Here is a 44,514-nt window from a genome sequence, read left to right on the forward strand (position 1 = left end):
CCCATTGTTCAGCGCAGGTTGAAAACATAAAGATTACCTCAAGTCGGGTTTGTTATTGAGATCAATCTATGAGGAAAAAGTTCAATAACGAGGGGGCAGGTTAAAATATTTGTGTAGGAAAGACAGGATATAAGGGGGAGCTAACCCGGTGTTTTCTGTGATTCTACATACGCCTTTAGTGTCTCGATGGTCGCACCGTCTGCACCACAGGAGAAACGAAATAAGAGTGTGATTATAGCCCCCACTATCAGACTGCTTTCGCAGAACGGTTTTTTGAATTTTAAGTGAGAATTTGAATTTTTTTACATTTGTTATGCGCTCGTTGCAAATACTGTTTTACTGAACTGGCAGAAACCTGAAGTTGATCCGCTATTTCGCTATAACGTAGACCTTGTAGCTGTGCCAGCAAAAAAGCGCTTTTTACTTGAACTGGCAATTTATCAAGAGTGATATCGAGTTTTTCAAGCTGTTCAAATGTGGCGATGCTGCTTTCAGCAGAAGGCATAGTCATTTCTGGTGTCGAGTTTATATACTTTAAATAGTTCTCTTCGGTCTTTCTTCGACGGTAATAGTTGGCAACCAGACAGCGGGCCACGGTCGCCAGAAAAGGCCGTGGTTGGCGGATGTCTGACAAATTTGAACTTGATAGAACGTTCAGGAAAGTGTCCTGAGTGAGATCCTCAGCATGGCACGGGCAAGGGATTTTATGACGTAGCCAGTTATATAACCAGTCATGATGTTCAAAATAAAACTGTTGAGCATAATGATTAAATTCAGAATTAAGTTTAGGCATATCTTTGGTGTTGGTATTATGATTTCCAACAATTTGGCTATATGAAAATGATTATTATTTTCATATGACCATCATCTGTCAAGCTGTTGGCCTTAAGTGAGTTCCCTTACGGCATTTTGCCGCAACCGGATGGGTTTTTAAAATCGAGAAAAAGCGCAAGTGTGTCATGAAAAAACAGATAAAACTTTAATCATTAAAGGTAAAAGGCAGTGATTAGGTTTTTTCAAAGCGGGTAGAAAATTCGATATTACACTGAAATTGAGCGAGAAAATTAATAATGTTTTCAACCGGGTAATAAACTTTCCTATAAACCGATTAAATCATCAATCATGAAAAATCGGAGTAATAAAATCCGTAAATAAATGATTTAAACGAATATTAATCGGGTTACTTTCAGCGTTGTTATGTCGTGTTTATTATGCAAAACCAACATCTTAAATACGCCGGTTTAAATTTTTCACACTGATTTAATCATTCCAATAGCATTGTTTTTCTACGGTTCGATTTAAACCATTTCTCTTTTATGTCTTTAATATGATTTCATGATAAAATTAACTCATATTGTTGTTTTATAAGAAATTTAATCGTTGTTTTAACATTTAAATATCCGTTTAATCGTTATAACCTTGCTGTCTGATTAATCTGCCAGATTTTTACCATCGTTGATGCAATAAAGCATTTTCATCTATTCCTGTCTAACAACAGCTATCAGCAATTTTTCTTTAGAAGGAAATCGACTGATCATCCAGTCGGCAATATTGCTTTATAATTTAATTTAGTGGTCGCCTAAGCAACCACCTTTAAAATGGAATGGCAATTACATAAAATCGTAAATAGTATCTTTTTATCCGTTTTCATGCTGATTACAGTAATCATTTCGTCTATTACCGAACAAGTTGTATATTAGTATTGAGATGTTCGTTGCCAATCCCTATTTTGGAGAAATTCAAACAGACATAAATAATAACCGAACAGCAAATCCGATCAGCACCAGTCCCATCACCCGCTCGAACCAATACCCTTTCCGTATGAATTTATTACGAATCACTATATTAGAAAAAATAACACTGACCAATACAAACCATACCGCATTGACCACACACATCCACACCCCATAAAACATTTGTATTGGGATAGGTGTATTGCTACTCACCACAGTCGTGAAAACTGCCAAAAAGAACAACGTCGCCTTAGGATTAAGGGCGTTTGTCATAAACCCCATCAGAAATGCTTTCCATCTACTCTGTGAAGCTTGAACAATTCCCTCACTCTCTAAGACAGCCACATCGGTAGGCTTACTCCTGATAAATTTGATACCGAGCCATATGATGTAAGTTCCCCCAACAAGTTTTGCTAATTCCATTAACCACGGAGTGGTATGCAGCAATGCACTAACCCCCACTAGTGTATAGATGACGTGTACTGATATTCCCGCTCCGATACCCACTGCCGTACATATCCCAGCCCAGCGACCAAACCTCACACTTTGTCGTATGGTAACCGCGAAATCTGGCCCCGGAGCTACCACTGCCAGAAAATGAATCACCGCCAGTCCTAGAAATTCCCCCCAATAGTTATGCAACATATTAACTCCAGAATGACAGCGGGTTTGCTGCTCCGCGGTAGCCAATAAAACATGACAAACTCAAACGTAGATCGTCTACACCAGCAGTCACGGCGTGCATACATTGAGAGTTAAAGATCAAAAGATCACCCACATCCGGTTGGATTTCTAGTGCTGGTTTACCAAGTTATCACCAGTCAGTACCGGACTGGACAGATAAATGCGTTCCGTCATATTCTATTTTCGGGGTATAGTAAAATATATCTAATGGTATTTGATAAAGATATTAAGTTCAAGCACTAGAGAAATAGGTATTGATTTCTGCGGAATTTATAAAATCTGCTTTTTTGTCGGCGGAAAAAAATAATAACTCTGACAGTGTACACATGGAAATATCAATTAACATTTCTTACTACAAGATATAGAGTAAGAAAAAAATATATATAAATAAGTGTGTTAAAAGGATAGTTAAATCATGTGACGTAAAAAAACCTAAATAAGATGAACCATACGATAAAATAATAAGAGTCTTAATTTAACAGGTATCCATTCTGACGACAACATACCTTTTTCAATTAAAGAAATGACTATTTTATCAATCAAGGTAATTATTGTTAAATAAAACTAATAACTTATTCAACTAAATAAGTGTGATTTTTCAGAAGAGCAGTTAGTCGCGATATTTCAGCGTCAGGGCGAGAAATAAACCTGGAGAGCTGAATGGTCAGCAGTCTGAGTTCCCTCAAACAGAGGGAACTATCAGGTGAGAAATCAGAACTTTTGTGAGACGCTGAATTTAATGTTACGTCCAATCCCGGAAACCGATTCACTGAGATATGGGTGATAATCCCGATTAAACAGGTTATTTACTGTTACACGAGCTTCAAAACCTTGCCAGAAATTGGGTTGCCAACTGGCGAATAAACCATGCAGTGCATAACCTTTGCTTTTGGGTATTGACCAAAGTCTTGCCATTGGATCGCCATCTTTAGGCGATCTGTCTTGTTTACGGACAAAATCTCCGGTCCAGCCTATTGCCATCTGCCATTGAGGGATTTTTATACCTAACATGGCGCGGGCGGAGGTGGGTGGAATTTCCGCAATCCAGGTTTTATTACCCCAAGGATTGCGAGGTGAAGCATCTCTCTGACCACGGATAGTCGAATAAGAAAGTTTTCCGAACAAGGAATTGCTGTCGTAGAAAGTCTCGATTTCCAGTCCTTGAATGGTATATCCCGGTAAATTACGGTAGTTGGATAAAGGCTTTCCGCAATCCGGTGATTTACACACTATTCCGCGACGGGTAAATATTTCATCCTTGCCTCTATTACGGAATAAAGTCGTACGGATTTGCAAACTATCTTGGTCCGCCAGCAGGCTATTGAAATTCAGAATCGCACCGAAGCGTAAACCAGTTATTCTTTCTACATCCAAGTTACGGCTGGTGGCAGTGACACTTGCCTTGGCATATTGCATTTCATACTGTTCATCCACCAACGGAGCGCGCCATGTCCGGCTGATATCTGAAAATAGTGACAGGTTTTGTGTTGCTTTCCACATGATACCAAAATGAGGAGACCAGCCGGTATAGGTGACATTGCTGTAATCATGACCTACATTTGGTGAGTTATCATTGTAGATTGCCGCGATATTGGGTTTGCCAATATTGGTGATATGGTCATAGCGAACACCGGGTGTCACAGTAACACTGCCTATAACCATTGCATCCTGCAAATAGAAACTACTCGTTTTTTGCTCGCCTGAAGGCATATAGGTTGGCTGAAAATAACCATGATTATATTCAGGTTTTTTGTCTTTACTTCTATCATGGATAAGGGTATTACGTTGATTTTTATGCCAACGAACTCCAGCTAATAATGTGTGTTCTATCGGTCCGGTTATAAAAGTACTTTCATTATTTATATCTACTAGGTTATCCACATAGTCGATCCAGCTTTCATTTCCCAATGAGCCAAGAAAACCGCTGTGAGCTTTTTCAGAGCGTTTATCATGCTGTTCTGTTTTCGAATAGGCATAGGTTGCTGTCAAGTTAAGTAACGGATTGTCTTCTGGCGCAATATTCCATTTGGCTGTGTAATTTTGGTCTGTTTGATCACGATAAACCAATTTCCGGCGCCAGGCTTCATTCCAACCATATTTTTCAACATCGGCTTCTGACGGAACGGCTATCTCATCACGTTTTGCTGCCCACGGCTGCCAACCATCAGAATCAGAACGCATAGCGGAAAGTGTCAATGTATTAGCATCGTTCAGGTAAAAATTCGTTTTCAATAAATAGGATGCCTGATCACTTTTAGAGAAAACAAAGCGGGTACCATCCGGTCGTTTAATATTGCCGCCATCTCGTTTGCTCATATATAACAGACCGTCAGCAAAGCCTTCTATTGTCCGGCCATAAACTGCGCTGCTATAAATATTTTGACGATCATTAGTGTGATAACTGTATTTCAACAATCCACCAAAATCTTCTCCCGGCCGTAATAAATCACTGGCATCTTTGGTGACAACTTTAACTGTTCCGCCAAATCCGCCATTACCATCAAGTAGATTATGTGGGCCTTTATCGACATCGATTCGCTTGATTAATTCGGGCTCAATAAAGATAGAGCCTTGGCGATATTTTTCGAAGCCTTTCGGTGCGTCATCTAAGGTGATTTTAACGTCTTCTGTATCACCCATTCCCCAGATATTCAGAGTTTGGCCGCCTGGACGAGGCGATCCTGACATAGAAACGCCGGGAAGTTGATCGAGCAGCTCGGCAATATTATCTGCTTGGGTACGTTCAATATCCTCTTTTTTCAATACGGAGCTTCCGGCACTGACGCTATTATTCAATCCTCCAATAACAGAAAGTGTAGAAAGTGTGATGACTTTCTCTGATTTTTCCGGTTTTTCTTTTGATTTTTGCTCTTCATTTTCCTGTGCAGCCAGATAACCTGGCAGGCCCGTACTCAGCATAATTATGCTTGATAAAGCATAATGAAGAGGGCGATTAATTGGCTGTGTAGTCGCTGTAGTTGAGGTTTTTTGTTTTTTCATTGTTATAAGCATCCTTGGAATGTCGTTAAATAGAAAAGTTGCACTTACAAGATAGGTCACTTAATGCAAGGAATCGGGCAGTAAAAAGTTAATAACGGTATTAATTATTTTGTTGATCAAGATATTTTCAAATCTGAGCTAAAAGCGTCTGTTAACAGTAACTCTTGATGTTGTTACTAGATTGCTCTTGAGTCTATTTTTATGTATGTTTATACAGTCATTGTTGATAGGCTAAAGCAGAATGCGAAAGATTATTCATATTGATATGGGAACAGTGTACTGAACTGATAGAAAGTTTATATCTGGAATTAGAAAAACGATTGGGTAACGTTAAACCTGATCTGCGGATTGCCCGTCAGGGGGTTAAACTGAAATTTGATGATTTTCAACTCACCACTCAGGAGCATGTTCATCCATTATTGGATAAACAGGATTTACTGCAATTGGTCCAGAAAACATGGATATCTCGCCGGGAAGGGCGTGGCGTTCGTTTAGTGGGTTTGCACGTGACTTTGCAGGACCCAGAAATTGAGCGGCAACTCTTGCTTGAATGGTAATTCCCCTGCCATCACATCGAGGCAGGGGAGAGCTGATTAAGCCTTTTCAGGAATAGCTTTCAGAATTGCAGTCAGCAGTTGCCAATATTGCCCGACACTCTTGATGTGCACTTGTTCGTCAGGAGAGTGAGCGCCCGTAATGGTTGGCCCGATAGATACCATGTCCATATCAGGATAAGGTTTCTTGAATAGGCCACATTCCAGCCCTGCATGGATCACCATAATATTGGGTGTCTTATCGAATAACTGTTGATAAGTCTCACTGACTAAGTGCATTACAGGAGAACTTGCATCTGGCTGCCAGCCGGGATAATCACCTTTAGCGGAAATCTCAGCATTCGACAGTTGAGCTAGTGAAGAGAGCATACCTATGACATAGGACTTGCCGCTGTCGATGAGCGAACGGATTAAGCAAATGATATTCACCTTATCTTGTTCCATTGCAACAACGCCCACGTTTAGCGAAGTTTCTACTACACCTTTGATGACATCACTCAAACGGATAACGCCATTAGGGGTACTGTTTAGCAATGAGATAAAACGGCTTTGGCAGTCATCAGTTAATGCCTGAATGTCGGTTTCGACCTCTTCCAATAATACAGTCAGGTTTTTCTCAACGATGGCATACTCATTTTTCAGTATATCCAAGTACTTATCTTTCAGTTGGATAAGCTGTGCTGCTTTATCGGCGGGGATGGCAACAATAACATGGCCTTCTCGTGGAATGGCATTACGCAGCGTACCGCCTTGGAAGTCGAGCAGTTTTAGCCCCAATTCCTGAGTATGGGCGGCAAGGAAGCGAGCCAGTAGTTTGTTGGCATTACCCAGTCCTAAATGAATATCACAACCGGAATGCCCGCCCTTTAGCCCTTTGATTATCAGTTTTAGTGTCTTGTAGTGAGCCGGAACAGCTTCACGAGTCAATGCTAAAGTGGTGGTAAAATCGATACCTCCAGCACAACCCATGTAGATTTCCCCTTCTTCCTCTGAATCGGTATTGATTAAGATATCAGCTTGAAGCCAGCCCGGTTGCAAGCCAAAAGCACCATCCATTCCGGCTTCTTCCGTCATGGTCAATAAAACTTCTAGCGGGCCATGTTTTACATTGTCATCAGCCAGTACAGCCAACGCTGATGCCAGGCCAATACCGTTATCAGCCCCCAGAGTTGTACCTTGGGCAGTAACCCATTCACCATCAACATAAGGACGGATAGGATCTTTAGTGAAATCGTGCACTGTATCGTTGTTTTTCTGTGGCACCATATCAAGATGTGCTTGCAGAACAACTGCTTTACGATTTTCCAACCCTTTACTGGCTGGCTTTCTGATCAGAATATTGCCAACTTGATCACGTTCAACGTGCAACTCTTTTTCTTGCGCCCATTGAACAATGTGGGTTGCCAGCGCTTCTTCATGGTAAGAAGGGTGAGGAATAGAGCAGATTTTGGCAAAGATGTCCCATAGAGGTTGAGGGGATAATTGTGATAGTTCTGATTGTGATAGTTCTGACACGACGAATCTCCTATGACTGCATCTCAATTAAGTTTCTATATGATGAGCGCTTAACGCCATGATGTTATTGGACTCAGAATACCACTTTACTTTTGTTAAGAATAATACGATTCATCGATTCCCTGTTTCCGCTAGTTTTTACAGACCTAAGTCACTATAATTCGCGCAACTTTTTTTGCGAGATGCTTTTCTAAAGTATTCTTAAGTTATCGGGATCAATTCTTATGAGCGAAAAATATGTCGTAACTTGGGATATGTTGCAAATACATGCCCGTAAATTGGCACAACGTTTACTTCCTGTCGAACAGTGGAAAGGCATCATTGCTGTGAGTCGTGGTGGCCTTGTCCCTGGAGCGCTTCTGGCGCGTGAATTGGGTATCCGTCATGTAGATACAGTCTGTATTTCCAGCTATGACCATAATAATCAACGTGAGCTGAAAGTTCTGAAAAAAGCAGAAGGCGATGGTGAAGGTTTTATCGTTGTGGATGATCTGGTTGATACTGGAGGTACTGCTCAGGCCATCCGTGAAATATATCCAAAAGCCCATTTTGTGACTATTTTTGCAAAGCCGGAAGGCCAACCGCTGGTTGATGATTATATTGTTGATATTCCTCAAGATACTTGGATCGAGCAGCCTTGGGATATGAGTGTAGTATTCGTTCCACCAATTTGTGAAGGTAAATAACATCAGCATTAGTTATGGCAAATCGGAACCTTTCAGAATCACTTTTTAAGCCAAGACAAAAACATCAGGAAACCTCCACGCTGGTAAAGCACCGCGATCCTCGGTTAATTGCGGGTAATTACAGTACGTTGGATGGTAATAGTCATGGTAGCTGGTATCGTATGATTAACCGGCTGATGTGGATTTGGCGAGAAATTGATCCGTTTGAAATAGAAGAAGTGTTGTGCCGGATTGCCATGACAAACGCGCAGCGCAGTGATGATAATTTACTGGATACGGTGATTGGGTATCGTAAAGGTAACTGGGTTTTTGAGTGGTCACATCAGGCGATGTTGTGGCAACAGAGAGCGTTGCAGGCAGAGCAGACCCCAGAAGCTGGCAATTTCTGGTTGAAAGCGGCTAATTTGTATAGCATCGCTGGTTATCCCCATCTTAAGGGTGATGAGTTGTCTCAGCAGGCCGTCATTTTAGCCAATAAAGCTTATGAAAATGCAGCTCGTTGTTCTGGCTATCAGTTGAGAAAAATAGAGTTCAAACTCAAGGAAGGTGGTTGTGTGACTGGCTTCCTTCATCTGCCTCAGCAACTGCAAAGTCCTTCTCCAACTATTTTGGTTTGTGGCAGTTTGGATAATTTGCAAAGCGATTATTATCGGCTATTCCGTGATTATCTGGCGCCGCTTGGATTTGTGATGTTAACTGTAGATATGCCCTCGATTGGTCACTCTTCACGTCTGAGGCTGACACAGGATACTTGTATTCTCCATCAACAAATCATCCATCAACTGGATGAAATTCCCTGGATTGACCACACCAGGATTGGCCTATTTGGTTTTCGCTTTGGTGCCAATATTGCCGTCCGGTTGGCCTATTTGGAATCTAAACGTATCAAGGGTGTTGCAACTCTTGGCGCTATCGTTCATGAGTGGCTCACTAGCGTTGAGCGTCAACAAAATTCACCTTCGATGTATCTTGATATGTTTGCTAGCAGACTGGGTATTTATAATGTGGATGAAAAGGCGTTTCGTCTCGAACTCGGCTGTTATTCCCTTAAAAAACAAGGTTTGTTAGGTCGGCGTTGTTCCGTTCCCATGTTAGCGGGTTATTGGCAGAATGATATTTTCAGCCCGAAAGAAGAATCTAAGCTGATAGCAATGTCATCAATGGATAGTAAATTACTGGCTATTCCGACAACGCCTGTTTATAACAGTTTCAATAAGGCGTTATGGGAGATGAGTCAATGGTTGAAAAATAAAGTCTGTTGATGAAATGTCCGTTACTTGTTGATTATTAACTGCTTTATTTTATAAAGATTTCATGCGCTTTCGGATAAAGTGGACAGCATTAATTTGTTCTAAGCTCCTATATTTTTCAATTTAACATTATGATGCCTGTTGGCATAACGCTTCTCTCCTGTTAAAACTGAGCACTGTTTTTTTAATTTAAATCTAATGGCAAAAATATGATGAATAGCAGCCAAACATTGGTTGTGAAACTGGGGACGAGTGTACTGACAGGCGGCTCTCGTCGCCTGAATCGAGCTCATATTGTAGAACTGGTAAGACAATGTGCTCAGCAACATGAAAAAGGTCATCGCATTATTATTGTGACTTCCGGTGCTATTGCGGCAGGGAGGGAACATTTGGGCTATCCGGATCTACCTGCAACGATTGCATCCAAGCAATTGCTGGCGGCGGTCGGTCAAAGTCGGTTGATTCAGTTGTGGGAGCAGCTCTTTTCTATTTATGGTATCCATGTTGGGCAAATGTTATTGACCCGGGCGGATTTAGAAGATCGCGAACGTTTTTTAAATGCCAGAGATACCTTACAGGCTTTGCTCGATAATCGCATTGTGCCTGTAATTAATGAGAATGATGCCGTTGCGACAGCGGAAATTAAAGTTGGTGATAATGATAATTTATCTGCACTAGTGGCAATTCTGGCGGGAGCCGATAAATTGTTATTGCTGACGGATATTGAAGGGCTATATACCGCTGATCCGCGTAGCAATCCAGACGCAAAACTTATCCCGGAAATTTATGACATCAGCGATGAATTACGTATGGTTGCTGGTGATAGCATTTCCGGTTTAGGGACGGGAGGAATGGCAACTAAGCTTCAAGCTGCGGGGATTGCAGGTCGCGCTGGTATTGATGTCATTATTGCCGCGGGTAATAAACCAGATGTCATCTCTGATGTCATTGAAGGTAATCCAATAGGTACTCGCTTTCATGGGTTGGAAAGCCCGATGGAAAATCGCAAGCGTTGGATTTTTGGCGCACCTCCGGCGGGTGAAATTATTGTAGATCATGGCGCTGAAACAGCAATCTGCGAAAAAGGCAGCTCTTTATTACCGAAAGGGATTAAAAATATTAAAGGTGATTTCTCCCGTGGAGAGGTTATCTGCATTCGTAGTCTGTCTGGTAAAGATTTGGCGCATGGTGTTTGCCGTTATAACAGTGATGCTCTACGTTTAATTGCAGGCCACCATTCACAACAGATAAGCCAAATCCTCGGTTATGAATATGGTGCTGTTGCGGTTCATCGTGACGACATGATCGTAAGTTAAGGATTTATAATGTTAGAACAAATGGGAAAGGCTGCCAGGGAAGCTGCATGGCAACTGGTACAGCTAAGTACAAAACAGAAAAATCAGGCATTAATTCGCATTGCAGATTTACTGGAGCAGGAAAGTGCAATCATTCTTGAAGCTAATCAGCTTGATATGATTCAGGCCCGTGAACAGGGCATGAGCGAAGCATTGTTGGATCGTCTATTATTGACGCCGGAACGTTTGACCGCGATAGCTCACGATGTTCGTCAGGTATGCGGTTTATCTGACCCGGTAGGGGAAGTCATTGATGGCAGTTTGCTTGACAGTGGCTTGAGATTGGAGCGTCGCCGTGTACCGCTGGGTGTGGTCGGGGTGATTTATGAAGCACGTCCTAATGTCACCATCGATGTTGCATCTCTGTGTTTGAAAACCGGTAATGCGGTTATTTTGCGTGGAGGTAAAGAGACACATAACACCAATCAAGCGACAGTGAAAGTCATTCAGCAGGCACTTGAACAGAGTGGATTACCTACCGCAGCCGTGCAGGCGATAGATAAACCGGACCGTGAGTTAGTTATTCAGCTACTAAAAATGGATCGCTATGTGGATATGTTGATTCCACGTGGTGGGGCAGGGTTGCATAAGCTGTGCCGTGAGCAATCGACCATTCCAGTTATTACGGGTGGAATTGGCGTTTGTCATACCTTTGTCGATGAAAGTGCTGATTTTGCTAAGGCATTAACTGTAATCACTAATGCTAAGGTACAACGGCCAAGTGCCTGTAATGCTTTGGAAACATTGTTGGTACATCATAAGATTGCGGCTGATTTTCTGCCTGCATTGAGCAAGAGCATGGAAGAGCAGGGAATTACTCTGCATGCGAGTAAATCAGCAATGGTGTTTTTGAAAGATGGACCTGCTAAGGTCGTGGATGTTACAGAAGCAGATTACCGTGATGAGTGGTTATCTCTGGATATGAATGTGGAAATTGTTAGTGATATGGGGCAGGCAATTGATCATATTCGTACATATGGTACGTCCCATTCTGATGCTATTTTGACTCAATCTTTGCACAATGCTGACTATTTTGTTCGTCAGGTTGATTCTGCCGCAGTTTATGTGAATGCTAGCACTCGTTTTACTGATGGCGGCCAGTTTGGCTTGGGAGCGGAAGTTGCCGTTAGTACGCAAAAACTGCATTCCCGTGGTCCAATGGGATTAGATGCGCTGACTACGTATAAATGGATTGGTTATGGAGATGATTTAATCCGTAAGTAATGTGTTTACTGTTACCCCAGAAGCGTGTCTGGTTATATTGAAGTTTCGGTAAGATCATGCTTTTGGGGTAGCTTTTACCGTATATATTAACTTTTAATTTTACGTTGATGTAAAGTTCTGGTTACTATAGGCGTTAATATATTTTTAACGATGAAATTTATCAAGGATATCAGGCAGTGAACCAAATATTGTTTATTGTAGGTGCACGTGGAGCAGGAAAAACGACGGTTGGAAAATTATTAGCCAATGAATTATCGTACACATTTATTGACACTGATCACTATATCCAACAAACCAGTAACATGACCATTGCGGATATTGTTAACCAGCAAGGATGGCAACAATTTCGGCAATTAGAAAGTCAAGCTTTACAACAAGTTACTCAAAGCAATCGCGTTATTTCTACCGGTGGAGGGATCATTCTTTCCGCTGAAAATCGCCAATATATGCGACAAAATGGCACGGTGATTTATCTTCAAGCTTCAGCGAGCATTTTGGCCGAGCGATTAATGCAGCAACCAGAAAGTACCCAACGCCCTAGTTTGACGGGAAAATCTATTGTTGAAGAAATGGAAGAAGTGCTTGCCGCCAGAGAAAATCTCTACTGTGAATGTGCGAACCATATTATTAATGCGCAACTTTCACCGGAAAAAATTACAACTTATGTGAAAGAAATTATGTTCTCTGGAGTAGTTTTCTGACACTATTTTAGTATTTTTTATAGAGAAATAGGAATATTACAGTGTCGAATAATAAATAGTATCTTCTATTTATTTTTTCAAATGGGTTGAGATACGAATATGTTGTTTAAATTTCTAAGGCTTGTTTTTCGTTTAATGTTTCGTTTAACAGTAGAAGGAGATATTAAACAATTTAACCACCCCAAATGCCTTATCACGCCTAATCATGTCTCTTTTCTTGATGGTGTTTTGCTGACACTTTTCTTGCCGGTTAAGCCAGTATTTGCTGTCTATTCCAACATTGCAAATCGGGGTTTTATGAAACTGGTAAGGCGCTATGTTGAAATAGTTCCCTTAGACCCAATAAATCCAATGGCTATCAGGATACTGGTTAAGGAAATAGAAAAAGGACGACCAATAGTTGTTTTTCCTGAAGGAAGAATTACTGTTACCGGTTCTTTGATGAAAATCTATGATGGGGCAGCTTTTATTGCGGCGATATCCGAAGCCGTTGTGGTTCCTGTTCGTTTTGAAGGGTTAGAAAGAACCCTATTTAGCCGATTAAAAGGTATTTTCAAACTTCACCTTTTTCCGAAGGTGACAATGAAAATCCTGCCTGCGACACAATTGCCGATGCCGAATGCGTCTAGTTCGGAGCAACGACGGCGTTTAGCCGGTGAGCGTTTGCATGAAATAATGATGAATGCCCGAATGGCGACCCGACCGCAAGAAACAATATTTGAATCTTTACTGGTTGCACGAAAACAATTTGGTCGTTTTAAGCCCTGTATTGAAGATGTTTCTTTTAAAGAAGACAGTTATAACAGTCTGCTTAAAAAAGTACTGGCGGCCAGTCGTATTTTGCAGCGTTTTACCTGCCAGGGGGAACGGATTGGTTTTCTTTTACCTAATGCCACTATTATGGTAGCTGCGATATTCGGGGCATCTTTGAGAGGAAGAATACCGGCTTTACTAAACTATACAACCGACAGTCATGGATTGAAGAATGCGCTAGCGGTTGCCAGTATTAAAACTATCGTGACTTCCCGGCAATTTCTGAAAAAGGAGCGATTAACACATTTATCCGAGCAGGTTACCGAGGTTAACTGGGTTTATCTTGAGGATTTGGAAAGTACAGTGACTTTGCTGGATAAATTATGGATCTTGTGGCACCTCTTTTTTCCGAAGCAAGCGATGGTGGCACAAAAACCCGATGATGATGCTTTGGTGCTATTTACGTCCGGTTCAGACGCTGTATCAAAAGGTGTCGTTCACAGTCACGCTAGTTTGTTAGCCAATGTGGAACAGATAAAAACCATTACTGATTTCAATCCACTTGACCGTTTTATGTCTTCTCTACCGCTATTTCATGCATTTGGGTTGACTGTTGGCTTATTCACTCCATTGTTGTCTGGTAGCCGAATATTCCTCTACCCAAATCCATTGCATTATCGGGTAGTACCAGAACTGGTATATGAATGTAACTGTACCGTATTATTGGGTACATCTACTTTCCTGGAGAATTATGCCTATTCTGCTCATCCGTATGACTTTGCGCGTCTTCGTTGTGTTATAGCCGGTGTTGAAAAGCTCACTGAAAATACTAAACAGATTTGGCAAGACAAATTTGGCATTCGCATTTTAGAAGGATATGGCATGACAGAGTGTGCGCCTGTCATTGCATTGAATGTGCCGATGATGGCTAAGGTCGGTACTGTTGGGCGGATTTTGCCGGCAATGGAATCCCGTTTGATTCCGGTAGCAGGAATTAAGACGGGGGGACGTTTGCAACTACGTGGCCCGAATATGATGAAGGGGTATCTGAGAGTTGGAGATCCAAATCATTTAGAACCACCAGCGGCAAAAGATGAGTATGGGAATATTCAGTTTAATTGGTTCGATACTGGAGATATTGTTTCAATTGATGAACAGGGATTTTGTACTATCCTCGGTCAGGGGAAACATTTTGTTAAACAGGAAGAAATCGTGTTATTGGAAAGTGAAGCTGAATAGGAACAATAATCGTGAATGCATCTTCCGTTGCTCAACCGCTATTAACCCGCGGTATGAAAGCTGTATTGGTGTCGCAGTTTTTTTCGGCTTTTGCCGATAATGCGTTGTTGTTTGCGATCCTGGCGCAATTGAAAGCCCAGTTTTATCCTGACTGGAGTCAGCCGATATTACAGATAGTGTTTGTCTTGGCATATATCCTATTGGCGCCTTTTGTGGGACAAATTGCTGATCGTTTCCCGAAAAATCGTGTGATGTTGTTTGCTAATAGCCTAAAGTTGTTGGGCGCGTTTACTATTTGCTTGGGATATGATCCATTTCTGGGTTATGCCTTGGTGGGCGTGGGGGCTGCATCATATTCACCGGCTAAATATGGAATCTTGGTTGAATTGACCGATGGTGATCGTTTAGTAAAGGCTAATGGTTTGATGGAAGCTTCAACGATAATTGCCATTCTTACGGGCTCTGTTGCTGGCGGTTTTTTGTCTGATTGGAATTTGGCTGTCGCACTGCTTGCTTGTGCACTGATGTATGGTATCGCTGTTGTCGCTAATTTCTTTATCCCTCGATTATCGGCGGTGCGTCAGGATAAAGGCTGGAATCTGAAAAAGGTGCTGACAGACTTTGCTTCATCCTGTTGTATTCTTTGGCATAACAAAGGAGCTCGATTTTCTTTAATTGGCACGAGTTTGTTCTGGGGTGCGGGTATAACATTGAGATTCCTATTGGTCTTATGGGTACCGGTTGTTCTGGGAGTTTCTGACAATAGCACGCCGACAATACTTAATGTGATGGTTGCTGTCGGCATTATTATTGGTGCAGGTATTGCTGCCCGTTTCATCACCCTTAAAACAGTCCACCGTTGTATGCCTGCTGGTGTTTTAATCGGCGTGATGGTGGTCATTTTTGCTGTTCAGCAAAGTATTTGGGCTTCCTACGTCTTATTAATCATTCTCGGTATTTTTGGCGGTTTGTTTATTGTTCCACTGAATGCATTATTGCAGGAAAGTGGCAGACAAACGACTGGGGCTGGTTATGCAATTGCAGTCCAGAATTTGGGTGAGAATATCGCCATGTTATTGATGCTTGGCTTGTATTCATTGGTTATTAAAATAGGCGTCCCGGTTGTTACAACAGGGATAGGCTTTGGTACTCTGTTGGCGTTGACAATCACGAGTTTGTGGATTTGGAACCGGTTTCAAAGAAATGGATCTTTTACCGGATAAAGAGAGTGTTATGAGTGAAAAAATTCTGACTCAGCTTAGTATTGAACTGGGGGAGAAGCTGAGACAGCAAAAACTGTGGGTGACCTGTGCTGAATCTTGCACCGGTGGCTGGTTGGCGAAAACAATTTCAGATATTGCCGGTAGCTCTGCTTATTTTGACCGAAGCTTTGTGACATACAGTAATAAAGCTAAGCATCAGATGCTTGGTGTGTCAGAAGCTGTTTTACAGCAACATGGGGCTGTCAGTGAACAGGTTGTGAGAGAAATGGCCGTAGGGGCACTGAAAGCCGCGCAGGCAGATCTGGCGGTTTCGGTCAGTGGCATTGCCGGGCCTGATGGCGGCAGCGAAGAAAAACCTGTTGGTACAGTGTGGTTTGGGTTTGCATATCTAACGGTAAATGGGGTAGAAGTTGTGTCCCGCCGTTATTGTTTTAATGGTGATCGAAATGAAGTACGCCTTCAAGCTGTCATTTATTCTCTGAAAACATTGTTATCAGAGATTATATACCCTATGGATTTCAAGATGGATCGCGACGGCAAGGGAGTGAATCCCCGGGAGCATAGGTAACGATGTGACCGAGGTGAGCGAGTGCAGCCAACAAAGAGGCAACTTGAAAGATAACGGGTATAAAAAATTAACTTGATGCTGTATGATTATACAGTATAATTGTAGGCAACATTTCAGTATTAAAAATTATTCATCGGCAGTGAGAGAGCCCTTTCATTGCTTACGAGGGAGTAAAAATGGCTATTGATGAAAATAAACAAAAAGCACTAGCAGCGGCACTAGGCCAAATTGAAAAACAGTTTGGTAAAGGTTCCATCATGCGTTTGGGCGAAGACCGTTCAATGGACGTTGAAACTATCTCCACGGGTTCATTGTCACTGGATATTGCATTAGGTGCTGGTGGCCTGCCGATGGGGCGTATCGTTGAAATCTATGGCCCGGAATCTTCTGGTAAGACAACGCTGACATTACAGGTGATTGCCGCGGCACAACGTGAAGGTAAAACCTGTGCGTTTATTGATGCTGAACACGCTCTTGATCCTATCTATGCTAAGAAGTTGGGTGTTGATATTGATAACCTGTTGTGTTCTCAACCCGATACGGGGGAACAGGCTCTTGAGATCTGTGATGCGTTGACACGTTCCGGCGCTGTTGATGTCATTATCGTAGACTCCGTTGCTGCCTTAACACCAAAAGCCGAAATTGAAGGGGAAATTGGCGATTCTCATATGGGGCTGGCAGCTCGAATGATGAGTCAGGCAATGCGCAAACTGGCCGGTAACTTGAAAAGCTCCAATACGTTGTTGATCTTTATCAACCAGATTCGTATGAAAATTGGTGTCATGTTTGGTAACCCTGAAACTACCACCGGTGGTAACGCGCTGAAATTCTATGCTTCTGTTCGTCTGGATATTCGCCGCATTGGTTCTGTGAAAAATGGCGAAGAGGTCGTTGGTAGCGAGACCCGTGTTAAGGTGGTAAAAAACAAAGTGGCAGCGCCATTTAAGCAAGCAGAATTCCAGATTATGTATGGCGAAGGCATTAACACTTATGGTGAATTAATCGATTTAGGTGTGAAGCATAAATTGGTGGAAAAAGCAGGCGCATGGTACAGCTATAATGGCGATAAAATTGGTCAAGGCAAAGCGAATGCGACCATCTACCTGAAAGAACATCCTGAAGTTGCTACTGAACTGGATAAAAAATTACGTGAAATGCTGTTGCACAATGCCGGCGAATTCAATAGTGCTGCTTCTGATTATGAAGCCAATGAAAACGAAGAGATGAATAACGAAGAATTCTAATCTAATAATATCGGTAGTCTCTATTCTTGTATTCAAAGCTGTAAAAGTTTTGTCATCAAACTTATACCGCGTTAATAATGACGCGGTTTCTTCTTTCAGAAAGCGAGTATTATCCATATTATGCGATCATGCTTTCAGAAAATACCTAGACGATTTACAATGCTGCCAGCGAATGGATGTATATGGGATTTTATACCTTATGGATTTCAAGATGCATCGCGACGGCAAGGGAGTGAATCCCCGGGAGCATAGGTAACTATGTAACCGGGGTGAGCGAGTGCAGCCAACAAAGAGGCAACTTGAAAGATGACGGGTATACTTCTAATAGAAGAACTTTTATCTTATCCCCACTTTGTTTATTCGTGAGTTGAAAATAGGTGATGGAATATCCCACCTAACCAATTCATAAATCTGTTTTTTCCAGCTTGATTTTGGGACAATTATGAGCAAAAGCACTGCTGAGATCCGTCAAGCGTTTCTCGACTTTTTTCATACTAAAGGGCATCAAGTCGTACCAAGTAGTTCTTTGGTGCCAAATAATGACCCAACACTGCTGTTTACCAACGCAGGGATGAACCAGTTTAAGGATGTCTTTCTTGGACAGGACAAAAGATCTTACTCCCGAGCAACAACTGCTCAGCGCTGTGTTCGTGCTGGTGGTAAACATAATGATTTAGAAAATGTAGGTTACACCGCACGTCATCATACTTTCTTTGAGATGCTAGGTAATTTTAGTTTTGGTGACTATTTCAAACATGATGCTATTAGTTATGCTTGGGAACTTCTGACGGGTAAAGATTGGTTTAATTTGCCTAAAGAAAAATTATGGGTGACTGTCTATCAGACAGATAATGAAGCCTATGATATCTGGAAGAATGAAGTCGGAATACCAGCAGAAAGAATTATCCGCATTGGTGATAACAAAGGTGCACCTTATGCATCGGATAACTTCTGGCAAATGGGTGATACTGGTCCTTGTGGCCCTTGCACTGAAATTTTTTATGATCATGGTGAGCATATCTGGGGTGGGCCGCCAGGAAGCCCGGAGGAAGATGGTGACAGATATATTGAAATCTGGAATATCGTCTTTATGCAGTTCAATCGTCATGCCGATGGCACGATGGAGCCGTTGCCAAAACCATCCGTAGATACGGGGATGGGGCTGGAGCGTATCACTGCTGTATTGCAGCACGTCAATTCTAATTATGAGATTGATCTGTTCCGTGATTTGATTACAGTTGTTGCTAATGTCACTGGTGCTACAGATGATCTGAGTAATAAATCTCTGCGGGTTATTGCTGATCACATTCGTTCATGTGCATTTTTGATTTGTGATGGTGTTGTTCCTTCTAATGAAAACCGTGGTTATGTTCTGCGTCGTATTATCCGCCGAGCTATCCGTCACGGTAACATGTTGGGGGCTAAAGATACCTTCTTCTATAAACTGGTTGCGCCATTGCTAGAAGTGATGGGCGCGGCGGGAGAAGAGCTTAAACGCCAGCAAGCAGTTGTTGAGCAGATCTTGAAAACAGAAGAAGAGCAGTTTGCTCGTACGCTGGAACGTGGTCTTCAATTATTAGACGATGAACTCGCAAAACTGTCCGGTGATATTCTGGATGGCGAAACGGCTTTCCGTTTGTATGATACCTATGGTTTCCCTGTGGATTTAACCGCTGATGTTTGCCGTGAGCGTAATATTAGCGTTGATGAAGCGGGATTTGCAGTGGCAATGGAAAATCAGCGTCGTCGAGCCCGTGAATCAAGTGGTTTCGGTACTAATTATAATGAATTGATCAAAGTTGATGAACGCAGCGATTTCTCTGGTTACGATCATAACGAACAGCAGGCAACAGTAACTGCTATCTTCCGTAATGGTGAATCAGTGAATCAAATTCAAGCAGGTGAAGAAGCGATTGTTATACTGGATAAGACCGCTTTTTATGCTGAATCCGGTGGACAAGTTGGTGACTCGGGTATTCTGAGTAATACCAATTGTGCTTTTTGTGTTATTGATACACAAAAATATGGTCAGGCTATTGGTCATATTGGTAAGCTTGAAAAAGGTATCTTAAGTGTAAACCATAACATCAATGCGGTTATTGATATTGAACGTCGTGATGCCATTCGTTTGAATCACTCAGCAACCCATCTGTTACATGCTGCATTACGTCAAATTTTGGGTGAGCACGTATCACAGAAAGGCTCTCTGGTTAACGATAAATACCTTCGCTTTGATTTTTCTCACTTTGAAGCGATGAAACCAGAACAGATCCGTCAGGTTGAAGATTTGGTTAATGCCGAAGTTCGTCAAAATTCACCTGTTGTTACTGAATTGATGGATCTGGAAACAGCAAAAGCTAAAGGTGCAATGGCACTGTTTGGTGAAAAATACGAAGAGCAAGTCCGTGTACTGTCAATGGGGGATTTTTCCACTGAATTATGTGGAGGGACTCACGCAAATCGTACCGGCGATATTGGCTTGTTCCGTATTATTGCTGAATCTGGAACGGCTGCGGGTATCCGTAGGATCGAAGCAATTACAGGTAAAAAAGCGTTGGAATCTGTACATCAACAGGTTGATTTACTTCAGGATATTGCTCAATTGGTGAAAAGTGATATTCATAGCCTGAGTGAAAAAGTGCGGGTGACACTGGATAGAACCAAAGCGTTGGAAAAAGAGCTTCAACAGCTTAAAGATCAACAGGCTGCACAAGAGAGCTCTTCTTTAGCAAGCAAAGCGAAAGAAGTGAAGGGTGTGAAGTTGTTGGTCAGTCAGTTAAGCAATACAGAGCCTAAGATGTTGAGAACGATGGTTGATGATCTGAAAAATCAACTAGGTTCAGCAATTATTGTGCTTTCCGCTATAAGTGATGATAAAGTCAGCTTAATTGTTGGGGTCACAAAGGATCTGACGGCTCAAATAAAAGCAGGTGAGTTAATTTCTTCTGTAGCTCAGCAAATCGGTGGTAAAGGCGGTGGTCGCCCTGATATGGCCCAAGCAGGTGGTTCTGATATTGAAGCGTTACCTTCTGCTTTGGATAGCGTGGAAGAGTGGGTAGTATCGCGGCTATAAGCGGTATTACCTGAGTTTAGAGGGCACCATAGAGCTGTTTTTATGGTGCCTTGAAATCTTGTTGTGAAATTGTTAAAAGGTTAAGCGCATATTTATTTATTTTGGCTAAACTATATAGATAGGAAATGCGCTTAAAATTGCTTATACTTTAAGCATATACCATTGTTTTACGTTTTCACGGTGTTTGATGGATAATAGCGGGGAAACCGAAAGACCCGACTCTTTTAAATTTTCAAGGAGCAAAGAATGCTTATTCTGACTCGTCGAGTTGGTGAAACGCTCATGATAGGCGATGAGGTAACAGTTACAGTACTAGGGGTTAAAGGTAACCAAGTTCGTATTGGTGTAAATGCCCCTAAAGAAGTTTCTGTTCACCGTGAAGAAATTTATCAGCGGATTCAGGCCGAAAAATCTCAGCCAACAACTTATTGACTCTAAGTTGGCGTCCTATTTCTGTCGAACCGGGCGCCATTTTTGAGGAATCTCACCTCTGTTGGTATTTTTTGTCGTGCTAATTTCTTAAACTCTTGTCTATTTTCCCATCTTTTTTGTTTTTCTATCGTAAGAACAGAGTGTTCCTACCATGTTATTGTGGCGAATAATGATTTGCATGCACTTTAATTGAAGGTGTAATAGTTTGCTGCTGATAAAGTACACTTTTTGGTTTCAAACTACACATCTTGTGTGTGAAGTGTTCAAACAAACACAGGTTTAGAAAAATTGTTTGACTTATAAGTCTGGGAAAGTAATATGTGCGCCACGCAGTGACGAGGAGCTTAAACGAAAGTTCTGAGTCGCGATTCGAAAGAAAGCGTACGGTGAGATGGCCGAGAGGCTGAAGGCGCTCCCCTGCTAAGGGAGTATGCGGTCAAAAGCTGCATCGAGGGTTCGAATCCCTCTCTCACCGCCATTTAAACCACGCATCCATAGCTCAGCTGGATAGAGTACTCGGCTACGAACCGAGCGGTCGGAGGTTCGAATCCTTCTGGATGCGCCATATTTAACCTTAAGATGAAGTCATCTGAGGTGCTATTTAGGTAATCGAAGCAACTACTGCCTTTTGCCCGAGTGAAAAACTGAACACGCATCCATAGCTCAGCTGGATAGAGTACTCGGCTACGAACCGAGCGGTCGGAGGTTCGAATCCTTCTGGATGCGCCAATTTAACCTTGAGATGAAACCATCCGAGGCAGCATTTAGGTAATCGAAGCAACTGCTATCTTTTACCAGAGTAAAAAACTGAACATGCATCCATAGCTCAGCTGGATAGAGTACTCGGCTACGAACCGAGCGGTCGGAGGTTCGAATCCTTCTGGATGCGCCATACCAAGCCCTGCTTAAACAGCAGGGCTTTTTCTTTTCTACCCTGTATTGCCGGTAACCAACCTGCCCTCGGTATGACGCTGAAATATTTTTGCTTATCTATCTAATCAGCGACAATTTGGCTTGTTTAAGATAAAGTAAACCCTTATAAAAATTCTTCTAAAACACTACGGGAGGTCGAATTGATCCCGGACGTATCAAAGGCTCTATCATGGCTAGAGGCGCATCCGACAATTTTAAAGGGAATTCGTCGCGGTGTTGAACGTGAAACATTGCGTATCACTTCAGATGGTAGTTTAGCCATAACAGAACATCCTAAAACACTTGGTGCAGCGCTTACGCATAAATGGATTACTACTGATTTTGCTGAGTCATTGTTGGAATTCATAACACCAGTTGGTGATGATATAAAATATACGATTTCTTTTCTTGGCGATATTCATCGTCACACGGCGCGTGTGCTGGACAAAGAAAAAATGTGGCCATTAAGTATGCCATGCTTTATTGATGCGGAAGAGAACATCACTTTGGCTCAATATGGTGCATCGAATGTTGGTCGCTATAAGACCTTATACCGTGAAGGTCTGAAAAATCGTTATGGCGCGTTGATGCAGACCATATCCGGGGTTCATTATAATTTTTCATTGCCAATTGAGTTTTGGCGTGCCTGGGCTGGTGTTGAAGATGCAGAGAGTGGTAAAGAACAGATCTCTAATGGTTATTTCCGCTTGATCCGTAACTATTATCGCTTTGGATGGGTGATCCCATATTTGTTTGGTGCTTCTCCGGCAATTTGTTCCTCGTTCTTACGTGGAAGAGAGACTTCTTTTCTTTTTGAACGGACAGAAGATGGAACTTGTTATCTGCCTTATGCGACTTCACTAAGAATGAGTAATTTGGGGTACACCAATAAATCACAGAGCGATCTGAATATTACGTTTAATAACCTACATACTTATATTGAAGGGCTGAAAAAAGCGATTCACAAGCCATCTGACGAGTTTGCTAAGTTGGGCACTAAGCAAGGTGATAAATATATTCAGCTCAATACCAACGTCTTACAAATTGAAAATGAATTGTATGCGCCAATCCGACCTAAGCGTGTCACTAGAGGGAATGAATCGCCTTCTGATGCTTTGTTGCGTGGGGGCGTGGAATATATCGAAGTTCGTTCATTGGATATTAATCCATTTGCTGCGATTGGTGTCAATGAGACACAAATTCGTTTTCTTGACCTATTCTTAATATGGTGTGTGCTTGCCGAAGCGCCGGAAATGGGCAGTGATGAATTAGAGTGTTGCCGTAAGAATTGGGATAGAGTGATCCTTGAAGGGCGTAAACCAGAGCAAAAGATTGGCTTGGGTTGTGGAAGTGTGGAAGAACCGCTAGTAAAAGTTGGCAAAAAGTTATTTAGTGACTTGAAACGGGTTGCCGCAATATTGGATAGTTGTTCTGGCACACAGTATCAAAAGGTTTGCGAAGAATTAATTGCTATGTTTGATGATTCATCACTGACTTTATCGGCCCGTGTGCTGGAAAAAGTGAAGAGCCAGGGCATTGGTGGTTTTGGACTGGAACTAGCAGATGAATACCGCCAGCAACTGATCAATGAGAAATATGAGGTTATTAGCGACGAGCAGTTCGCTATAGAACGCAGGGCCTCCGTAGAGCGACAAGACGCATTGGAACGTGAGGATACGATGAGTTTTGATGAGTATCTGAAACATCTGAAACAACAAATAGGATACTAGAAAAAATGGCCACAAGTAAAAGTGGCCAAATGGGATTTTCTAGAGAATAGGGATAATAATTACGCGTCTTTCATTCTTTACGACCGGTGGCAGATGAAAAAGTTTCATTTGCTTGAAGAAAAATCTGAATTTTTTGTGGAGATAAAGAAATGCCTTTACTGGATAGTTTTACTGTTGACCATACTCGTATGAATGCGCCAGCCGTCAGAGTTGCTAAGACTATGAAAACGCCTCATGGCGACACCATCACAGTTTTTGACTTACGTTTCTGTATACCCAATAAACAGGTTATGCCTGAAAAGGGTATTCATACACTTGAGCATTTGTTCGCTGGTTTTATGCGCAATCACCTCAATGGTGAGGGTGTTGAAATTATTGATATATCGCCAATGGGATGTCGAACAGGTTTTTATATGAGCTTGATTGGCGCCCCGGCGGAAATACGCGTTGCAGACGCATGGAAAGCGGCTATGGCTGATGTCTTGAAAGTGAAAGATCAGAGCCAGATCCCAGAACTAAATATTTATCAATGTGGTACTTATCACATGCATTCACTGACAGAAGCTCAGGATATTGCCCGTCATATTCTTGATTCAGACGTCCTCGTTAATAAGAATGACGAGTTGGCATTGCCAGAAGAAAAACTGACCGAATTGAAAGTGTAGTTCCATAGCAGTGATAATATTTCGGGTTCCTGAGATGAAGTATTAACAGGAATTTGCCGTTGGAGGTGCGCCTCCAGCGGCGTCAATTTTCCGCCTCGATTTAAAGGGCTTGTGTTTTTTGCTCAGGAAATTGGCTAATGGGAGTGACTCGAACTTGTTTAATGACATTATCGTTGACTGAAAGTACTTCAAAATTATATTTGCCGATTTGCACTTGTACATTAAGTGCGGGTATTTCTCCTAATTCTTCAAGCACCATACCATTAACCGTTCGTGGCCCATCAACAGGCAATGCCCAGTTAAAGGCTTTATTTAATTCGCGGATGTTGGCGGTCCCGTCAATCAAAATAGTCCCATCGCTTTGTGGTGAAACTTCTTCTGCCAGAGAAGGAGACATTGATGTGGTAAAATCACCGACAATCTCTTCGAGGATATCTTCAACAGTGACCAGACCTTGAATATCACCGTATTCATCAACGATGAGCCCGGCTTTCTCCTTATTACGTTGGAAATTGACTAACTGGATATTAAGTGGTGTGCTGACGGGGACATAATAGATTTTATCTGCTGCTTTAATCAGGTTTCTTTTGATGAACTCTTTTTTTTCTGTCATCAGTCGGTAAGCTTCACGCACACGAAGCATGCCAATGGCATCATCAAGTGAATCACGGTAAAGCACGATCCGACCATGAGGTGAATGAGTTAATTGCCGTATGATGGATTTCCAGTCATCATTAATATCAATGCCAATAATTTCATTACGGGGAACCATAATGTCGCCGATTGTGACTTTTTCCAGATCTAAAATTGAAGTTAGCATAGCCTGATTTTGCTGTGATAGCTTGGCATTTGATTCATTCACAATAGTGCGAAGTTCATCTTTACTCATTGCGTGACTAGAGCCAGTAGGTTGTTTGATACCAAGGCAACGCATTAACAATAAAGTAATTTTATTTAGCACCCAGACCAACGGCAGCATGATTTTCTGTAACGGGCGGAGCAAAAAACTACTCGGAAAAGCGACTCTTTCAGGATAGAGGGCGGCTATCGTTTTTGGCATAACTTCAGAAAATATCAGTACGATAAACGTCAGAATACCGGTTGCAATAGCGACTCCGGCATCACCGTAAAGACGCATACCAATGATAGTAGCGAGTGCTGAAGCAAGAATATTAACCAGATTATTGCCGATGAGAATCAGACTGATGAGCTGCTCAGGATGACGAAGTAATGCTTCAACTCTGCGGGCAGAGTGGTTCCCTTGCTTTGCCAGATGACGTAAGCGATAACGATTCATTGTCATCATACCAGTCTCGGAGGCGGAGAAATAAGCTGAGACAATGACCATGATGATTAAAATAATCAGTAATGTGCTTGTTGAGACATGCTCCAAAACAGAATTCCTTCCAAGTATTGATTGAACATCATACTCCTAGTAAATCATGATTTCCTGCAATAATCGATTACCGAAATAGGCGAGTGTCAGGGTAAATGCGCCGATCAGGTTAAACCAGATAACGCGTTTACCGCGCCATCCATCATGGTAGTGACCCCATAATAAAACAATGTAAACAAACCATGCGATAATAGACAAAATTGCTTTATGGATGTTTTCGCTACTGAAAATATTATCCATGTAGAGGATGCCGGTGCAGAGCGTCAACGTTAGCAATATTACGCCAAGCTGAGTGATATGAAACATTTTGCGTTCAATGAACATTAATGGGGGCATATCTGGCGTAAAAGTGAGTTTTTTATTTTTAAGCTGATGATCCAACCACCCAAGCTGTAATGCATATAATGCCGCGATAAGTAAAGTCGCATAACCAAGAAGTGCCAACCCAATATGGATAGATAATTCAAAGCTCGCCTCTAGATGGGTAATGAATTCACCTGGCATAAGACTCGCTAAAACCAAATTTATCATGGAAAAACTGTAAACAATGGGTAGCAGGAACCAAGCACGGCCGTGAGAAGCGACAATTGTCATTATGATACAAGTAAGTAAACTGACGATAGAACCAAGGTTTAGGAGGGTGAGGTTTTGCCCGCTGCTGACGTGGAATATCTGGTGTTTAAGTGCAATAGCATGACAAATTAAAGCGACAATCGAGGAAAGTAATGCCAGCCTGCGGTATCCTTTCGGTTGCCGCAGCAAGCCGGGAATAATCAGTACCAGGCTGAATAAATAAGCGAATGAAGAAATTATAGAAAATACTGGCATAGCATTAGTCGTTTTAGCGATAGTTTTAGGGTGAATTAAAGCTTAAGTATACCGCCAGCAAGGATAGCCTCCAACCGTTGTTAATCATCGGTGTGAATCTCTGTGCAGAGATCCCTTTCCATCGTGTTATAATTTGCGGAATATGCCTTACAGGTAGCCCATTTTTAAAAATTGAGCAGAGACAATGTTTGATAATTTAACCGACAGACTATCGCGCACATTGCGCAATATCAGTGGCCGTGGGCGACTGACCGAAGATAATATTAAAGAGACACTGCGCGAAGTTCGCATGGCTTTACTTGAAGCTGACGTCGCATTACCTGTAGTGCGTGATTTTATTTCATGTGTTAAAGAGCGCGCGGTAGGCCACGAGGTTAATAAAAGCCTGACTCCCGGCCAAGAGTTTGTCAAAATTGTTCAGAATGAACTTGTTAAGGCGATGGGGGAAGTTAACAGTGAACTGAATCTTTCTACTCAGCCGCCTGCTGTCGTATTAATGGCGGGTCTACAAGGTGCAGGTAAAACGACCAGCGTTGCCAAGCTAGGTAGCTTTCTGAAAGGAAAACAGAAGAAAAAAGTTTTGGTGGTATCTGCTGACGTCTATCGTCCAGCGGCTATCAAACAGCTTGAAACCTTGGCGCAGGCAGTTGGTATTGATTTCTACCCTTCTGATGCTCAGGAAAAACCCGTTGATATCGTGACTCAAGCGGTACAGCACGCCAAATTGAAATTCTATGATGTGCTTTTGGTGGATACTGCGGGTCGTCTACATGTTGACGAAGCAATGATGGATGAAATCAAACAGGTTCATAAAGCCATCAATCCAGTAGAAACCCTATTTGTTGTTGATGCAATGACGGGGCAGGATGCGGCTAATACCGCGAAAGCTTTCAATGAAGCATTGCCACTGACGGGTATAGTGTTAACGAAAGTCGATGGTGATGCCCGTGGCGGTGCAGCGCTATCTATTCGTCATATTACTGGGAAGCCGATTAAATTCCTGGGTGTTGGTGAAAAAACGGATGCGTTGGAGCCATTCCATCCGGATCGTATTGCCTCTCGAATCCTTGGAATGGGCGATGTTCTGTCCCTGATTGAAGAGATTGAAAGTAAAGTCGATCGCACCCAGGCTGAAAAGCTGGCTTCTAAACTGAAGAAAGGTGACGGCTTCGATTTAAATGATTTTCTAGATCAGTTAAAGCAGATGCGTAACATGGGGGGAATGGCCAGCATGTTAAGCAAAATGCCGGGGATGTCTCAAGTGCCAGATGCAGTGAAATCCCAGATGGATGATAAAATTCTGGTGAAAATGGAAGCTATTATCAATTCTATGACGCGTAAAGAGCGACAAAAACCAGAAATAATCAAAGGTTCTCGTAAACGTCGTATTGCTAATGGTTCTGGCACTCAGGTCCAAGATGTTAACCGCTTGCTTAAACAATTCGACGAAATGCAGCGCATGATGAAAAAAATGAAGAAAGGCGGCTTGGCAAAAATGATGCGTGGCATGAAAGGCATGATGCCACCCGGATTTATGGGCCGTTAATCGATAAAGTCTCGAAGAATATCCACTTTGGATTGCTTTTTGCGCCAAAGTGAGTAAACTTTTCGGGCTTTTTATCTGATAACCGGACTTCGTTCCTCGATGAAGTCTGGTTGTTTTGTTAACTAATGAGGATGTTATGGTAACAATTCGTTTAGCTCGTGGCGGCGCCAAAAAGCGTCCGTTTTACCAAGTAGTCGTGACCGATAGCCGCAGCCCGCGTGATGGTCGCTTTATCGAGCGCGTTGGCTTCTTCAACCCTATTGCAACAGGGAAAGCAGAAGTATTGCGTTTAGATCTGGACCGTATTGAACATTGGATTGGTCTGGGTGCAACTGTGTCTGATCGTGTTTCTACACTGATCAAAGACGCTAAAAAAGCAGCTTAATCTGTCGCGGTGGTAACTATGAGCAAGCAAACCTGTTTTGAACCGCCTGTAAACCCAATTGTATTGGGAAAATTAGGTTCAACTTATGGTATTCGTGGTTGGCTCAGAGTTTTTTCTTCCACCGAACATGCCGAAGACATTTTTGAGTATCAACCGTGGTTTATTCAACGGGCAGGCCGGTGGCAACACATCGAACTAGAAACCTGGAAACACCACAATCAGGATATGATCATCAAAATTAAAGGTATTGATGATCTGGATGCTGCGAATTTACTGACTAATTGCGAAATTATTGTAGATTCAGAACAACTGCCAGAGCTGGATACGGGTGATTACTACTGGAAAGACTTAATAGGCTGCCAGGTAATCAGCACAGCAGGTTATAACTTGGGGACTGTCAATGACATGATGGAAACCGGTTCTAACGACGTAATGGTAATTAAAGCAAACCTGAAAGATGCATTCGGTATCAAGGAACGGCTAATTCCGTTTCTTGATGGGCAGGTTATCAAGAAAGTCGATCTCGCTACTAAAACCATTGAAGTAGATTGGGATCCTGGTTTTTAAACTCCGGTTATAAGCGGTTGAAATGAGTGGGACGCGATAATGTGGATTGGGGTTATTAGCCTGTTTCCTGAAATGTTCCGCGCAATAACCGATTATGGGGTAACTGGCCGGGCAGTGAAAAATGGCCTGTTAAGTATTGAATGCTGGAATCCACGGGATTTTACCTATGACCGGCATCGTACCGTTGACGATCGACCTTATGGCGGTGGTCCAGGCATGTTGATGATGGTTCAGCCTTTACGGGAAGCCATTCATGCAGCAAAAACTGCGGCAGGCGAAGGTGCAAAAGTGATTTATCTTTCACCTCAGGGACGCAAACTCAACCAACAAGGGGTTTGTGAGCTGGCAACAAATGAAAAACTGATTTTGATTTGTGGCCGCTATGAAGGGATAGATGAGCGAGTGATCCAAACCGAGATTGACGAAGAGTGGTCTATTGGTGATTACGTGCTCAGCGGTGGTGAAATCCCTGCAATGACGATGATTGACTCAGTTTCTCGGTTCATTCCGGGCGTTCTGGGGCATCAGGCATCAGCGGAGGAGGACTCTTTTGCTGATGGATTGCTGGATTGTCCGCACTATACTCGCCCGGAGGTATTAGATGGTATGGAAGTTCCACCAGTGTTGCTGTCTGGAAATCATGCTGAAATTAATCGCTGGCGGATGAAACAATCGCTTGGCCGGACCTGGCTTAGAAGACCTGAACTTCTGGAAAACCTAGCTCTGACTGACGAGCAAAGGATATTGCTAACAGAGTTCCAACGGGAACATCTAACTGAAGCAACTAATTAATCCAGACATATCCCCGAAGGGAATGTCTCTGATATATCAGTTTACCTAGGGTAAGAGAATTATTATGAGCAACATTATTAAACAACTTGAACAAGAGCAGATGAAGCAGGACGTACCTTCATTCCGTCCGGGTGACACCGTGGAAGTTAAGGTATGGGTCGTAGAAGGTGCTAAGAAACGTCTGCAGGCATTCGAGGGCGTGGTTATCGCTATCCGTAACCGCGGTCTGCACTCTGCATTCACTGTTCGCAAAGTTTCTAACGGCGAAGGTGTTGAGCGTGTATTCCAGACTCACTCCCCAGTCGTAGACAGCATTAGCGTTAAACGTCGTGGTGCTGTTCGTAGAGCTAAATTGTACTATCTGCGTGAGCGTTCTGGTAAAGCTGCTCGTATTAAAGAGCGTCTGAACAGTAAATAATACGCTTTCGTTACATCCGAAAGTTATCATTAAAGAGGTCAGCCATTGCTGGCCTCTTTTTTTATCCTCAACTTAAAACCGCATTTTGCGGACGTGGTCATCAATTTGGTTTTGGCTCTCCTGTATTTTTAATTATTGTAATGAAAAGTCAGGCTGAATACGGGCGGGTTTTTAGAATAATTTTAAACATGATTAACTGATTATAAGGATTTGTTTTGAAAACTTTTCAAATACATAACAAAACGATGGCTTACCGAGATGAAGGTGAAGGTTTCCCGTTATTACTTGGGCATAGCTATTTGTTTGATTCTACTATGTGGGAGCCTCAGATCGAGGTCTTAAGTAAAAAATACCGGGTGATTGCTCCTGATCTCTGGGGGCATGGAAACTCGGGAGAGCTACCGGAACAACATAGCACTTTGGCTGATTTAGCTCGGGATTACCTGGCGTTGATGGATCAACTTGGTATTAAAGAATTCGCTATCATTGGTTTATCTGCTGGTGGTATGTGGGGAATTGAGTTGGTGGCTATGGCGCCGGACAGAGTTAAAGCACTGGTTTTGATGGATACCTTTGTCGGATTAGAACCTGAAGTGACTCATACAAAATACTTTGCCATGTTGGATGCGATAGAGCAGGTTGGTGCAATTCCTCAATCTATTTTGCAACAGCAGATAGTGCCAGCCTTCTTTAGCCAGCAACCGGCTCAGCATTTGGTTGATGAATTAACTCAGCGTCTGGTAGCCATTCCTGCGGAAATATTGCGTAATAGTATTATTCCGTTAGGTAGAATAATATTTGGGCGTGAAGATAGAATGCATTTGTTGGAAAAACTGGATATTCCCTCGCTTGTTATGACTGGCGAACAAGATACGCCCCGCCCGCCTCTGGAGGGTTATTTGATGGCTGAAATATTGCACTGTGATCATATTATTATCCAGGATGCAGGGCATATTTCCACATTGGAGCAACCCTATAAAGTTAATCAGGAATTAATTGCTTTTTTACAGCAAGCTTTGTAACAGATATTTTAATAAAGAGGCCGGATTTCCCGGCCTCAGACTGCTGGTATTAGTGTATTGAATTTAAAAGCGTGATCTAAATTTTTTATCTCAATATAACCTACATCATGATCTGATGGCACAGATTCTTTTCATAACAAGTGTTAAGTAATTATTCTACAGTGAGCTGTAGTCATATTATTATTTTCTTAATAAATTAATGAAAAAGCGAGTTGGGCATAGCTTAATATTTTATGGGTGCTATTTGGTAACTTGACGCCTTTTTCATTTATTGTAAATAATATTTTACAGTGTTTTGGTTTTGTTTACACTTTTGGATTGTATTCTTTACGACGCGTGATATGTTATTAGTCAAATGCATAAAAACAAATAAGTACAGAATGATAATTTGAGGAGAAAATCGACATGTTCATGCAAAGAGATGTACTTAATAACGTTCACATCAGTGGTGAGCAAATTCTTATCACTCCAAAAGAATTAAAGCAACAATACCCACTGAGTGATGATGATCTGCATGTTATTGCAAATGCACGTAAAACAATTGCGGATATTATTCAGCTCCGTGATCCCCGTTTGCTGGTAGTGTGTGGTCCTTGCTCTATTCATGACGTGGATGCGGCTCTGGATTATGCTCACCGTTTGGCCGCCCTTTCTGCTGAATTGAGTGATAGCTTGTACATTGTCATGCGTGTCTATTTTGAAAAGCCTCGTACAACAGTGGGTTGGAAAGGTCTTATTAATGATCCATACATGGATGGTTCATTTGATGTGGAAGCTGGCCTGCATATTGCTCGCCGTTTACTACTTAGTTTAGTTAAAATGGGATTGCCTCTTGCAACAGAAGCTTTAGATCCGAATAGTCCACAATATTTAGGGGATTTATTCAGTTGGTCTGCAATTGGTGCGAGAACCACAGAATCCCAGACACACCGGGAAATGGCTTCAGGTTTATCTATGCCTGTTGGTTTCAAAAATGGGACTGATGGTAGCTTGAACACTGCAATTAATGCGATGTGTGCAGCCGCTATGCCACACCGTTTTGTGGGAATAAATCAGTCGGGGCAGGTGTGTTTATTACAAACACAAGGAAACCCGAATGGGCATATTATCTTACGTGGTGGTAAGACGCCTAATTACAGCACCCAACATGTCATGGAATGTGAACAGCAAATGGTTCAATCTGGATTATTACCATCCTTGATGATTGATTGTAGTCATGGTAACTCTAATAAGGATTTTCGTCGGCAAAGTTTGGTTGTAGATTCTGTCGCAGATCAGATCATTTCAGGTAATCAATCTATTACTGGCATTATGTTGGAGAGCCATATTAATGAGGGCAACCAATCTTCTGAGCAACCGCGTAGTGAAATGAAATATGGTGTATCAGTGACTGACGCGTGTATTAGTTGGCAGACGACAGAGGCAATTCTAAGAAAATTACATCAGCAAATTAGCATGCAATTGTTGCAAAGAATGGCAGTATTGAAAAAAGCGGGATAATAAATATGGCGGCTGAATTATCTCAATTGCGGGATAAAATTGATGAAGTGGATAAAGCTTTGCTGGGCTTACTGGCAAAGCGTCTGGAATTGGTTGCAGAGATTGGTGAGGTAAAAAGTCAGAATGGATTGTCAATTTATGCACCTGACAGAGAAATGGCGATGCTTGCTTCACGTCGGCAGGAGGCTGAAGAGTTTGGTGTTCCACCGGATTTAATTGAAGATATTCTGCGCCGTATTATGCGGGAGTCCTACACCAGTGAAAATAACAAAGGGTTTAAAACACTTTGCCCTCAATTGGGGCCGATAGTCATTGTTGGTGGCTTGGGTAAAATGGGGAAACTATTTGGCCGTTTATTAACTTTGTCTGGTTATGAAGTCAGAAATTTGGAACCGCAAGATTGGCCTAACGCGGAACAAATTCTGGCGGGAGTGGGTATGGTGATTATCAGTGTACCGATTCATTTGACAGAAGAGGTTATTCGCCGTTTACCGCCATTACCTGACCATTGCATTTTGGTGGACTTGGCGTCCGTTAAACGGCAGCCATTACAAGCTATGCTTGATGTGCATAAAGGTCCAGTGTTGGGATTACATCCTATGTTTGGGCCGGATGTTGGTAGTTTGGTAAAACAAGTTGTTGTTTACTGTGACGGACGTCAAGAAGAAGCTTATCAATGGTTTTTAGAACAGTTGTTGATTTGGGGGGCTTGCTTGCATCAGATGAGCCCGGAACAGCATGATAAAAACATGAGCTTTATTCAGGCGTTGCGTCATTTCACGACATTTGCTTATGGGCAACATCTCGCACAGGAAGGTGCGGATTTACAACAACTGTTATCAATATCTTCACCTATTTACCGTTTGGAACTGATCATGGTCGGGCGCTTATTTGCCCAAGATCCTCAGCTCTACGCGGATATTATTATGTCATCACCAGAGAATATTGATCTTATACGCCGTTATCATCAAAGTTTTGGGCAAGCGCTAGAGATATTGGAAAACCAAGACAAACGGGCTTTTGTCAGCAGTTTTGAAGATGTTAGTGAATGGTTTGGTGATTATGCACCTCATTTTATGAGAGAGAGCAGGGTATTGCTTCAACAAGCGAATGATAGTCGCCAATAACTATACCTTATGGATTTTCAAGATGGATCGCGACGGCAAGGGAGAGAATCCCCGGGAGCATAGCGAACTATGTGACCGGGGGAAGCGAGTGCAGTCAACAAAGAGGCAACTTTGAAAGATAACGGGTATAAAAAGAACCGGATATGACAATACCCGATTCAATTTGCTGACAAGTTTAATTGTATTAATGAGGATGAAAGGCTTTGCAGATTAATCACATTAAAGACATAAAATAGAGGAATAGTTTAACTTAAACCGTAGAAAACAATGCTATTGGGCGGATTAAAATCGTGTAAATCAAGTTTAAACTGGCGTATTTAAGGTATCGCAGCTTTACATGGTAAATGTGCAATATAATAACGTCGAAAATAACTGAGTGATTATTTGGTTAAATTATTTATTTTCGGGTTTTGTTACGCGGATTTTTTTATCATCGGATTATTTAACTGGTTTAGAAAAAGGTTATTCTCCGGTTGAAAACGTTATTAAAGATGGTTTCTTTTTGGAGGTATATTTTCTGGTAAACGGATAAACTTATTCATATTTTTATTTATCTTTTTTTCCGTTATGCGTAAGCATTAACAAAACCGATTTTTATTTCTTATTTTTTCACTAATGGTTTTATGATGGGCAGTTTTTAAGTTGTTATTAAAAGTCATGGTTTTAGTTTTTTAGTTTAATCAGTATAAGGTTTTAACCGTGTTTTTACCCTTTTTTATTGCATTGTTTTTATAACTTGCTTCGTAAAGTAACGGTGAGAAAATACCTGAATAGTAACTCATTCTAATAATATTCTTCTATGTGCTGATCTCTTTTCAACTCTTTGTTAATAGTTGATGAATTTAGATTCAATAAAATTAACTATCTTACTGAAAAGTTGCATTGATTGAGTTAAATCAGTCTTTTATACAAAAGCATTAATCTTTCTGTATTCGTGTTTTTAAATGGTTATGGCAGGCTGATGAATAAATTAAATATGGCGGGAAGTAGGTTGTTTTTAGATGCCCTTCACCTTTTAAAAATTTGGCATTAATGGGTACCTGTTTTTTTATACTTTTTTGATTAATAACCGAGTTAATCACCCATAAAAAGGCGCTTGCGATCGCCTAAAAAAGCAAATGCAAGCAAAAAAGAAAAGTAAATAGTATTAAACAGATAATAAATCTGTGAGGCTATTTTTATTCCGAAGTTTTTTATTTTTGAATTAAAAATTCATTTAATGAATGGCCTTCATTGAGTAATTTTTGTAAACCTGATGGTTTTTTCCCGTTTCCTGACCAGTATTTAATTTCTCCATTGTCATTAAACTGATACTTAGGTTTTCTCGTCTTTCCTTTTCCTGCATTTGATTTTTTAGGTTTAAAATCAGAGAAGGTAATAGGTATGTTAATAGTATTAGGATTAAGGCCGATTTCTTCAATCATTCTTAATATTTCTAAACGTTTTTGTTCTTTTTGTTCCGCTTCTAAACTCATTAATCTGAAGGTTTCTTTGCTTTCTTGAACGACTACCTCTAATGTTTTGTAAGCCTCTTCTAGCCATTCAACATCTTTTGTTTGAGCAAACCTTCTTAATATGCTTATTCTTGATAAATATCCTGATACAATATCATATTCTTTTTCTGTGGTTAATGTTGTCATTTTGTCACCTTGTTAATAAGTTTAAAATCTATCTTTTCTGATGTTTTCTCTTCCTGCGTCAGTATAACACCGAATTTTTTACTTGCTTTAAAAAAGCTTTAATCATTTATGTTTTACCTTTAATGATTAAAGCTTTTGCCTTCTTTTTCGTGATATGCTTGCGGTTTTTTCCCAAGTTTTAAAACCGTGGTGACAGATAAAACGTGGTTTTTATTAACGCCGGTTTTATCACATTCAGATAAAACGTATTTATACCCGTCATCTTTCGAGTTGCCTCTTTGTTGGCTGCACTCACTCACCCCGGTCACATAGTTATCTATGCTCCCGGGGATTCGCTCCCTTGCCGCCGCGATGCATCTTGAAATCCATAGGGTATAATCTTATGTGAATAAGTGAAAATTTTTTAATCCCTTGTTTTCAGATGGCACGAAAAGCGATAATCCATATTATTTAACCTGAACAAGTCAGGATTTACGGAATAAATAAAGAGCCTTAAACCAAAAGGTTAAAGGCAGTAAAAATTTTCTCATGGGTAATACAAAATATTAAAAGCCAATAATCTGAACCGGATATTTTAATACCCGGTTCTTTTTAATCAGGAAGGGTTAACCGGTACCACGCTTTCTGTTGGGTAACATCCCAATACCTTTAATGAATGAGTGATTTTCGCCAATGCTTTCAGGACGTGTTGCATATTGATTGAACGAATATTAGCTTGGACATCAATATAAAACATCTCTTCCCACGGATTTCCGTTGATCGGCCGGGATTCCAGTTTACTCATAATAATATTATGTTTTTTCAGCGCCATTAGCGCATCTACCAGTGCGCCTGCCTGCTGTCCGGTTGCCATAATAAATGTCGTTTTAGCCGGTACTTGTTCTGCAACTTCAATAGGTTGACGGGCAACAATAATGAAACGAGTAATATTATGTGATTGATTTGCGAGATTCTGTTCCAGAACCTGTAACTGATAAAGTGCACCGCCCGCTTCACTCCCTAAGGCTGCAATTTCTGGTGAATTCTGTTCGGCGACTTCTTGCATTGCTGCGGCAGTGCTTTCGCAATATTTAATTTTCCAATGTGGGAATTGATTAATATATTGGCTACATTGTTGGAATGGTTGAGGGTGACTGTAAACCGTTTTGATCTCTGATAGCGTTGTGTCTTTTGCAACGAGTAGGCAATGGTCAATAGGAATGGTTATTTCTCCCACAATTGACAAATTGGTATGTTGCAACAAGTCATAAACATCATTGATGGAACCAGAGCTGGTATTTTCAATGGGTAACATTCCGTAATCCGCTTGGCCTGTTTCAACCAGGGAGAAGATATCTTGGAACTTATGGCAGCTACATTCAATTAATTGATTGAAATGGCGTGCGGCATATTGGCGGGCTGCGATATGAGAGTAGGAACCTCTAGGACCGAGGAATGCAATACGCGCTGAATCTTGGGGTGTTTGATTTAGGTGTTGCTGCAATAATGCCTGTTGAGTGAGTACGGAATCTTCAATGATCATCTGAAAGAGACGAGAAATATAAAAGCCATCAAGCCCGTGGTTTTTTCCTTTTTTAATCAGAACATCCAGTAGTTCTCGTTCGCGATCCTTGTCTCTAATAGGGCGATTATCCTGTAACTTAGTTTGGGCAATATCAAAAGCTAATTGGCGACGTTCTGCTAATAGAATCAGTAACTTTAAATCAAGTTCGCTAACTTTTTCTCGTATTTTCAGCAAATTATTTTGATCCATAAATGGGTTCCTAATGGGTTATTCACATTCTGATAATATACCCGTTATCTTTCAAGCTGCCTCTTTGTTGGCTGCACTCGCTCACCCCAGTCACATAGTTTTCTATGCTCCCGGGGATTCACTCCCTTGCCGTCGCGATGCATCTTGAAATCCATAGGGTATAATAGGTTTGCAATAGATAGAAAAAAGCCTCCCGATGGGGAGGCTTGCTGTTCGTCTTCTCGTTATTTTTTCAACGACGAAAGCCTCTCTCAAGGGAAGGTAAAAAAGAAAGAAAAGAAAAACAGGCTTATATTCATCATATTCTCATATTCATAGTTTGGGTGACTGCTCTTTGCCCAATCGGGCGAAGCTTCCCATTTGCTTGCCATTTCATCGGCAGCCGTCCGCATTGGACAAGGGTTACGGTGGTTTTTGTTAATTAACCTTATGTCGTTGTTTCTGTCAACAAAAAACGCGTCCAAATTGGACGCGTCACAGGCAAGTCATTGTTATTTTATTGTGATATTTCTGGTTCTGTTTCTAATTCTAATTCTGTTTCTAGGTTAAGGTTTGATTCTTTAACACTGTTGTCAGTACGGCGTGCTTCTCCCTTATGCTGTACTTTATTCAATTGGCGCTCTAGTTTTGTTAATAATTCATTGATAGCAATATACATATCTTCATGTTTTGCACCGGCAACTAGCATACCATTTGGTATACTTATGGTTGCATCAGCCCTAAAAATTTGAGGCCCTTTTGATAGAATAATATGAGGATTTATCAGATTTACTTGCCATTTATTGAGTTTACTTAGACGTTTTTCTACGTGGTTGCGAATTGCCGGGGTAATCTCCATTTGTTTGCTGGTAATATTTACTATCATATAGTTACCTCTCATTATTGATTATCCACCTTCAATAATTTCAGCATACATTTCTTTTTCATGAAAAAGGTGATCTAAATCACCATTTAACCAGATATGAGGCAACTAGTTGAAGTAATTGTGATTAGTGGTAAAAATATGAAGAATATCTATTGCAGGATTGAAGCTAATGGGACACTATTGACAAGTTGAGTCTTTCTCAACTCTGCTGATAAGTAGTCTTTTTTAGATCTCATATGTAAAAATAAAACAGCGGTACCCACCGCTGTTTTATCATCTGCTTTTTTATACCGGATTAGCAGCAATGAGTTTTGCTACTTTATCTGCCTGGGCTGTTAAACCCAAACGTGTATAAGCTTTTTTCATGTAAGGCAGCGCTTCGAGAGTTGACTGTGTATCAGGGTAATCACGTAACATTTGTTCAATTCGATTTACCACCGCGACATAAGCTCCACGTTTGTTATAATATTCCACAACAGAAAGTTCATATTTTGCCAGGCGCTCTCTGATAAACATTAAACGCTTAATAGCATCGGCAGTATACAGGCTGTTAGGATGATAGCGTACTAATTGACTAAAATCCTTGAATGCTACCCTGGCGTGTTCAGGATCACGATCTGAGCGGTCAATGCCGAAGAAACTTTGCAATAGACTGTTATCCAATGCTTGTGAAGTTAATCCACGCATATACAGAACGTAATCAATGTTGGGGTGAGTTGGGTTCAGGCGTATAAAACGGTCAATAGAAGCGAGAGCCATTGGCAAATCAGAGGATTTATAATAAGCATAAATCAGATCGAGTTGTACTTGCTGCGAATAGGGGCCAAATGGATAGCGATTATCGAGGGTTTCCAATTGCTTGATCGCATCGGAATAGCTACCTTTTTGCAGCTTTTCCTGACCCTTAGAGTAAATTTCCGCAGGTGGGCTGTCGGGGACAGCATTTTTATTACCAGAGCACCCGGAAAGTACCAGGCTCAATGTGGCTGCCGCCACCAGATATTTCATGCGTATCATCACGTGTTGATTATCCTCTGAGTGTTTTTCTGGGAGACTATCCATGAAGCTCCCGGCAAAAGATCGAGTTACAATAGCACACTATATTAAATTAAACGGCTCTGCCGTCAAAACTCAACGTAAGTGTAGAAACAATATATGGCACAACAAATACGACTTAATACAACAGTCGCCGAATCTCAGCTCGGTCAACGTTTAGATCAGGCTTTGGCTGAATTGTTCCCTGATTATTCAAGATCACGTATAAAAGATTGGATCTTGGATGACAGAGTTCAGGTTAATGGCAAATTAATCAATAAGCCAAAAGAAAAAGTACTGGGAGGTGAAGAAATTGCAATTGATGCCATCATTGAAGAAGATGCGCGTTGGGAACCTCAGGATATTGCGTTAAATATTGTCTATGAAGATGATGACATTCTAGTCATAAACAAATCGCGTGATTTGGTCGTCCATCCAGGAGCAGGAAACCCAGATGGTACGGTATTGAATGCACTGTTATATCATTATCCTGAAATTGCCGATGTTCCTCGGGCAGGCATTGTTCACCGTCTTGATAAAGATACGACAGGGCTGATGGTCATTGCTAAAACGGTTCCCGCTCAAACACGTTTAGTCGAATCACTCCAACTACGCGAAATTACCCGTGAATATGAAGCGGTAGCGACAGGTTGTATGACGGCGGGTGGAATTGTTGAAGAGCCAATTTCTCGTCATCCAACAAAACGAACACATATGGCAGTGCATCCAATGGGCAAACCGGCTATTACCCATTATCGAGTAATGGAACATTTTAGGGCACATACTCGTCTACGCCTGAGACTGGAAACCGGCAGAACACACCAGATACGTGTTCACATGGCCCATATTAGTCACCCATTGGTGGGCGATCCTTTGTATGGTGGTCGTCCTCGTCCTTTGAAAGGGGCTTCTGATGAGTTCCGCGAGGTAATGCGTAACTTTGATCGTCAGGCATTGCACGCCACGATGCTGCGTCTTTATCATCCGATAACCGGCATTGAAATGGAATGGCACGCTGAATTACCTGAAGATATGGTGATGCTGATTAAGGCATTAAAAGCAGATGCAGAAGCGTTTAAAGACGAAATGGATTGGTAAATGACGGCGCTTATTTTTCCAAACTGGCAACAACCCACGACAGTAAAAGCCTGTAGTTCTACCCGTTTAGGGGGAATAAGCTTATCACCTTACGATAGCCTGAATCTGGGTAAGCATGTTGGTGATAAACCTGATGTTGTTGAACAAAACAGGCATATTTTAGCGAAAATGGCAGAACTGCCTCAGCAACCAGTCTGGTTAGAACAGGTTCATGGTACGCGTGTTGTGAGACTCAATGGTCAGCCACTGGAAGATAATAGAGCTGATGTTGTTTATACCAATATTCCTGGGCAGGTTTGTGCTGTGATGACAGCAGATTGCCTGCCTGTACTATTTTGCAGTTCTGCGGGTGATGAGGTTGCGGTTGCCCATGCGGGGTGGCGAGGTTTGTGCGCCGGCGTACTGGAAAACACGATCGCTCAATTTAAAGCTAAACCTAATCAGATCCAAGCTTGGTTAGGGCCGGCAATTGGTGCAAAAAAATTTGAAGTTGGTAATGAGGTTTTGGAAGCATTCACAATTCAGCATTCTGATTTGAGTCGAGCTTTTATACCTTTTGGCGAAAAGTATTTAGCGGATATCTATTTGTTGGCAAAGTTAAAATTGCAATCTGTTGGTGTGAAAGCGATTTTTGGCGGGGATGAATGTACTGTCAGTAATAAAGAGAAATTTTTCTCTTATCGTCGTGATGGGATCACCGGACGTATGGCAACTTTAATCTGGCTGATATAACCTATCCCGTAGGGCGATCCATTGGCGCATAAGAGAATATCTCACAATTTGCTTTTCAGAATAACCTTGAATATTTGAGGAATGGCCTCATTTAATCTCCAGTAGCAACATTCTGAATAGTATTGGAGGTGTTATGCGTCTGGATCGTCTTACTAATAAATTCCAGCTTGCTCTCGCTGACGCCCAGTCCTTTGCACTTGGGCATGATAATCAGTTCATCGAACCAATTCACTTAATGAGTTCACTGTTAAAACAAGAGGGTGGCTCTATTCGCCCATTATTAATGTCAATTGGAATCGATGCAGGCCGTTTCAGCAATCAGCTTGAGCTGGCTTTAGAACGTTTGCCGCGAGTACAGGGTATTGGTGGTGATGTACAACCATCCAATGACTTAGTTCGTCATTTAAATCTGTGTGACAAACTAGCACAAAAAGCCGGGGATAATTTTATCTCCTCTGAATTATTTGTTCTGGCAGCATTGGAAGAACGTGGCACATTAAGTGACATATTGAAAGCTGTTGGCGCAACAAAAGAAAAAATCACTAAGGCAATAGAACAAATGCGTGGTGGTGAAAAAGTTGATGATCAGGGAGCGGAAGATCAACGCCAGGCCCTGAAAAAATACACTATTGATCTGACTGAACATGCTGAACAAGGCAAACTTGATCCGGTAATTGGCCGTGATGAAGAAATTCGCCGCACCATTCAGGTATTACAACGCCGTACTAAAAATAACCCGGTCTTAATTGGTGAACCTGGGGTTGGTAAAACAGCCATTGTGGAAGGGCTTGCTCAACGGATCATTAATGGTGAAGTTCCTGAGGGGCTTAAAAATAAGCGAGTTCTTTCCTTGGATATGGGAGCGCTGTTAGCAGGGGCTAAATATCGTGGTGAATTTGAAGAGCGTTTGAAAGGTGTGTTGAACGACCTTGCTAAACAGGAAGGCAATGTCATTCTGTTTATTGACGAATTGCATACTATGGTTGGTGCAGGTAAGGCTGATGGGGCAATGGATGCTGGTAACATGTTAAAACCAGCCTTGGCCCGTGGTGAACTTCACTGTGTTGGTGCAACAACACTGGATGAATATCGTCAATATATTGAGAAAGATGCAGCGCTGGAACGCCGTTTCCAAAAAGTCTATGTTGCAGAACCTTCCGTAGAAGACACTATCGCTATTTTGCGCGGTCTGAAAGAACGTTATGAGTTACATCATCATGTACAAATTACCGACCCTGCAATTGTCGCGGCAGCAACATTATCTCATCGTTATATCTCAGACCGCATGTTGCCAGATAAAGCTATCGACTTGATCGATGAATCGGGTGCCAGTTTACGTATGCAAATGGATTCAAAACCGGAAGCGCTGGACCGTCTGGAACGTCGGGTTATCCAATTGAAGTTGGAACAGCAGGCGCTGAAAAAAGAGTCTGATGATGCCAGTAAAAAACGGCTTGAAATGCTTAATGAAGAGCTGCTCGTAAAAGAACGCGAATATTCTGAACTAGAAGAAGAATGGAAAGCTGAAAAAGCAGTACTTACGGGTACTCAGCACATAAAAGCGGAATTGGAAAATGCCCGTATCAGTTTAGAACAGGCACGCCGCAGTGGTGATTTAGCGAAGATGTCTGAAATTCAGTATGGAAAAATACCTGGATTGGAAAAACAACTTGCCGCAGCCACACAAGCTGAAGGTAAGCATATGAAACTGCTTCGTAACAAAGTTACCGATGCAGAAATTGCAGAAATTCTTGCTCGTTGGACGGGTATTCCTGTTGCCAGAATGCTTGAGAGTGAAAAAGATAAACTGTTGCGCATGGAGCAAGAGCTGCATAAACGTGTTATTGGTCAGGATGAGGCAGTCGATGCAATATCTAATGCGATTCGCCGTAGTCGTGCTGGATTAGCTGATCCAAACCGTCCGATTGGCTCATTCTTGTTCCTTGGTCCAACTGGTGTTGGTAAAACTGAGTTGTGCAAGGCGTTAGCAAATTTCCTGTTTGACAGCGATGATGCAATGGTGCGTATCGATATGTCTGAATTTATGGAAAAACATACCGTATCACGGTTAGTAGGAGCACCGCCGGGATATGTTGGTTATGAAGAAGGTGGTTATCTAACAGAAGCTGTTCGTCGTCGACCTTATTCCGTTATTTTGCTTGATGAAGTGGAAAAAGCGCACCCAGATGTATTCAATATCTTATTGCAGGTGCTGGATGATGGTCGATTGACTGATGGGCAAGGTCGTACTGTCGATTTCCGTAACACGGTTGTAATCATGACTTCTAATCTCGGGTCGGACATGATCCAAGAGCGTTTTGGTAGTCTAAATTATGATGAAATGAAAGATATAGTGATGGGAATTGTTAGCCATAATTTCAGACCTGAATTTATTAACCGTATTGATGAAGCTGTTGTGTTCCACCCATTAGGGCGTCGACATTTATCAGCGATTGCAGATATCCAATTGCAACGTTTGTACAAACGTCTAGAAGAACGTGGTTATCAGGTGACGATTACTCAGCAAGCGTTGGAAATGTTGGCAGAAGCCGGGTTCGATCCTGTTTACGGTGCACGGCCATTGAAGCGAGCTATCCAGCAGGAAATCGAAAATCCATTAGCTCAAAAGATACTTTCCGGCCAACTATTGCCAGGAAAACTAGTTACTCTGGATGTGGAAAATAGCCATATCGTCGCAAAGCAATAACTGTATATTTTAATGAGAGAGTAAAGTTAACGAGAAATGAGGGGCAGGAAACTGCCTCTTTTTTTATCATTTTGCGCATTAAATCGCAATTTAGCACTGTTTTTGCTTAATTGGTGTTCGGATGAATTATTTTTGCAAATAAACGCTTGCCAGCGCCAAAGAACGCCCTATAATGCGCCACCACTGACCGACACAACGCTGATAAACATTGTGAGGTCGGGCAGAGAAAAAGCTAATAAGCGCTTGACTCTGCGGGCGAAAAGCGTAGTATACGCAGCCCGGCTGAACGAGAATATCACGTTTTATTTCAGCCTGCTCTTTAACAATTAATCAGACAATCTGTGTGGGCACTCACAAGACCGTATCACAAAAAAATACGTTTTAAAGTCTTGAAGAGTGAACAACAGTTAATTCATTACGAACTAACGGTAGGATTCTTTGAGCATCAAGCTTTGAATTGAAGAGTTTGATCATGGCTCAGATTGAACGCTGGCGGCAGGCCTAACACATGCAAGTCGAGCGGTAACAGGAAAGTGCTTGCGCTTTTGCTGACGAGCGGCGG

34 protein-coding genes, 4 tRNA genes, 1 rRNA gene, 2 pseudogenes and 1 other annotated feature are annotated in these 44,514 nt (G+C 41.8%); of the genes and pseudogenes, 30 read left to right on the forward strand and 11 right to left on the reverse strand.

Annotation, left to right across the window (positions count from 1 at the left end):
• Positions 1 to 280: 280 nt before the first annotated feature.
• The 3 genes from AAC155_RS20105 to AAC155_RS20115 all read right to left on the reverse strand — a co-directional run bounded on the left by AAC155_RS20105 (position 281) and on the right by AAC155_RS20115 (position 5,417).
• Positions 281 to 793, reverse strand: coding sequence for a sigma-70 family RNA polymerase sigma factor (locus AAC155_RS20105; RefSeq protein WP_113043884.1), 513 nt, complete (start codon positions 791 to 793; stop codon positions 281 to 283).
• 946 nt (positions 794 to 1,739) lie between these two features.
• Positions 1,740 to 2,378, reverse strand: coding sequence for a LysE family translocator (locus tag AAC155_RS20110; protein WP_113043885.1), 639 nt, complete (start codon positions 2,376 to 2,378; stop codon positions 1,740 to 1,742).
• Positions 2,379 to 3,128: 750 nt separating this feature from the next.
• Entirely contained in the window at positions 3,129 to 5,417 is a 2,289-nt protein-coding gene (locus AAC155_RS20115; protein ID WP_228900472.1) for a TonB-dependent hemoglobin/transferrin/lactoferrin family receptor, read from the reverse strand.
• A 266-nt stretch (positions 5,418 to 5,683) separates the two neighbouring features.
• Here AAC155_RS20115 and AAC155_RS20120 point away from each other — a divergent pair.
• A pseudogene (locus AAC155_RS20120) lies at positions 5,684 to 5,974 on the forward strand (DinB/UmuC family translesion DNA polymerase); the annotation flags it as partial.
• Between the two features lie 36 nt (positions 5,975 to 6,010).
• Here the strand turns inward: AAC155_RS20120 and pepD are convergent.
• Positions 6,011 to 7,486: a beta-Ala-His dipeptidase gene (gene pepD / locus AAC155_RS20125; RefSeq protein ID WP_113043887.1), complete on the reverse strand. Its 1,476-nt coding sequence runs from the start codon at positions 7,484 to 7,486 to the stop codon at positions 6,011 to 6,013.
• Positions 7,487 to 7,710: 224 nt separating this feature from the next.
• On the opposite strand from pepD, the gene gpt reads away from it, so the two are divergent.
• From gpt to luxS, 17 genes and pseudogenes are all read left to right on the forward strand, one after another.
• On the forward strand, positions 7,711 to 8,172 hold the full coding sequence (gpt, locus tag AAC155_RS20130) for a xanthine phosphoribosyltransferase (RefSeq protein ID WP_113043888.1): 462 nt from the start codon (positions 7,711 to 7,713) through the stop codon (positions 8,170 to 8,172).
• A 14-nt stretch (positions 8,173 to 8,186) separates the two neighbouring features.
• On the forward strand, positions 8,187 to 9,434 hold the full coding sequence (gene frsA / locus AAC155_RS20135; RefSeq protein WP_113043889.1) for an esterase FrsA: 1,248 nt from the start codon (positions 8,187 to 8,189) through the stop codon (positions 9,432 to 9,434).
• Positions 9,435 to 9,634: 200 nt separating this feature from the next.
• Positions 9,635 to 10,738 carry a glutamate 5-kinase gene (gene proB, locus AAC155_RS20140; RefSeq protein WP_113043905.1) on the forward strand — a complete coding sequence of 368 codons (1,104 nt, stop codon included), beginning with the start codon at positions 9,635 to 9,637 and terminating at the stop codon, positions 10,736 to 10,738.
• Between the two features lie 9 nt (positions 10,739 to 10,747).
• Entirely contained in the window at positions 10,748 to 12,001 is a 1,254-nt protein-coding gene (gene proA / locus AAC155_RS20145) for a glutamate-5-semialdehyde dehydrogenase (RefSeq protein ID WP_113043890.1), read from the forward strand.
• Between the two features lie 176 nt (positions 12,002 to 12,177).
• Entirely contained in the window at positions 12,178 to 12,702 is a 525-nt protein-coding gene (gene aroL / locus AAC155_RS20150) for a shikimate kinase AroL (RefSeq protein ID WP_113043891.1), read from the forward strand.
• Between the two features lie 99 nt (positions 12,703 to 12,801).
• Positions 12,802 to 14,679, forward strand: a pseudogene (gene aas / locus AAC155_RS20155) (bifunctional acyl-ACP--phospholipid O-acyltransferase/long-chain-fatty-acid--ACP ligase); the annotation flags it as partial.
• Positions 14,680 to 14,747: 68 nt separating this feature from the next.
• The gene (gene lplT, locus AAC155_RS20160; RefSeq protein ID WP_191214956.1) at positions 14,748 to 15,917 is read left to right on the forward strand and encodes a lysophospholipid transporter LplT; all 1,170 of its coding nucleotides are present in this window, start codon (positions 14,748 to 14,750) and stop codon (positions 15,915 to 15,917) included.
• Between the two features lie 10 nt (positions 15,918 to 15,927).
• Positions 15,928 to 16,485: a nicotinamide-nucleotide amidase gene (pncC, locus tag AAC155_RS20165; RefSeq protein ID WP_113043906.1), complete on the forward strand. Its 558-nt coding sequence runs from the start codon at positions 15,928 to 15,930 to the stop codon at positions 16,483 to 16,485.
• A 176-nt stretch (positions 16,486 to 16,661) separates the two neighbouring features.
• Entirely contained in the window at positions 16,662 to 17,729 is a 1,068-nt protein-coding gene (recA, locus tag AAC155_RS20170) for a recombinase RecA (RefSeq protein ID WP_112878357.1), read from the forward strand.
• A gap of 442 nt (positions 17,730 to 18,171) precedes the next feature.
• Entirely contained in the window at positions 18,172 to 20,802 is a 2,631-nt protein-coding gene (gene alaS / locus AAC155_RS20175) for an alanine--tRNA ligase (RefSeq protein WP_113043894.1), read from the forward strand.
• A gap of 246 nt (positions 20,803 to 21,048) precedes the next feature.
• Complete coding sequence (gene csrA / locus AAC155_RS20180) at positions 21,049 to 21,234, forward strand: carbon storage regulator CsrA (RefSeq protein ID WP_002209449.1); 186 nt, start codon at positions 21,049 to 21,051, stop codon at positions 21,232 to 21,234.
• Between the two features lie 385 nt (positions 21,235 to 21,619).
• Positions 21,620 to 21,712: transfer RNA gene (locus AAC155_RS20185), tRNA-Ser, on the forward strand.
• Positions 21,713 to 21,722: 10 nt separating this feature from the next.
• A tRNA-Arg gene (locus AAC155_RS20190) sits at positions 21,723 to 21,799 on the forward strand.
• Between the two features lie 87 nt (positions 21,800 to 21,886).
• Positions 21,887 to 21,963 (forward strand) — tRNA-Arg (locus tag AAC155_RS20195).
• A gap of 86 nt (positions 21,964 to 22,049) precedes the next feature.
• Positions 22,050 to 22,126 (forward strand) — tRNA-Arg (locus AAC155_RS20200).
• Positions 22,127 to 22,307: 181 nt separating this feature from the next.
• On the forward strand, positions 22,308 to 23,876 hold the full coding sequence (gene gshA, locus AAC155_RS20205; RefSeq protein WP_113043895.1) for a glutamate--cysteine ligase: 1,569 nt from the start codon (positions 22,308 to 22,310) through the stop codon (positions 23,874 to 23,876).
• A gap of 149 nt (positions 23,877 to 24,025) precedes the next feature.
• A complete protein-coding gene (luxS, locus tag AAC155_RS20210) occupies positions 24,026 to 24,541 on the forward strand; it encodes an S-ribosylhomocysteine lyase (protein ID WP_036814109.1) in 516 nt (171 codons plus the stop codon).
• A 100-nt stretch (positions 24,542 to 24,641) separates the two neighbouring features.
• Here the strand turns inward: luxS and AAC155_RS20215 are convergent, their stop codons facing one another.
• The gene (locus AAC155_RS20215; protein WP_146748130.1) at positions 24,642 to 25,934 is read right to left on the reverse strand and encodes an HlyC/CorC family transporter; all 1,293 of its coding nucleotides are present in this window, start codon (positions 25,932 to 25,934) and stop codon (positions 24,642 to 24,644) included.
• A gap of 39 nt (positions 25,935 to 25,973) precedes the next feature.
• Positions 25,974 to 26,765 (reverse strand): cytochrome C assembly family protein, encoded by a 792-nt coding sequence (locus AAC155_RS20220; RefSeq protein ID WP_113043896.1) that lies wholly within the window; start codon positions 26,763 to 26,765, stop codon positions 25,974 to 25,976.
• A 184-nt stretch (positions 26,766 to 26,949) separates the two neighbouring features.
• Here AAC155_RS20220 and ffh point away from each other — a divergent pair, with 184 nt between their 5' ends.
• The 8 genes from ffh (at position 26,950) to tyrA (ending at position 34,122) form a co-directional block, all read left to right on the forward strand.
• Positions 26,950 to 28,311, forward strand: a complete 1,362-nt coding sequence (ffh, locus tag AAC155_RS20225) for a signal recognition particle protein (protein WP_113043897.1) — start codon at positions 26,950 to 26,952, stop codon at positions 28,309 to 28,311.
• A gap of 136 nt (positions 28,312 to 28,447) precedes the next feature.
• Complete coding sequence (gene rpsP, locus AAC155_RS20230) at positions 28,448 to 28,696, forward strand: 30S ribosomal protein S16 (protein ID WP_015835325.1); 249 nt, start codon at positions 28,448 to 28,450, stop codon at positions 28,694 to 28,696.
• An 18-nt stretch (positions 28,697 to 28,714) separates the two neighbouring features.
• Positions 28,715 to 29,263, forward strand: coding sequence for a ribosome maturation factor RimM (gene rimM, locus AAC155_RS20235; protein ID WP_112878362.1), 549 nt, complete (start codon positions 28,715 to 28,717; stop codon positions 29,261 to 29,263).
• A gap of 39 nt (positions 29,264 to 29,302) precedes the next feature.
• Positions 29,303 to 30,055, forward strand: coding sequence for a tRNA (guanosine(37)-N1)-methyltransferase TrmD (gene trmD, locus AAC155_RS20240; protein ID WP_011145583.1), 753 nt, complete (start codon positions 29,303 to 29,305; stop codon positions 30,053 to 30,055).
• A 64-nt stretch (positions 30,056 to 30,119) separates the two neighbouring features.
• Positions 30,120 to 30,473, forward strand: a complete 354-nt coding sequence (gene rplS, locus AAC155_RS20245) for a 50S ribosomal protein L19 (protein ID WP_112878363.1) — start codon at positions 30,120 to 30,122, stop codon at positions 30,471 to 30,473.
• A gap of 215 nt (positions 30,474 to 30,688) precedes the next feature.
• Positions 30,689 to 31,495 (forward strand): alpha/beta fold hydrolase, encoded by an 807-nt coding sequence (locus tag AAC155_RS20250; protein WP_113043898.1) that lies wholly within the window; start codon positions 30,689 to 30,691, stop codon positions 31,493 to 31,495.
• 405 nt (positions 31,496 to 31,900) lie between these two features.
• Positions 31,901 to 32,995 carry a 3-deoxy-7-phosphoheptulonate synthase gene (locus AAC155_RS20255; protein WP_271859008.1) on the forward strand — a complete coding sequence of 365 codons (1,095 nt, stop codon included), beginning with the start codon at positions 31,901 to 31,903 and terminating at the stop codon, positions 32,993 to 32,995.
• A 5-nt stretch (positions 32,996 to 33,000) separates the two neighbouring features.
• Positions 33,001 to 34,122 (forward strand): bifunctional chorismate mutase/prephenate dehydrogenase, encoded by a 1,122-nt coding sequence (gene tyrA, locus AAC155_RS20260; protein WP_113043899.1) that lies wholly within the window; start codon positions 33,001 to 33,003, stop codon positions 34,120 to 34,122.
• 1,193 nt (positions 34,123 to 35,315) lie between these two features.
• Here tyrA and AAC155_RS20265 read toward each other — a convergent pair.
• The 5 genes from AAC155_RS20265 to bamD form a co-directional block, all read right to left on the reverse strand.
• Positions 35,316 to 35,762 carry an H-NS histone family protein gene (locus AAC155_RS20265; protein WP_113043900.1) on the reverse strand — a complete coding sequence of 149 codons (447 nt, stop codon included), beginning with the start codon at positions 35,760 to 35,762 and terminating at the stop codon, positions 35,316 to 35,318.
• Positions 35,763 to 35,881: 119 nt separating this feature from the next.
• Positions 35,882 to 36,070: a hypothetical protein gene (locus AAC155_RS20270; protein ID WP_146748131.1), complete on the reverse strand. Its 189-nt coding sequence runs from the start codon at positions 36,068 to 36,070 to the stop codon at positions 35,882 to 35,884.
• A gap of 287 nt (positions 36,071 to 36,357) precedes the next feature.
• Entirely contained in the window at positions 36,358 to 37,515 is a 1,158-nt protein-coding gene (gene pheA, locus AAC155_RS20275; protein WP_113043901.1) for a bifunctional chorismate mutase/prephenate dehydratase, read from the reverse strand.
• Between the two features lie 180 nt (positions 37,516 to 37,695).
• Positions 37,696 to 37,815, reverse strand: a sequence feature (Phe leader region).
• A 196-nt stretch (positions 37,816 to 38,011) separates the two neighbouring features.
• The gene (raiA, locus tag AAC155_RS20280; protein WP_113043909.1) at positions 38,012 to 38,380 is read right to left on the reverse strand and encodes a ribosome-associated translation inhibitor RaiA; all 369 of its coding nucleotides are present in this window, start codon (positions 38,378 to 38,380) and stop codon (positions 38,012 to 38,014) included.
• A gap of 285 nt (positions 38,381 to 38,665) precedes the next feature.
• Complete coding sequence (bamD, locus tag AAC155_RS20285; protein WP_113043910.1) at positions 38,666 to 39,397, reverse strand: outer membrane protein assembly factor BamD; 732 nt, start codon at positions 39,395 to 39,397, stop codon at positions 38,666 to 38,668.
• A 138-nt stretch (positions 39,398 to 39,535) separates the two neighbouring features.
• Here bamD and rluD point away from each other — a divergent pair, with 138 nt between their 5' ends.
• From rluD to AAC155_RS20305, 4 genes are all read left to right on the forward strand, one after another.
• Entirely contained in the window at positions 39,536 to 40,513 is a 978-nt protein-coding gene (gene rluD, locus AAC155_RS20290) for a 23S rRNA pseudouridine(1911/1915/1917) synthase RluD (protein ID WP_113043902.1), read from the forward strand.
• The gene (yfiH, locus tag AAC155_RS20295) at positions 40,514 to 41,245 is read left to right on the forward strand and encodes a purine nucleoside phosphorylase YfiH (RefSeq protein ID WP_113043903.1); all 732 of its coding nucleotides are present in this window, start codon (positions 40,514 to 40,516) and stop codon (positions 41,243 to 41,245) included.
• 133 nt (positions 41,246 to 41,378) lie between these two features.
• Positions 41,379 to 43,952, forward strand: a complete 2,574-nt coding sequence (gene clpB / locus AAC155_RS20300; RefSeq protein ID WP_113043904.1) for an ATP-dependent chaperone ClpB — start codon at positions 41,379 to 41,381, stop codon at positions 43,950 to 43,952.
• A 454-nt stretch (positions 43,953 to 44,406) separates the two neighbouring features.
• A 16S ribosomal RNA gene (locus AAC155_RS20305) occupies positions 44,407 to 44,514 on the forward strand; the annotation flags it as partial.

It is taken from the genome of Photorhabdus sp. HUG-39, from assembly GCF_963878365.1.
GTDB classification, from domain to species: domain Bacteria; phylum Pseudomonadota; class Gammaproteobacteria; order Enterobacterales; family Enterobacteriaceae; genus Photorhabdus; species Photorhabdus kayaii.

What these genes read in the sequence shown, in the direction of transcription:
- AAC155_RS20255 (WP_271859008.1), top strand. Translation starts at nt 31,901, where the DNA reads ATGTTCATGCAAAGAGATGTACTTAATAACGTTCACATCAGTGGTGAG.
- proB (WP_113043905.1), top strand. Translation starts at nt 9,635, where the DNA reads ATGAATAGCAGCCAAACATTGGTTGTGAAACTGGGGACGAGTGTACTG.
- gpt (WP_113043888.1), top strand. Translation starts at nt 7,711, where the DNA reads ATGAGCGAAAAATATGTCGTAACTTGGGATATGTTGCAAATACATGCC.
- AAC155_RS20220 (WP_113043896.1), bottom strand. Translation starts at nt 26,765, where the DNA reads ATGCCAGTATTTTCTATAATTTCTTCATTCGCTTATTTATTCAGCCTG.
- rimM (WP_112878362.1), top strand. Translation starts at nt 28,715, where the DNA reads ATGAGCAAGCAAACCTGTTTTGAACCGCCTGTAAACCCAATTGTATTG.
- AAC155_RS20115 (WP_228900472.1), bottom strand. Translation starts at nt 5,417, where the DNA reads ATGAAAAAACAAAAAACCTCAACTACAGCGACTACACAGCCAATTAAT.
- clpB (WP_113043904.1), top strand. Translation starts at nt 41,379, where the DNA reads ATGCGTCTGGATCGTCTTACTAATAAATTCCAGCTTGCTCTCGCTGAC.
- pncC (WP_113043906.1), top strand. Translation starts at nt 15,928, where the DNA reads ATGAGTGAAAAAATTCTGACTCAGCTTAGTATTGAACTGGGGGAGAAG.
- rplS (WP_112878363.1), top strand. Translation starts at nt 30,120, where the DNA reads ATGAGCAACATTATTAAACAACTTGAACAAGAGCAGATGAAGCAGGAC.
- frsA (WP_113043889.1), top strand. Translation starts at nt 8,187, where the DNA reads ATGGCAAATCGGAACCTTTCAGAATCACTTTTTAAGCCAAGACAAAAA.
- alaS (WP_113043894.1), top strand. Translation starts at nt 18,172, where the DNA reads ATGAGCAAAAGCACTGCTGAGATCCGTCAAGCGTTTCTCGACTTTTTT.
- csrA (WP_002209449.1), top strand. Translation starts at nt 21,049, where the DNA reads ATGCTTATTCTGACTCGTCGAGTTGGTGAAACGCTCATGATAGGCGAT.
- bamD (WP_113043910.1), bottom strand. Translation starts at nt 39,397, where the DNA reads ATGATACGCATGAAATATCTGGTGGCGGCAGCCACATTGAGCCTGGTA.
- ffh (WP_113043897.1), top strand. Translation starts at nt 26,950, where the DNA reads ATGTTTGATAATTTAACCGACAGACTATCGCGCACATTGCGCAATATC.
- proA (WP_113043890.1), top strand. Translation starts at nt 10,748, where the DNA reads ATGTTAGAACAAATGGGAAAGGCTGCCAGGGAAGCTGCATGGCAACTG.
- yfiH (WP_113043903.1), top strand. Translation starts at nt 40,514, where the DNA reads ATGACGGCGCTTATTTTTCCAAACTGGCAACAACCCACGACAGTAAAA.
- trmD (WP_011145583.1), top strand. Translation starts at nt 29,303, where the DNA reads ATGTGGATTGGGGTTATTAGCCTGTTTCCTGAAATGTTCCGCGCAATA.
- raiA (WP_113043909.1), bottom strand. Translation starts at nt 38,380, where the DNA reads ATGATAGTAAATATTACCAGCAAACAAATGGAGATTACCCCGGCAATT.
- AAC155_RS20110 (WP_113043885.1), bottom strand. Translation starts at nt 2,378, where the DNA reads ATGTTGCATAACTATTGGGGGGAATTTCTAGGACTGGCGGTGATTCAT.
- lplT (WP_191214956.1), top strand. Translation starts at nt 14,748, where the DNA reads ATGAAAGCTGTATTGGTGTCGCAGTTTTTTTCGGCTTTTGCCGATAAT.
- rluD (WP_113043902.1), top strand. Translation starts at nt 39,536, where the DNA reads ATGGCACAACAAATACGACTTAATACAACAGTCGCCGAATCTCAGCTC.
- recA (WP_112878357.1), top strand. Translation starts at nt 16,662, where the DNA reads ATGGCTATTGATGAAAATAAACAAAAAGCACTAGCAGCGGCACTAGGC.
- AAC155_RS20105 (WP_113043884.1), bottom strand. Translation starts at nt 793, where the DNA reads ATGCCTAAACTTAATTCTGAATTTAATCATTATGCTCAACAGTTTTAT.
- pheA (WP_113043901.1), bottom strand. Translation starts at nt 37,515, where the DNA reads ATGGATCAAAATAATTTGCTGAAAATACGAGAAAAAGTTAGCGAACTT.
- luxS (WP_036814109.1), top strand. Translation starts at nt 24,026, where the DNA reads ATGCCTTTACTGGATAGTTTTACTGTTGACCATACTCGTATGAATGCG.
- AAC155_RS20265 (WP_113043900.1), bottom strand. Translation starts at nt 35,762, where the DNA reads ATGACAACATTAACCACAGAAAAAGAATATGATATTGTATCAGGATAT.
- tyrA (WP_113043899.1), top strand. Translation starts at nt 33,001, where the DNA reads ATGGCGGCTGAATTATCTCAATTGCGGGATAAAATTGATGAAGTGGAT.
- rpsP (WP_015835325.1), top strand. Translation starts at nt 28,448, where the DNA reads ATGGTAACAATTCGTTTAGCTCGTGGCGGCGCCAAAAAGCGTCCGTTT.